Annotated in this window: 48 protein-coding genes, 1 tRNA gene and 1 pseudogene (2 of these 50 running past the window's edge); 28 read left to right on the top strand and 22 right to left on the bottom strand. The window is 70.4% G+C overall.

Going from position 1 to position 57671, the window contains the following annotated elements; genetic code table 11:
- The 7 genes from OG842_RS29525 to OG842_RS29495 all read left to right on the top strand — a co-directional run.
- Positions 1–1354 carry the 3' portion of an FdhF/YdeP family oxidoreductase gene (locus OG842_RS29525; protein ID WP_266736585.1) on the top strand. It extends 923 nt beyond the left edge of the window, so only the last 1354 of its 2277 coding nucleotides appear in the window; its start codon lies beyond the left edge, outside the window; it ends in the stop codon at positions 1352–1354.
- 112 nt (positions 1355–1466) lie between these two features.
- Positions 1467–1937 (top strand): PaaI family thioesterase, encoded by a 471-nt coding sequence (locus tag OG842_RS29520; protein ID WP_266736586.1) that lies wholly within the window; start codon positions 1467–1469, stop codon positions 1935–1937.
- 648 nt (positions 1938–2585) lie between these two features.
- Positions 2586–3803, top strand: a complete 1218-nt coding sequence (locus tag OG842_RS29515; protein ID WP_266737356.1) for a branched-chain amino acid ABC transporter substrate-binding protein — start codon at positions 2586–2588, stop codon at positions 3801–3803.
- Positions 3804–3904: 101 nt separating this feature from the next.
- Complete coding sequence (locus tag OG842_RS29510; protein WP_114243983.1) at positions 3905–4834, top strand: branched-chain amino acid ABC transporter permease; 930 nt, start codon at positions 3905–3907, stop codon at positions 4832–4834.
- 5 nt (positions 4835–4839) lie between these two features.
- The gene (locus OG842_RS29505; protein WP_266736589.1) at positions 4840–6630 is read left to right on the top strand and encodes a branched-chain amino acid ABC transporter permease; all 1791 of its coding nucleotides are present in this window, start codon (positions 4840–4842) and stop codon (positions 6628–6630) included.
- Complete coding sequence (locus OG842_RS29500) at positions 6627–7559, top strand: ABC transporter ATP-binding protein (protein ID WP_266736590.1); 933 nt, start codon at positions 6627–6629, stop codon at positions 7557–7559. Before OG842_RS29505 ends, OG842_RS29500 begins: the two co-directional genes overlap by 4 nt.
- On the top strand, positions 7556–8272 hold the full coding sequence (locus OG842_RS29495; RefSeq protein ID WP_266736591.1) for an ABC transporter ATP-binding protein: 717 nt from the start codon (positions 7556–7558) through the stop codon (positions 8270–8272). Before OG842_RS29500 ends, OG842_RS29495 begins: the two co-directional genes overlap by 4 nt.
- Positions 8273–8338: 66 nt before the next feature.
- Here the strand turns inward: OG842_RS29495 and OG842_RS29490 are convergent, their stop codons facing one another.
- Positions 8339–8986 carry an ANTAR domain-containing response regulator gene (locus OG842_RS29490; protein WP_266736593.1) on the bottom strand — a complete coding sequence of 216 codons (648 nt, stop codon included), beginning with the start codon at positions 8984–8986 and terminating at the stop codon, positions 8339–8341.
- A 96-nt stretch (positions 8987–9082) separates the two neighbouring features.
- On the opposite strand from OG842_RS29490, the gene OG842_RS29485 reads away from it, so the two are divergent.
- Both OG842_RS29485 and OG842_RS29480 read left to right on the top strand, forming a co-directional pair.
- A tRNA-Leu gene (locus OG842_RS29485) sits at positions 9083–9165 on the top strand.
- A gap of 86 nt (positions 9166–9251) precedes the next feature.
- On the top strand, positions 9252–10037 hold the full coding sequence (locus OG842_RS29480; RefSeq protein ID WP_266736594.1) for a helix-turn-helix domain-containing protein: 786 nt from the start codon (positions 9252–9254) through the stop codon (positions 10035–10037).
- A gap of 8 nt (positions 10038–10045) precedes the next feature.
- Here the strand turns inward: OG842_RS29480 and pyk are convergent, their stop codons facing one another.
- Positions 10046–11479, bottom strand: coding sequence for a pyruvate kinase (gene pyk, locus OG842_RS29475; RefSeq protein ID WP_266736596.1), 1434 nt, complete (start codon positions 11477–11479; stop codon positions 10046–10048).
- Positions 11480–11605: 126 nt separating this feature from the next.
- Positions 11606–12304: an SIMPL domain-containing protein gene (locus OG842_RS29470; RefSeq protein WP_266736597.1), complete on the bottom strand. Its 699-nt coding sequence runs from the start codon at positions 12302–12304 to the stop codon at positions 11606–11608.
- Between the two features lie 192 nt (positions 12305–12496).
- Between OG842_RS29470 and OG842_RS29465 the strand changes: the two genes are divergently transcribed.
- Positions 12497–14308: a bifunctional metallophosphatase/5'-nucleotidase gene (locus OG842_RS29465; RefSeq protein ID WP_266736598.1), complete on the top strand. Its 1812-nt coding sequence runs from the start codon at positions 12497–12499 to the stop codon at positions 14306–14308.
- A 67-nt stretch (positions 14309–14375) separates the two neighbouring features.
- On the opposite strand, the gene OG842_RS29460 is transcribed toward OG842_RS29465, so the two are convergent.
- The 4 genes from OG842_RS29460 to OG842_RS29445 form a co-directional block, all read right to left on the bottom strand.
- Entirely contained in the window at positions 14376–15794 is a 1419-nt protein-coding gene (locus OG842_RS29460) for a lysine N(6)-hydroxylase/L-ornithine N(5)-oxygenase family protein (RefSeq protein WP_266736599.1), read from the bottom strand.
- Positions 15791–17194, bottom strand: a complete 1404-nt coding sequence (locus OG842_RS29455) for a pyridoxal phosphate-dependent decarboxylase family protein (RefSeq protein WP_266736601.1) — start codon at positions 17192–17194, stop codon at positions 15791–15793. Before OG842_RS29455 ends, OG842_RS29460 begins: the two co-directional genes overlap by 4 nt.
- 337 nt (positions 17195–17531) lie before the next feature.
- The gene (gene pepN / locus OG842_RS29450; protein ID WP_266736603.1) at positions 17532–20036 is read right to left on the bottom strand and encodes an aminopeptidase N; all 2505 of its coding nucleotides are present in this window, start codon (positions 20034–20036) and stop codon (positions 17532–17534) included.
- 80 nt (positions 20037–20116) lie between these two features.
- Positions 20117–20761 carry an SMI1/KNR4 family protein gene (locus OG842_RS29445; RefSeq protein ID WP_266736605.1) on the bottom strand — a complete coding sequence of 215 codons (645 nt, stop codon included), beginning with the start codon at positions 20759–20761 and terminating at the stop codon, positions 20117–20119.
- 53 nt (positions 20762–20814) lie between these two features.
- On the opposite strand from OG842_RS29445, the gene OG842_RS29440 reads away from it, so the two are divergent.
- On the top strand, positions 20815–21654 hold the full coding sequence (locus tag OG842_RS29440; RefSeq protein ID WP_266736607.1) for a PP2C family protein-serine/threonine phosphatase: 840 nt from the start codon (positions 20815–20817) through the stop codon (positions 21652–21654).
- Between the two features lie 111 nt (positions 21655–21765).
- Entirely contained in the window at positions 21766–22611 is an 846-nt protein-coding gene (locus tag OG842_RS29435; protein ID WP_328512576.1) for a hypothetical protein, read from the top strand.
- Here the strand turns inward: OG842_RS29435 and OG842_RS29430 are convergent.
- Together OG842_RS29430 and OG842_RS29425 are read right to left on the bottom strand one after the other, a co-directional pair.
- Positions 22535–22882 (bottom strand): chorismate mutase, encoded by a 348-nt coding sequence (locus OG842_RS29430; protein WP_266736610.1) that lies wholly within the window; start codon positions 22880–22882, stop codon positions 22535–22537. The genes OG842_RS29435 and OG842_RS29430 overlap by 77 nt on opposite strands.
- Before the next feature lie 11 nt (positions 22883–22893).
- Positions 22894–23787 carry a helix-turn-helix domain-containing protein gene (locus OG842_RS29425; protein WP_266736612.1) on the bottom strand — a complete coding sequence of 298 codons (894 nt, stop codon included), beginning with the start codon at positions 23785–23787 and terminating at the stop codon, positions 22894–22896.
- 257 nt (positions 23788–24044) lie between these two features.
- Between OG842_RS29425 and OG842_RS29420 the strand changes: the two genes are divergently transcribed.
- Positions 24045–25850: a glycoside hydrolase family 35 protein gene (locus OG842_RS29420; RefSeq protein WP_266736613.1), complete on the top strand. Its 1806-nt coding sequence runs from the start codon at positions 24045–24047 to the stop codon at positions 25848–25850.
- A gap of 110 nt (positions 25851–25960) precedes the next feature.
- Here OG842_RS29420 and OG842_RS29415 read toward each other — a convergent pair whose 3' ends face one another.
- Positions 25961–26737, bottom strand: coding sequence for a S1 family peptidase (locus tag OG842_RS29415; protein WP_266736614.1), 777 nt, complete (start codon positions 26735–26737; stop codon positions 25961–25963).
- A gap of 251 nt (positions 26738–26988) precedes the next feature.
- Here OG842_RS29415 and OG842_RS29410 point away from each other — a divergent pair, with 251 nt between their 5' ends.
- On the top strand, positions 26989–27897 hold the full coding sequence (locus OG842_RS29410; RefSeq protein WP_266736615.1) for a hypothetical protein: 909 nt from the start codon (positions 26989–26991) through the stop codon (positions 27895–27897).
- Positions 27898–27990: 93 nt separating this feature from the next.
- Here OG842_RS29410 and OG842_RS29405 read toward each other — a convergent pair whose 3' ends face one another.
- Positions 27991–28902 (bottom strand): SDR family oxidoreductase, encoded by a 912-nt coding sequence (locus OG842_RS29405; RefSeq protein ID WP_266736616.1) that lies wholly within the window; start codon positions 28900–28902, stop codon positions 27991–27993.
- An 86-nt stretch (positions 28903–28988) separates the two neighbouring features.
- On the opposite strand from OG842_RS29405, the gene OG842_RS29400 reads away from it, so the two are divergent.
- From OG842_RS29400 to OG842_RS29385, 4 genes are read left to right on the top strand one after another with little or no spacing between them, the layout of a single operon-like run.
- Complete coding sequence (locus tag OG842_RS29400) at positions 28989–29732, top strand: enoyl-CoA hydratase family protein (RefSeq protein ID WP_266736617.1); 744 nt, start codon at positions 28989–28991, stop codon at positions 29730–29732.
- Between the two features lie 3 nt (positions 29733–29735).
- On the top strand, positions 29736–30611 hold the full coding sequence (locus OG842_RS29395) for a CoA transferase subunit A (protein WP_266736619.1): 876 nt from the start codon (positions 29736–29738) through the stop codon (positions 30609–30611).
- Positions 30608–31369, top strand: coding sequence for a CoA-transferase subunit beta (locus OG842_RS29390; protein ID WP_266736621.1), 762 nt, complete (start codon positions 30608–30610; stop codon positions 31367–31369). Before OG842_RS29395 ends, OG842_RS29390 begins: the two co-directional genes overlap by 4 nt.
- The gene (locus tag OG842_RS29385; RefSeq protein WP_266736622.1) at positions 31369–32439 is read left to right on the top strand and encodes an NAD(P)H-dependent flavin oxidoreductase; all 1071 of its coding nucleotides are present in this window, start codon (positions 31369–31371) and stop codon (positions 32437–32439) included. Before OG842_RS29390 ends, OG842_RS29385 begins: the two co-directional genes overlap by 1 nt.
- Positions 32440–32556: 117 nt before the next feature.
- On the opposite strand, the gene OG842_RS29380 is transcribed toward OG842_RS29385, so the two are convergent.
- The 5 genes from OG842_RS29380 to OG842_RS29360 form a co-directional block, all read right to left on the bottom strand.
- Positions 32557–34221 carry a DEAD/DEAH box helicase gene (locus OG842_RS29380; RefSeq protein ID WP_266736623.1) on the bottom strand — a complete coding sequence of 555 codons (1665 nt, stop codon included), beginning with the start codon at positions 34219–34221 and terminating at the stop codon, positions 32557–32559.
- A 199-nt stretch (positions 34222–34420) separates the two neighbouring features.
- The gene (locus OG842_RS29375; RefSeq protein WP_003969786.1) at positions 34421–34624 is read right to left on the bottom strand and encodes a cold-shock protein; all 204 of its coding nucleotides are present in this window, start codon (positions 34622–34624) and stop codon (positions 34421–34423) included.
- A 336-nt stretch (positions 34625–34960) separates the two neighbouring features.
- Entirely contained in the window at positions 34961–36118 is a 1158-nt protein-coding gene (locus OG842_RS29370) for an acetyl-CoA C-acetyltransferase (RefSeq protein ID WP_266736625.1), read from the bottom strand.
- 31 nt (positions 36119–36149) lie between these two features.
- A complete protein-coding gene (locus tag OG842_RS29365) occupies positions 36150–36761 on the bottom strand; it encodes a TetR/AcrR family transcriptional regulator (protein WP_266736626.1) in 612 nt (203 codons plus the stop codon).
- Between the two features lie 60 nt (positions 36762–36821).
- On the bottom strand, positions 36822–37604 hold the full coding sequence (locus tag OG842_RS29360) for an SDR family oxidoreductase (protein WP_266736627.1): 783 nt from the start codon (positions 37602–37604) through the stop codon (positions 36822–36824).
- A 94-nt stretch (positions 37605–37698) separates the two neighbouring features.
- Here OG842_RS29360 and OG842_RS29355 point away from each other — a divergent pair, with 94 nt between their 5' ends.
- The 3 genes from OG842_RS29355 to OG842_RS29345 are packed head-to-tail and all read left to right on the top strand — an operon-like array spanning position 37699 to position 40756.
- Complete coding sequence (locus tag OG842_RS29355; protein ID WP_266736628.1) at positions 37699–38571, top strand: enoyl-CoA hydratase; 873 nt, start codon at positions 37699–37701, stop codon at positions 38569–38571.
- Entirely contained in the window at positions 38571–39716 is a 1146-nt protein-coding gene (locus OG842_RS29350; protein WP_266736629.1) for an acyl-CoA dehydrogenase family protein, read from the top strand. Before OG842_RS29355 ends, OG842_RS29350 begins: the two co-directional genes overlap by 1 nt.
- Positions 39716–40756 carry an acyl-CoA dehydrogenase family protein gene (locus OG842_RS29345; protein WP_266736630.1) on the top strand — a complete coding sequence of 347 codons (1041 nt, stop codon included), beginning with the start codon at positions 39716–39718 and terminating at the stop codon, positions 40754–40756. Before OG842_RS29350 ends, OG842_RS29345 begins: the two co-directional genes overlap by 1 nt.
- Here OG842_RS29345 and OG842_RS29340 read toward each other — a convergent pair.
- From OG842_RS29340 to OG842_RS29330, 3 genes are all read right to left on the bottom strand, one after another.
- Positions 40736–41242 carry a pyridoxamine 5'-phosphate oxidase family protein gene (locus tag OG842_RS29340; RefSeq protein ID WP_266736632.1) on the bottom strand — a complete coding sequence of 169 codons (507 nt, stop codon included), beginning with the start codon at positions 41240–41242 and terminating at the stop codon, positions 40736–40738. The two genes, OG842_RS29345 and OG842_RS29340, sit on opposite strands and share 21 nt — an antisense overlap.
- A gap of 111 nt (positions 41243–41353) precedes the next feature.
- The gene (locus OG842_RS29335; RefSeq protein ID WP_266736633.1) at positions 41354–41917 is read right to left on the bottom strand and encodes a HutD/Ves family protein; all 564 of its coding nucleotides are present in this window, start codon (positions 41915–41917) and stop codon (positions 41354–41356) included.
- Positions 41914–42660: a vWA domain-containing protein gene (locus OG842_RS29330; protein ID WP_266736635.1), complete on the bottom strand. Its 747-nt coding sequence runs from the start codon at positions 42658–42660 to the stop codon at positions 41914–41916. The genes OG842_RS29335 and OG842_RS29330 overlap by 4 nt, the downstream gene beginning before the upstream one ends.
- A gap of 338 nt (positions 42661–42998) precedes the next feature.
- Here OG842_RS29330 and OG842_RS29325 point away from each other — a divergent pair, with 338 nt between their 5' ends.
- On the top strand, positions 42999–43922 hold the full coding sequence (locus tag OG842_RS29325; protein WP_266736637.1) for a rhomboid family intramembrane serine protease: 924 nt from the start codon (positions 42999–43001) through the stop codon (positions 43920–43922).
- A gap of 125 nt (positions 43923–44047) precedes the next feature.
- On the opposite strand, the gene OG842_RS29320 is transcribed toward OG842_RS29325, so the two are convergent.
- The 3 genes from OG842_RS29320 to OG842_RS29310 all read right to left on the bottom strand — a co-directional run bounded on the left by OG842_RS29320 (position 44048) and on the right by OG842_RS29310 (position 51269).
- Positions 44048–45508 carry a glutamate synthase subunit beta gene (locus OG842_RS29320; protein ID WP_266736639.1) on the bottom strand — a complete coding sequence of 487 codons (1461 nt, stop codon included), beginning with the start codon at positions 45506–45508 and terminating at the stop codon, positions 44048–44050.
- Positions 45501–50102 (bottom strand): glutamate synthase large subunit, encoded by a 4602-nt coding sequence (gene gltB, locus OG842_RS29315; RefSeq protein WP_266736641.1) that lies wholly within the window; start codon positions 50100–50102, stop codon positions 45501–45503. Before gltB ends, OG842_RS29320 begins: the two co-directional genes overlap by 8 nt.
- A 432-nt stretch (positions 50103–50534) precedes the next feature.
- Positions 50535–51269 (bottom strand): VIT1/CCC1 transporter family protein, encoded by a 735-nt coding sequence (locus OG842_RS29310; RefSeq protein WP_266736642.1) that lies wholly within the window; start codon positions 51267–51269, stop codon positions 50535–50537.
- 263 nt (positions 51270–51532) lie between these two features.
- Here OG842_RS29310 and OG842_RS29305 point away from each other — a divergent pair.
- The 6 genes and pseudogenes from OG842_RS29305 to OG842_RS29280 all read left to right on the top strand — a co-directional run.
- Positions 51533–52438, top strand: a pseudogene (locus OG842_RS29305) (ADP-ribosylglycohydrolase family protein); the annotation flags it as partial.
- A 393-nt stretch (positions 52439–52831) separates the two neighbouring features.
- Complete coding sequence (locus OG842_RS29300; protein WP_266737357.1) at positions 52832–54028, top strand: ADP-ribosylglycohydrolase family protein; 1197 nt, start codon at positions 52832–52834, stop codon at positions 54026–54028.
- Positions 53970–55157, top strand: a complete 1188-nt coding sequence (locus tag OG842_RS29295) for an ADP-ribosylglycohydrolase family protein (RefSeq protein ID WP_266736644.1) — start codon at positions 53970–53972, stop codon at positions 55155–55157. Before OG842_RS29300 ends, OG842_RS29295 begins: the two co-directional genes overlap by 59 nt.
- Positions 55154–56527 carry an ADP-ribosylglycohydrolase family protein gene (locus tag OG842_RS29290; RefSeq protein WP_266736646.1) on the top strand — a complete coding sequence of 458 codons (1374 nt, stop codon included), beginning with the start codon at positions 55154–55156 and terminating at the stop codon, positions 56525–56527. Before OG842_RS29295 ends, OG842_RS29290 begins: the two co-directional genes overlap by 4 nt.
- Positions 56524–57408, top strand: a complete 885-nt coding sequence (rbsK, locus tag OG842_RS29285; protein WP_266736647.1) for a ribokinase — start codon at positions 56524–56526, stop codon at positions 57406–57408. Before OG842_RS29290 ends, rbsK begins: the two co-directional genes overlap by 4 nt.
- Positions 57405–57671, top strand: the beginning of a protein-coding gene (locus OG842_RS29280) for a CaiB/BaiF CoA transferase family protein (RefSeq protein WP_266736649.1). Its footprint extends 933 nt past the window's final position; the window shows 267 of its 1200 coding nt (coding positions 1–267); its start codon is at positions 57405–57407; the stop codon falls past the right edge of the window. Before rbsK ends, OG842_RS29280 begins: the two co-directional genes overlap by 4 nt.

Below are 57671 nucleotides of genomic sequence, written 5' to 3'. Positions count from 1 at the left end.
CGGCGCCGTCGACGAAACCTTCGTACGGGAGCACACCCACGGTTACGAGGAGTTCGCCGCCGCCGCCCGCGAGGCCGACTGGGAAGAGACCCTCACCGCCACCGGCCTCGACCGCCGGACCATCGAAGAGGCCCTCGCCATGGTCCTCGCCTCGAAACGCACCATCATCTGCTGGGCCATGGGCCTCACCCAGCACAAGCACTCCGTGCCGACCATCCGCGAGGTCGTCAACTTCCTGCTCCTGAGGGGCAACATCGGCCGCCCCGGCGCCGGGGTCTGCCCGGTCCGCGGCCACTCCAACGTGCAGGGCGACCGCACCATGGGCATCTTCGAGCGCCCCGCCCCCGCCTTCCTCGACGCCCTCGACGCGGAATTCGGGATCACCTCACCGCGCCACCACGGCTACGACGTCGTCCGCTCCATCCAGGCCCTGCGCGACGGCGACGCCAAGGTCTTCTTCGCCATGGGCGGCAACTTCGTCGCCGCCACCCCCGACACCGACGTCACCGAGGCCGCGATGCGCCGCGCCCGCCTCACCGTCCACGTCTCCACCAAACTCAACCGCTCGCACGCCGTCACCGGCACCCGCGCACTGATCCTGCCGACACTGGGCCGTACCGACAAGGACGTCCAGGCGAGCGGCAAGCAGTTCGTCACCGTCGAGGACTCCATGGGCATGGTCCACGCCTCACGCGGCAACCTCACCCCCGCCGGCCCCCACCTGCTCTCCGAACCCGCCATCGTCGCCCGCCTCGCACGCGCCGTCCTCGGCCCCGGATCACGCACCCCCTGGGAAGAGTTCGAGAAGGACTACTCGACGATCCGCGACCGCATCTCCCGCGTCGTCCCCGGCTTCGAGGACTTCAACGCCCGCGTCGCGCGCCCCGGCGGCTTCACCCTCCCGCACGCCCCCCGCGACGAACGCCGCTTCCCCACCACGACCGGCAAGGCCAACTTCACCGCCGCCCCCGTCGAGTACCCCGAACTCCCCGAAGGCAGGCTGCTGTTGCAGACCCTGCGCTCCCACGACCAGTACAACACCACCATCTACGGCCTCGACGACCGCTACCGCGGCATCAAGGGCGGCCGCCGCGTCGTCCTGGTCAACCCCGACGACGCCCACACCCTCGGCCTGGCCGACGGCGCGTACACCGACCTCGTCAGCGAGTGGAAGGACGGCGTGGAGCGCCGGGCCCCCGGCTTCCGCGTCGTGCACTACCCCACCGCCCGGGGCTGCGCCGCCGCCTACTACCCCGAGACCAACGTGCTGGTCCCCCTCGGCTCGACCGCCGACACCAGCAACACCCCGGCCAGCAAGTCCGTCGTCGTCCGCTTCGAGAACACCACCGCATGACCGGACCGAGTGACCGACCACACAGTCCCTAAGCGTCCGCTCAGTCGTCTGATAAGAACGGTGCACACAGCAATGAAACAGTGAACCATCGCAGACGATCGGAGCCGGACCCATGGGCGAGCACACCGCACCCAAGTTCCCCCAGGAGATCATCGACGAGTACGCCGCCCTCGGCGTCGACCTGCCCGCGCTCTTCTCCGCCGGCCACCTCGGCGAACGCATGGGCGTCACCATCGTCGAAGCCTCCGCGGACCGCGTCGTGGGCACCATGCCCGTCGAGGGCAACACCCAGCCCTACGGACTGCTGCACGGCGGCGCCTCCGCCGTACTCGCCGAGACCCTCGGCTCCGTCGGCTCCATGCTCCACGGCGGCGCCGGCAAGCTCGCCGTCGGCGTCGACCTGAACTGCACCCACCACCGCGGCGTGCGCAGCGGACTCGTCACCGGCGTCGCCACCCCCGTACACCGCGGCCGCTCCACCGCCACCTACGAGATCGTCATCACCGACGAACAGGACAAGCGGGTCTGCACCGCACGCCTGACCTGCCTGCTCCGCGAAGCCCCCCGCCCCGAAGCCGCCTGACGGGCCGGAACACACCGCACAGCACACCACGACACCACTGCCCGGCCGGAACACAATCCGGCCGGGCAGTGCCATACCCGCCCACAACCACCGCCGCACCAAGCGCAGTTGGCGACCGAATGCGCCAACACCCTTGACCGGAACCCACGTTGTGTGGCCCACTCGGCCCCCCACATACACCACACCGCGTCGATCACATCACCGCCGATGTGACAGTGCGTAATCGCCGCCCGGTCCGCGGACACCCCGACGCGACCCCACCCACCCGGCCGCACAGCCGCCGGGCACCTCGCCATGCCCTCGCGCACCACACCCCGCCCCACCTCGCGCGACAGCAGCATGATCGGCTCAAGCCCCTTAGCAGAGCTGCGCGTTCTCAACATGCGGTCACTTCACCGTCCGGTAAAAAGCCGTACATGTCCGCACAGCCACCTCAAGCCTTCCTCAACGGCATAACAAGACAGTCACATCCTGCGGCGGACCCATCCCGGACCCCCACACCTGCGCCTAGAGTCACCGCCAGTCACCGCGCCGCCGGGCACGTCTGCAACACGCCCCTCTACCACCCAGTACGGCCCGGCGAACGTCACGGCACCTCAAGCAGAGGAGGCCGCGCCAGGGAAAGGACCTTTCGTGCGACACCGTTCTTTGCTCATACTCACCACCGTGCTCACGACCGGAGCACTCACCCTCACCGCCTGCGGGTCGCGCGACGACAGCAAGAAGAGCAGCGACGGCGGCGGCACCCAGACCGTCGTCATCGGCGTCGACGCGCCGATCACCGGTGACCTGTCCGCCCTCGGCCTCGGCATCAAGAACTCCGCCGACCTCGCCGCCAAGACGGCCAACAAGGAAAACACCGTCCCGGGCATCAAGTTCGAGGTCAAGCCGCTCGACGACCAGGCCCAGCCCTCCGTCGGCCAGCAGAACGCCCAGAAGTTCATCGACGACGAAACCGTCGTCGGCGTCGTCGGCCCGCTGAACTCCGGCGTCTCCCAGTCGATGCAGAAGCCGCTCAACGACGCCAACCTCACCCAGGTCTCCCCCGCCAACACCGGCACGGAGCTCACCCAGGGCGAGAACTGGAAGACCGGCGACAAGAAGCGCCCCTACAAGACCTACTTCCGCACCGCCACCACGGACCAGATCCAGGGCGCCTTCGCAGCGAAGTACCTCTTCAACAACGCGAAGGTCAAGCAGGTCTACCTCATCGACGACCAGAAGCCCTACGGCGCCGGTCTCGCCGCATCCTTCAAGAACACCTTCACCACCCTCGGCGGCAAGATCGTCGGCTCCGACCACGTGAACCCCGACGACCGCGACTTCAACGCCGTCGTCACCAAGGTCAAGAAGTCCGGCGCCAAGGCCGTCTACTACGGCGGCGAGTACCCCGCCGGCGCACCCCTGAGCCAGCAGCTCAAGGACAGCGTCCAGATCCCCCTCATGGGCGGCGACGGCATGTACAGCGCCGACTTCATCAAGCTCAACAAGAAGGCCCAGGGCGACATCGCCACCTCCGTCGGCAAGCCCGTCGAGGAGCTCGACTCCGCCAAGAAGTTCATCGCGGACTACAAGACCGCCGGATACAAGGACGCCTACGAGGCCTACGGCGGCGGCACCTACGACGCCACCTGGTCGATCATCGAAGCCGTCAAGATCGCCGTCGCCGACAACGGCGGCAAGCTCCCCACCGGCGACGACACCCGCACCAAGGTCCTCGCGGCCATGGCCAAGGTCAAGTTCGACGGCGTCACCGGCCCCGTCTCCTTCGACGAGTACGGCGACACCACCAACACCATGATGACCGCCTACCAGGTCGACGGCGGCAAGTGGACCTCCAAGCTCAGCGAGGCCTACAAGCCGTAACAAGCTCCCCGGGCCACGCCTGACCCACACCAGACCGCGCGGGAGCGCTACCAGCGCCCCCGCGCGGTGCCATATCCGAACCACTCCACGGAGGCCCTGCGGTGAACGAACTGCCGCAACAGCTGGCCAATGGACTCATCCTCGGCGCGATGTACGGTCTCATCGCGATCGGCTACACGATGGTCTACGGAATCATCCAGCTCATCAACTTCGCCCACGGCGAGATCTTCATGATCGGAGGCTTCGGAGCTCTCACCGTGTACCTCTGGATGCCGGCCGGCGTCTCCCTCCTCGCGATCATCCCCCTCATGATCATCGGCGGCGTCATATGCTCCGTCGCCGTCAGCACAGCCGCCGAACGCTTCGCCTACCGGCCCCTGCGCACCGCCCCACGACTGGCCCCGCTCATCACAGCGATCGGACTCTCCCTCGCACTCCAGCAGGCCATCTGGAAGTGGTACCCGGACGCCAAGAAGGACCATCCCTTCCCCCAGTTCAAGGGCGAAGCGATCGACATCTTCGGCGCCCACATCCAGCGCGGTGACCTCTTCGTCCTCATCACGGCACCCATCTGCATGCTCGCCCTCGGCCTCTTCGTCTCCAAGACCCGCTCCGGCCGCGGCATGCAGGCCACCAGCCAGGACCCCGACACCGCCAAGCTCATGGGCATCAACACCGACCGCATCATCGTCATGGCCTTCGCCATCGGTGCCGCGTTCGCCGCCGTCGCCGCCGTCGCCTACGGGCTCAAGAACGGCCAGATCGGCTTCAGAATGGGCTTCATCATGGGCCTCAAGGCCTTCACGGCAGCCGTACTCGGCGGCATCGGCAACATCTACGGAGCCATGCTCGGCGGCGTCGTACTCGGCATCGCCGAATCCCTCGCCACCGGTTACATGAGCAACGTCCCCGGCATGGAACTCTTCGGCGGCGGCGCCTGGAAGGACGTATGGGCCTTCGTCCTCCTCATCATCGTCCTGCTGCTCCGCCCCCAGGGCCTGCTCGGCGAACGCGTAGCGGATCGGGCGTGATACGGATGACCACCAACCACACCACCGCCCCCGGCCCCGCCTTCCTGCCGATCCCCGCCGCCGCGGCCCGCATCGGCACCGTTGTCGGCGCCACCATCGCCCTCGCCGGCACCTTCCTCGCCTGGACCTGGACCGACGAATTCCCCGGCGACCTCACCGTCACCGGCTACCCCGGCGGCCTCCAGGTCCTCACCCTCATCAGCGCCGCACTCACCCTGCTCCTCGCGCTGTCCGGGTACGGCATCCGGGGCCTGTGCTGGCTCACCCCCGGCGGCACCAACAGCCCCGTCCGCCTCCTCGCCCTGGGCACCCTCGGCACCACCGGCTACACCATGGGCGCCATCGCCTACGACCTCGGCGGCGTCGTCAACTTCGAACCCGGCGCCTGGGTCAGCGGCATCGGCGCACTCATCGCCGCCATCACCGCACTCGGCCTCCCCGGCGACCAGCCGATCACCGACACCGGGGCCACCGCCTGGCAGCGCTTCCGCAACAGCCTCGGCGCACCCCAGGCCCCCCGCCCCAAGGCCCTCCCCTCCTGGGCCGAGATCCTCATCATCGTCGCCGCGTTCGGCATCGGCCTCTACGTCTTCGCCTACGGCATCGACACCGACTACACCGAACTCTTCATCGGCTTCCTCATCACCGTCGGCTTCGCCTTCGCCGCACTTCACCGGGCCGGGCTCGTCTCCCGCCTCACCACGCTGACCACGAAGCACCGCAACATCACACTCGCCGCCGCCCTCGTCGCAGCCGTCTGCTTCCCCTTCACCCAGCAGAAAGAGGAATACGCGCTCGTCGGCGCCAACATCCTCATCTTCGGCACCGTCGCACTCGGCCTCAACGTCGTCGTCGGCCTCGCCGGCCTCCTCGACCTCGGATACGTCGCCTTCCTCGGCGTCGGCGCCTACGCCGCCGCCCTGGTCTCCGGCTCCACCATGTCGGCCATCGGCGTCGAATTCCCCTTCTGGGCCGCCGTCCTCACCGGCGCCGGAGCATCACTCGTCTTCGGCGTACTCATCGGCGCACCCACCCTGCGGCTACGCGGCGACTACCTCGCCATCGTCACCCTCGGCTTCGGTGAAATCTTCCGCCTCACCGTGAACAACCTCAACGGCAACAGCGGACCCGACCTCACCAACGGCTCCCAGGGCATCCCCAGCATCCCCGACCTCAACTTCTTCGGATTCGACTTCGGCCTCAAGCACAACATCCTCGGCTTCGACCTCGGCAGGTCCGCCAACTACTACCTGCTGATGCTCGTCTTCACCGCCGTCGTCGTGCTCGTCTTCCGCCGCTCCGGAGAATCCCGCATCGGCCGCGCCTGGGTCGCCATCCGCGAAGACGAAACCGCAGCCACCGCCATGGGCATCAACGCCTTCCGGCTCAAGCTGCTCGCCTTCGCTCTCGGCGCCACCCTCGCCGGACTCGCCGGAACCGTCCAGGCCCACGTCAACTACACCGTGACGCCCGAGCAGTACCAGTTCGCCGGCTCCGTACCCCCCAACTCCGCCTTCCTCCTCGCCGCCGTCATCCTCGGCGGCATGGGAACCCTCAGCGGACCCCTCGTCGGCGCAGCACTGCTCTACCTCATCCCGGCCAAACTCCAGTTCATGCAGGACTACCAGCTCTTCCTCTTCGGCATCGCACTCATCCTCCTGATGCGCCTGCGCCCCGAAGGACTGGTCGCCGACCGCCGGAAGCAGCTCGAGTTCCACGAGAACGACCAGCCCGACGTACCCGAACCGCGACAGTCCGAAGAGACCGCCGCCGGCATCGCCAAGGCGGGGGCGTGACCACCATGACCACCACGAAGACCGCCACCACCGTCCTCGACGCCAACGGCGTCACCATGCGATTCGGCGGCCTCACCGCCGTACGCAACGTCGACCTCACCGTCAACGCGGGCGAGATCGTCGGCCTCATCGGCCCCAACGGTGCCGGCAAGACCACCTTCTTCAACTGCCTCACCGGCCTCTACGTCCCCACCGAGGGCAAGGTCAGCTACAAGGGCACCGTCCTGCCGCCCAAGCCCCACCTCGTCACCCAGGCAGGCATCGCCCGCACCTTCCAGAACATCCGGCTCTTCGCCAACATGACCGTCCTGGAGAACGTCCTCGTCGGACGCCACACCAGGACCAAGGAAGGCCTCTGGTCCGCCCTCATGCGCCTCCCCGGCTTCACCAAAGCCGAGAACGCCAGCCGCGAACGCGCCATGGAACTCCTGGAGTTCATCGGCCTCGCCGACAAGGCCGACCACCTCGCGCGCAACCTCCCCTACGGAGACCAGCGCAAGCTGGAAATCGCCCGCGCCCTCGCCAGCGACCCCGGACTCCTCCTCCTCGACGAGCCCACCGCCGGCATGAACCCGCAGGAAACCCGCGTCACCGAAGAGCTCATCTTCGCCATCCGCGACCAGGGCATCGCCGTACTCGTCATCGAGCACGACATGCGGTTCATCTTCAACCTCTGCGACCGCGTCGCCTGCCTCGTCCAGGGCGAAAAGCTCGTCGAAGGCTCTCCGGCCGAAGTCCAGAGCGACGAACGCGTCGTCGCCGCCTACCTCGGCACCCCCTTCGAAGGCGCCCCCGGCGCCGAAGAAGCCGCCGAGGTCGAAGCCGCCGAAGCCGACGCTGCAGCCAGCGCCGAAGCCGACGAAGCCGACGCCGACAGAGCAGCCACCACCAGCACCAGCACCAGCACCGAGGAGGAGGACACCCGATGACCGCACTTCTGGAGGTCGAGGACCTCCGCGTCGCCTACGGCAAGATCGAAGCCGTCAAGGGCATCTCCTTCACCGTCGAAGCCGGCCAGGTCGTCACCCTCATCGGCACCAACGGCGCCGGCAAGACCACCACCCTGCGCACCCTCTCCGGCCTGCTCAAACCGGCCGGCGGCCGCATCGTCTTCGACGGCAAACCGCTCAGCGACGTACCCGCACACAAGGTCGTCTCCCTGGGCCTGGCCCACTCCCCCGAGGGACGCCACATCTTCCCCCGGCTCACCATCACCGAGAACCTCCAGCTCGGCGCCTACCTCCGCAACGACAAGGCAGGCATCGAGAAGGACATCCAGCGCGCCTACGACCTCTTCCCCATCCTCGGGGAACGCCGGAAGCAGGCCGCCGGAACCCTCTCGGGCGGCGAACAGCAGATGCTCGCCATGGGCAGGGCCCTCATGTGCCAGCCCAAACTCCTGATGCTCGACGAACCCTCCATGGGCCTCTCCCCGATCATGATGCAGAAGATCATGGAGACCATCGTCGAACTCAAGGCCCAAGGCACCACCATCCTGCTCGTCGAGCAGAACGCCCAGGCGGCCCTCTCCCTCGCGGACCACGGCCACGTCATGGAGGTCGGCAAGATCGTCCTCTCCGGCACCGGCGCGGACCTCCTCCACGACGAGTCCGTCCGCAAGGCCTACCTCGGCGAGGACTGACGCCCACGAGAAAGGCCCGCGCTCCGGACATCCGGGACGCGGGCCTTCTTCGTGCGCCCCTACGACCTACTCGGCCGCCTTCTTCTTCTCCTCGGCATCCTCGATCAACGCCTCCGCCAGCTGCTGCATCGACAGCCGCCGGTCCATCGACGTCTTCTGGATCCACCGGAACGCGGCCGGCTCGGAGAGCCCGTAATCCGTCTGCAGAATGCTCTTCGCCCGGTCCACCAGCTTCCGCGTCTCCAGCCGCTGCGCGAGGTCCGCGACCTCGCTCTCCAGCGCCTTCAGCTCCGCGAACCGCGACACCGCCATCTCGATGGCAGGCACCACGTCGCTCTTGCTGAACGGCTTCACCAGATACGCCATCGCCCCGGCGTCCCGGGCCCGCTCGACGAGATCGCGCTGCGAGAACGCGGTGAGCATCAGGACCGGCGCGATGGACTCCTCGGCGATCTTCTCCGCAGCGGAGATCCCGTCGAGAACCGGCATCTTCACATCGAGGATCACCAGATCCGGCCGGTGCTCCCGAGCCAGCTCGACGGCCCGCTGCCCGTCCCCGGCCTCGCCGACGACCGCGTAGCCCTCTTCCTCCAGCATCTCTTTGAGGTCGAGACGGATGAGCGCCTCGTCCTCGGCGATGACGACGCGGGTCGTCAGCGGCGGAACGTGCGACTTGTCGTCGTCGGCGGGCTGGGGCGACTCGGGGGCGGTCACGGGGGACTCCTCGTTCCAAGGGCAGGTACAGCTTCCATGAGCCTACCTAGCAGCGGAGCGGACATGTCACCCGGTACACTTTCCGGCAGCAACCTTGCCGGGTTGGTGGAATGGCATACACGGATGTCTCAAACACATCTGCCCGAAAGGGCTTGCGGGTTCGAATCCCGCACTCGGCACATGCAAGGCAAAGCGGATGTTCACGTTCTCGTGAACATCCGCTTTTTGCTGCACGCAGTAGCGCGCAGTCACTCATGGTGTTCGCATGAACTTTCACGGCCCCGAGTTACGGCAGAAAGCACTGACCCTCCTTCGCGGCGGAGCGAAGAACGCGGACGTGGCACGGAGGCTGAACGTCCCCGCAGGCACGATCAGCTACTGGAAACACATGGACCGCGCCAAACGCGGTGAGTGCCCGGGGGCCCATCTTTCGTACTGCCCCCGGTGCGAAGGCGAGCTGGACCGGTCGGCGTACGCCTACCTGCTGGGCCTCTACCTCGGCGACGGGCACGTAGTCCAGAACCAAGCGATGCACACGCCCAGCCTGTCAATCGCCTGTGCAGATTCCTGGCCTGGCCTGATGGAACTGTGCGAGAGCGCTATGCGCGCCGTCTTCCCCGAGAACTCCGTATGCAGAGTCCGCAGGAAAGGGTGCCACCAAGTGAAGATGTACTCGAAGCACCTCTGGTGCCTCTTCCCTCAGCACGGACCCGGAAAGAAGCACGAGCGCCGGATCATCCTCAAAGCCTGGCAACGGGAGATCGTGGACGCACACCCCTGGGAGTTCGTCCGCGGCCTGATCCACTCCGACGGATGTCGCATCACCAATTGGACCACTCGCCTCGTCGGCGGGGAGCGGAAGCGCTACGAGTACCCGCGCTATTTCTTCGCCAACAAGTCCGACGACATCCGCAAGCTCCTCTCCGACACCCTCGACAGGGTCGGAGTCGAGTGGACGACCCTCGCGCGCGGCAGCGACCCGTTCAACATCTCCGTCGCCCGACGGGCGTCCGTCGCGCTGATGGACGCCCACGTCGGGCCGAAGTACTGACGACCGGCCTACTTCGGGCTGTCGTCCTCGCCGATGTGGTGCACCCGCACCAGGTTCGTCGAGCCGGGGACGCCCGGCGGGGAGCCGGCCGTGATGACCACGACGTCGCCCTTCTCGCAGCGGCCGATCTTCAGCAACTCCTCGTCGACCTGGGCGACCATCGCGTCCGTCGAGTCCACGTGCGGGCCGAGGAAGGTCTCGACGCCCCAGGTCAGGTTCAGCTGGGAGCGGGTGGCCGGGTCGGGGGTGAAGGCCAGGAGCGGGATGGGTGAGCGGTAGCGGGAGAGGCGGCGGACCGTGTCGCCGCTCTGGGTGAAGGCGACCAGGAACTTCGCGCCCAGGAAGTCGCCCATCTCGGCCGCCGCGCGGGCCACCGCGCCGCCCTGGGTGCGGGGCTTGTTGCGGTCGGTCAGGGGCGGGAGGCCCTTGGTGAGGATGTCCTCCTCGGCGGCTTCGACGATGCGGGACATCGTGCGGACCGTCTCGACGGGGTACTTGCCCACGCTGGTCTCGCCGGAGAGCATCACCGCGTCCGTGCCGTCGATGACGGCGTTGGCCACGTCGGAGGCCTCGGCGCGGGTGGGGCGGGAGTTGTCGATCATCGAGTCGAGCATCTGGGTCGCGACGATGACCGGCTTGGCGTTGCGCTTGGCGAGCTTGATCGCGCGCTTCTGGACGATCGGCACCTGTTCCAGAGGCATTTCGACGCCGAGGTCGCCGCGGGCGACCATGATGCCGTCGAAGGCGGCGACGATGCCGTCGATGTTCTCGACGGCCTGGGGCTTCTCCACCTTGGCGATGACGGGGAGGCGGCGGCCCTCCTCGTCCATGATGCGGTGGACGTCCTCGATGTCGCGTCCGCTGCGGACGAAGGAGAGGGCGATGATGTCGGCACCGGTGCGCAGTGCCCAGCGGAGGTCTTCGATGTCCTTCTCGGAGAGTGCGGGGACGGAGACGGCGACGCCGGGGAGGTTGAGGCCCTTGTGGTCGGAGACCATGCCGCCTTCGATGACGGTGGTGTGGACGCGGGGGCCGTCGACTTCGGTGACTTCGAGGGTGACGCGGCCGTCGTCGACGAGGATGCGTTCGCCGGGGGTGACGTCGGCGGCGAGGCCGTCGTAGGTGGTGCCGCAGGTGTGGCGGTCGCCTTCGACGGGTTCGACGGTGATGGTGAAGCTGTCGCCGCGTTCAAGGAGTACGGGGCCTTCGAGGAAGCGTCCCAGGCGGATCTTCGGGCCTTGAAGGTCGGCGAGGATGCCGACGCTGCGTCCGGTCTCGTCGGAGGCCTTGCGTACGTGGTGGTAGCGCTCTTCGTGTTCGGCGTAGGTGCCGTGGCTGAGGTTGAGGCGGGCGATGTCCATTCCCGCTTCGACCAATGCCTTGATCTGTTCGTATGTGTCGACGGCGGGGCCCAGGGTACAGACGATTTTTGCTCGGCGCATGGTTCGACCCTAGACCTTACCTACGGGTAGCTATTCAGGGTGTCGTGACTGCTCAACGACCTTTGGATGAAGGGTTATTGACAAGTGTTGAATTGTGCGGCGGGGTGCTCGGATGAGCATTTCTTTTCACAGTTTCGGCGGTGACATGATGAAGCGGGCGTTGACCTGGGCGTAGACCGTCTGGCGTTGTGGTTCGAGGTCGAGGACGGGGGCCGCTTCGGATGCCGCTCCGCCGTGGCCGGCTCTGCCGCGTGGGGCTGCGGGTGAGGGCAGGGCGGCCGGGGCGGTGTTCTCCGCGCCGAGGTCGGCGAGTTCGACGAGTGCGGTGAGGTGGGCGCCGAGGGCGTCGGCGTATTCGCGGGCTCGTTGGACGGCTTCGTGGACGGCTTGGCGGCGGGCGGTGGCGTGGGCTGGTGAGTCGGGGCGCAGTCCCCACCAGGGGCCGTTGACGCGGGTCATGTCGAGGTCGGCGATTTTGGTGGTGAATTCGCCCAGTGCGGTGAAGTCGTTGAGGACTGCGGTGATGTGGACGCGGCCGTGGTAGGCGTGGATTTGTTCGTTGCGGCCCTTCTGGGTGAGTTCGGGCGTGATGGAGAATGCGCCGGTTTCGAGTTTCTCCATGGCTTGTCCGTAGGAGCGTGCGAGTTCGAGTACGTGGTTGTTTCGGTGGGTGAGGTCTTCGAGGGCGTTGCGGCGGTCCTTGCCGCGGGCGGTGACGGTGATGGTGAGGCGGGCGGTTTCGGGGTCGACCTGTAGGCGGGCTTCGCCTCGGACGGCGACGCGGGGGTGTTCGGGGGTGCCGTAGGACGGTGGGGTGTCGGTCATGGGTCCACTGTTGCATCCGGGTCGGACAACGGTCCGACGACGGGCGGTCATCAGATCGAAACCCGCGAGGGGTGTTGCGTGGTGTGGCTCCTGGGTCAGAATCTACGCGCGTTGTGCGCGGTGGTCCTTGTTGTCGGGGAGCCGTGTCGTGCGTGAACCGAGCTGTGTGAGAACTGAGATGTGGGAGACGAAATGCCGCTGAACCGTAGGACGTTCCTGGGCACATCGGCGGCTGCCGGTGCGGGTGTGGCGATCGCGGGGGCCTCCGCGGTGCCTGCTTCGGCGCACGGTCAGGGCCATGGGGGCGGGCACGGGCGTCCGCCGAAGCGGTACTCGTTCACGGTGATGGGCACCACCGATCTGCACGGGAACGTCTTCAACTGGGACTACTTCACGGACAAGGAGTTCGACGACAAGGCGCACAACGACGTGGGTCTGGCGAAGATCTCGACGCTGGTGGATCAGGTGCGCCGGGAGAAGGGTCGTCGCAATACGTTGATGATCGATGCGGGTGACACGATCCAGGGCACCCAGTTGTCGTACTACTACGCGAAGATCGATCCGATCACGGCGAAGCGTGGTCCGGTGCATCCGATGGCTCAGGCGATGAACGCGATCGGGTATGACGCCGCGGCGCTCGGCAACCACGAGTTCAACTACGGCATTCCGGTGCTGCGGAAGTTCGAGGAGCAGTGTGATTTCCCGCTGCTGGGTGCGAACGCGTTGGATGCGAAGACGTTGCGGCCGGCGTTCGCTCCGTATGTCATCAAGCGGATGCGTACTCCGCACGGTCCGGATGTGAAGGTTGCGATCCTGGGTCTGACGAATCCGGGGATCGCTATCTGGGACAAGGCGAATGTGAGCGGGAAGATGGTTTTCCCGGGGCTGGAGGAGCAGGCGGCGAAGTTTGTGCCGCGGCTTCGTTCGATGGGTGCGGATGTGGTGATCGTCTCGGCGCACTCGGGTAGCAGTGGGACGTCGTCGTACGGTGATCAGATCCCGTATGTGGAGAACGCTGCCGGTCTGGTGGCCGAGCAGGTTCCGGGGATCGATGCGATTCTCGTCGGGCATGCGCATCTGGAGATTCCCGAGTATTTCGTGGAGAACAAGCAGACCGGCAAGAAGGTGGTGCTCTCGGAGCCGTTGAAGTGGGGGCAGCGGTTGACGCTGTTCGACTTCGATCTGGTGTGGGAGAAGGGTCGTTGGGTGGTGGAGAAGGCGGGTTCGCAGGTGCTGAACTCCAACGCCGTGGCGGAGGATCCGAAGATCACGGGGCTGTTGGCGGATGAGCACAAGAAGGTTGTGGCGTACGTCAATCAGGTGATCGGTACGTCGACGGCGGCGATGACGACGGCGGAGGCTGCCTGGAAGGACGAGCCGATCATCGATCTGATCAATGTGGTTCAGGCGGAGACGGTGAAGGCTGCGTTGGCGGGTGGTGCGTATGCGGCGCTTCCGGTGCTGTCGCAGGCGTCGTGTTTCTCGCGTACGGCGCAGATTCCGGCCGGGAATGTGACGATCAAGGATGCGGCGGGTCTGTATCCGTTCGAGAACACGCTTGAGGCACGGTTGCTGACCGGTGCTCAGCTGAAGGATTATCTGGAGTTCTCGGCGCGGTATTACGTGCAGACCGCGGCGGGTGCGCCGGTGGACACGGCGAAGTTGACGAATGCGGACAACACTCCGGATTACAACTATGACGCGGTTTCGGGTCTGACGTACGAGATCGATATCGCGAAGCCGAATGGTTCGCGGATCGTGAATCTTTCGTTCGAGGGTAAGCCGATCGATCCGGCGGCTGAGTTCGTGCTGGCGGTGAACAATTATCGGGCCAGTGGTGGCGGTAACTTCCCGCATGTTGCGGGTGCCAAGCAGTTGTGGGCGAATTCGGAGGAGATCCGGAACACGATCATTTCCTGGGTCCAGGCGAAGGGTTCCGTGGATGGTGCGCAGTTCGCTTCGGTGGACTGGCGGCTGACGCGTGAGGGTACGCCGGTGTTCTAGCCGGTTGGTTTCGGTGGGCGGCCGTCTTCTCTTTCGGGAGGGGGCGGCCGCCTTGTGTGTGGGTGTGTCAGATGTTCCGGGCGAGGGGGATGAGGTCGGGGGTCCGGGTGGGGAGGTGTGGGCCCTGGGGGGTGAGGCCGAAGGTGGTGAAGGCGGTGCGTTCGGGGAGGGGGTAGGGGTTGGTGCCGGTGAGGTCGTTGAGGATGGTGGCGCTGCGCCAGGCTGCGAGTCCGAGGTCGGGGGCGCCGACGCCGTGGGTGTGTCGTTCGGCGTTCTGTACGTAGACGTTTCCGGTGACGGTGGGGTCGAGGACGAGGCGGAACCGGTCGTCGATGCGGGGGCGTTCGGAGGCGTCGCGGCGCATGTAGGGGTCGAGGCCGGTGAGGATGCGGTCGAGGGAGCGTTCGCGGTAGCCGGTGGCGAGGACGACGGCGTCGGTGGTGAGGCGGGAGCGGGTGTTCTGCTGGGTGTGTTCGAGGTGGAGTTCGATGCGGGTGTTGGCGACGCGTCCTGCGGTGCGTACGGAGACGCCGGGGGTGAGGGTGGTGTCGGGCCAGCCGCCGTGGAGGGTGCGGCGGTAGAGCTCGTCGTGGATGGCGGCGATGGTGTCGGCGTCGATGCCTTTGTGGAGTTGCCATTGGTGGGGGACGAGTTCGTCGCGTACGGCTTCGGGGAGGGCGTGGAAGTAGCGGCTGTAGTCGGGGGTGAAGTGTTCGAGGCCGAGTTTTGAGTACTCCATGGGTGCGAATGCCTGGGTTCGGGCGAGCCAGTGGAGGTTTTCGTGGCCTTGGGGGCGGGCGCGGAGGAGGTCGAGGAAGATCTCGGCGCCGGACTGTCCGGAGCCGATGACGGTGATGTGGGGGGCTTGGAGGAGTTCTTGGCGGTGGTGGAGGTAGTCGGCGGAGTGGATGACGGGGACGTTCTCGGCTTCGGTGAGGGGTTTGAAGAATTCGGGGATGTGGGGCTCGGTGCCGATGCCGAGGGCGATGTTGCGGGTGTGGGCGCGGCCGAGTGCTTCTGCTTCGCCGTCGCTGTCGAGTTGGGTGAAGTCGATTTCGAAGAGTTCGCGTTGGTTGTTCCAGCGGACGGCGTCGACCTGGTGGCTGAAGTGGAGGCCGGGGAGTTGGTCGGTGACCCAGCGGCAGTAGGCGTCGTATTCGGCGCGTTGGATGTGGAAGCGCTCGGCGAAGTAGAAGGGGAAGAGGCGGTCGCGGCTGCGTAGGTAGTTGAGGAAGGTCCAGGGGCTGGCGGGGTCGGCGAGGGTGACGAGGTCGGCGAGGAAGGGGACTTGGAGGCTGGCTCCGTCGATGAGGAGGCCGGGGTGCCAGTGGAAGGCGGGGCGTTGTTCGTAGAAGGCGGCGTTGAGGGGTTGGGGGTTGGCGGGTACGCCGTGGGCTAGGGCGGCGAGGGAGAGGTTGAAGGGGCCGATGCCGATGCCGATGAGGTCGTGTGGCTGGTCGGTGTCGGGGGCGGGGAGGTCGGTCATCGGGGGGTGTTGCCTTCCGCGAGATCGTTGGTGAGTCGGGTGACGAGGTCGAGGAGTGTGCGCAGGTGTTGGGGGGTGGTGTGGGGGTTGAGGAGGGTGGCTTTGAGCCAGAGGCGGTTGTCGGTGTGGGCGCGGCCGAGTACGGCTTGGCCGCGGGTGAGGAGGGTGCGGCGGATGGTGGCGACGGTGTTGTCGTCGGTGTCGGTGGGGCGGAAGAGGACGGTGCTGATGGTGGGGCGGTCGTAGAGGTCGAGGGTGGGGTCTTCGGTGATGAGGTCGGCTAGGTGGTGGGCGGTGGCGAGGGTGCGGTCGACGAGGTCGGCGAGTCCGGTGCGGCCGAGGGCTTGGAGGGTGACGGCGATCTTGAGGGCGTCGGGGCGTCGGGTGGTACGCAGGGAGCGGCCGAGGAGGTCGGGGAGGCCGGCTTCGGTGTCGTCGTCGGCGTTGAGGTAGGGGGCTTGGTGGTGGAGGGGGTCGAGGTGGTGTCGGTGAGGGACGGCGAGGATGCCTGCGGGTGCGGGTTGCCAGCCGAGTTTGTGCAGGTCGAGGGTGACGCTGTGGGCGCGGTCGAGGCCGTGGATCTTGTTGCGGTGGGTGGGGCTGAAGAGGAGGGGGCCGCCGTAGGCGGCGTCGATGTGGAGTTCGGCGCCGTGGGTGGTGCAGAGGTCTGCGATGGCGGTGAGTGGGTCGATGCGGCCGGTGTCGGTGGTGCCGGCGGTGGCGGTGACGAGGAGTGGCCGCTGGTTCGTGGTGAGGGCTTTGTGCAGTGCGGCGAGGTCCATGGTGCCGGTGGGGGCGGGGATGACGATGGGTTCGGGGAGTCCGAGGAGCCAGGCGGCGCGGGTGATGCTGTGGTGGGCGTTGGCTGCGCAGATGGTCTGTACGGGGCCGTTGCGTTCGCGGGCGAGGAGGAGTGCGAGTTGGTTGGATTCGGTGCCGCCGGTGGTGATGAGGGCGTCGGGGGTGGGTTGGTGGGGGTAGATCTCGGCGGCGAGGGCGGCGGTGGTGTCGGCTTCGAGGGCGGAGGCGGCGGGGGCCTGGTCCCAGGAGTCCATGGAGGGGTTGAGGGCGGAGGCGGCGAGGTCGGCCGCGGCGGCGAGGGCGAGGGGTGGGGTGTGGAGGTGGGCGGTGCAGAGGGGGTCTGCGGGGTCTGCGGCGCCTTCGGTGAGGGCGGTGACGAGGGTGCGCAGGGCGTGGTGGGGGCCGGTGCCGTGGTCGGGGATGAGGGGGTGGGTGGCGGTGCGCATCCGTGGGGTGACGGCGTCGGGGCCGCCTGCGGGGAGGGGGCCGTCGCGTCGGTGGGCTCCGTCGTGGAGTGCGGTGAGGACGGTGTGGATGAGGGGGCGCAGGGCGGCGGGGCCGGTGGTGGTTCCGGCGAGGGGTGGGGGTGGGGTGGGCATGGTGGTGGGGGCCCTTCGGACGCACGTGAGCAGGCATGGGTGGACATGCCAGCTTGTCCGGGTTTCCGGTGGCGCGGCCGTGGAGCGGGGGGATGTGAACTCGAAAGGGGTATGGGTGGCGGGACGGGGGGTGTTGTGGGGTGTTCCGGTGGTATGGGTGTGGCCCTGGATACGGGTGTGCCCGGCGTCCCCCTGGGGTGGGGGCGCCGGGCACGGGTGGTGCGGGCGGTGCGTGCGTGGGCCTGCGGGCCTCTGGTCCAGCAGCCCCGCAGGCCCGTAGGCCCGTAGGCCCGTAGGCCCGTAGGCCCGTAGGCCCGTAGGCCATTGGCTCAGTGGATCAGTGGGCGTTGCGTACGTTGATGGCGCGGCGCAGGTCGTCGATCTGGTCGGTGAGCTTGCGGTTCAGGGCGGGGATGAGGGCCTGGTCGGTGAGGGCCTGTTCGCCGAGGTGGAGGTTCTCTGCGTCGACGGCGTACGCGGGGAAGGCGTAGCGTCCTGCGGCTTCCGCGATGGCGGGGCCCCGGCGGGCGGCGAGGGCGGTTGCCTCGGGGTAGTAGCGGGGCACGTATTCGCGTACGAGGTCGGCCTGTTCGGGCTGCCAGAAGCCTTGGGCGACGGCGGTGAAGAGGTAGTTGGAGAGGCTGTCGTCGTTGAACAGGGCGTGCCAGGCGGTGGCCTTGGCTTCGGGGGTGGGGAGGGCGGCGCGGCAGCGGGCGGCGCCTTCCTGTCCGGTGGCGCTGGGGTCCTGTTCGAGTTCGGCGGCGATGGTGGCTTCGTCGATGGCGCCGAGGACGGCGAGGCGGGTGAGGATGCGCCAGCGCAGTTCGGGGTCGAGTTCGGGTCCGCCGGGGACGGTGCCGTTGGTGAGCCAGTCGTGGATGGTGTCGGGCTGGGTGGCGGCGTCGATGAGGTGGCGTACGGCGATGAGGCGGAGGCCGGGGTTGTGGCCGTCCTCGGTGCGGCGGATGAGGTCGCGGCACAGGGCGGTGAGGATGGCGAGGGCGGCGGGGCGCTTCTCGGGGGCGATGTAGCGGCCGGCGACGTGGGTGGCGGCGAAGGCGAGTACTCCTTGGGCGAGGGCCAGGTCGGTCTCGTGGGGGAGGTGGGTGCGGGCCGCTTCGAGGTAGGTGGTGGGGGCGAGTTCGCCGTCGCGGACCATGTCGCGGGCGGTGTTCCAGATGACGGCGCGGGTCAGGGCGTCGGGGACGCGGGAGAGGCCGTTGAGGACGGTTTCCCAGGATCGGTCGTCGAGGCGGACCTTGGCGTAGCTGAGGTCGCCGTCGTTGAGGACGAGGAGTGCGGGGCGGTTGCCGGGGCGGGTGTGGGGTGTGCCGTCGAGGGGGACGTCGATCTCGAACCGGTCGCGCAGGACGAGGCTTTCGGTGCCGGTGTGGGTGTCCGGGGCGTGGTCGTAGGCGCCGACGGCGATGCGGTGGGGGCGGCTGCCGTTGTGGTCGATGCCGAGGGTCCAGTTGCCGTCGGACTCGGCGACGCGGGGGGTGAGTGTGTCGACTCCGGTGGTGCGCAGCCAGGTGTCGGCCCAGGCGTGGACGTCGCGGTCGGTGGCCGATGCGAGGTTGTCGATGAAGTCGGCGAGGGTGGCGTTGGCGAACTTGTGGCGGGCGAAGTGGGCGTTGATGCCGGCCAGGAAGTCCTTCTCGCCGAGCCAGGCGACGAGTTGGCGCAGGGCGGATGCGCCCTTGGCGTAGGAGATGCCGTCGAAGTTGAGCATGGCGGACGCGGTGTCGGGGACGGCGGCCGGGTCGGGGGCGACGGGGTGGGTGGAGGGGCGTTGGTCTGCGTCGTAGCCCCAGCCCTTGCGGGCGACGCCGAAGTCGACCCAGGTGTCGGTGAAGCGGGTGGCTTCGGCGAGGGTCTGGTAGCCCATGTACTCGGCGAAGGACTCGTTGAGCCAGATGTCGTCCCACCAGGCGAGGGTGACGAGGTCGCCGAACCACATGTGGGCCATTTCGTGGGCGATGACCATGCCGCGGGTCTGGCGTTCGGTGTCGGTGACGGCGGAGCGGTAGATGAATTCGTCGCGGAAGGTGACGAGTCCGGGGTTCTCCATGGCGCCGGCGTTGAATTCGGGGACGAATGCCTGGTCGTAGGAGTCGAAGGGGTAGGGCTCGTCGAACTTCTCGTGGAAGCGGTCGAAACAGGCCCGGGTGATGTCGAGGATCTCGTCGGCGTCCGTGTCGAGGTACGGGGCCAGGGAGCGGCGGCAGTGGATGCCGAAGGGCAGTCCGGCGTGTTCGGTGGTCACGGAGTGCCAGGGGCCGGCGGCGACGGCGACGAGGTAGGTGGAGATGAGCGGGGTGGCGGCCAGGGCCCAGTGGCCGTCTCCGCGGTGTTCGGCGACGGCGTTGCCGAGGACGGTCCAGCCTTCGGGGGCGGTGACGGTGAGTTCGAAGACGGACTTGAGGTCGGGCTGGTCGAACGCGGCGAAGACGCGCTGGACGTCTTCCATGAAGAGCTGGGTGTAGACGTAGGTCTCGCCGTCGGTGGGGTCGGTGAAGCGGTGCATGCCTTCGCCGGTGCGGGAGTAGCGCATGGCGGCGTCGATGTGCAGTTCGTGGGTGCCGGGGGTGAGGGCGGTGAGGGGGAAGCGGTTCTCGACGAGGTCGGCGGGGTCGAGGGGCTGTCCGTCGAGGCTGATGGAGCGCAGGGTGGCCGGCTTGACTTCGACGAAGGTGTCTCCGGCCGCGGTTGCGGTGAACTGGATGACGGTGCGGGAGTCGAAGGTCTCCTCCCCCGCGGTCAGATCGAGGTCGATCTTGTACCGGTGTACGTCGAGGAACTGGGCTCGGGTCTGCGCTTCGTCGCGCGTCAGTACGGACATGTGTCCATGCTGCCGTACGCGGTGGGCGGACCGCAGGCGGGTTCTCCCACGGCTGAGCGGCTCTGCTCCGGGGGTGGTGGTCAGTCGTGGTCGCCGCGGAAGTTCCGGTACTCGTCGTTCATGAGGTCCCAGAAGGACCGGTACCGGACGGCTCCGGGCAGCCAGTGGGCGAGGTACCAGGCTTCCCATTCGCCGTCGGGGGTGATGATGTGCGGGTTGAGCAGGTAGACGTCCAGTGCCTCGGGGGTGTGGCTGATCTCGAGCATGTCGGTCAGGTACTCGGTCCGGACGACGCAGGGGACCTGGTCGTCTCCGTAGACGAAGTAGTCCTCGTCGGGAATGTCGACATGCTCCTGGCCGCCGGTCGAGAGGTCGATCAGCTCCGGGTCGAGGTCCTTGAGCCAGCCGGTCTCCCGGACGGGCAGGAGTCGTCGGATGGAGGTCGTCGTGTCGAGCCATCCGTCGCTGGTCTGCAGGAACTCCCGGTAGCTCGGCGGGAGTACGGCGCCCAGGCGCGCTTCGAGCGCTGCCAGCTCCTCCGGTGTCGCACCCGCCGATCCCAGCCAGCGGGCGGCCCGTACTTCGTCCGGAAAGGGTTGGTGTCTCTCCTGCTCGTGCAGGACGGGGTCGAGCCATTCCTCGCTCCAGCGCCGGAGCAGATCGCGCCACGGGTGAGTGTCGGAACGGGACTCGGGTGCGGGGGCGTCGTTTTGTCTGTCCGGCATGGCTGAACGGTACGCGGGGCCACCGACAGCGGTTCTGGCAGAATGCGCGGCTGATGAGCGAGATCACGGACTGTGTCCTGTGCGGCGGAACGGTCGCTCCCGATGGCTACTGCTGGGACTGCGGTGCCGCCCAGCCGTCGTTCCGTTCGCGGGTGGAGATCAGTACGGGCAGTGGTGCGGCGGGCGTCAGTGACCGGGGCAGGCACCGGGGTGTCAACGCGGACGCGATGGCGCTGACCACGGTCGGCGGTTGGACGGCCGCTGTCGTGTGCGACGGGGTGTCGATGTCGCCGCGGTCGGAGCGGGCGGCCCGGGTCGCGGCCGAGGTCGGGCTGAACGTGCTGGTGGCGCGGTTGCGGGAGGGTGTGCTGCCGGAGAGTGCGCTCGGCGATGCGGCTGTGCGTGCGGGGCGCGCCGTTGTCGGGCTGGCGGCGTCGGTGGATGCCGCGCCGGCCTGTACGTTCGTCGCCGGCATCGCGGGTCCGGAGGGTGTCTGGTGTGTCTGGATCGGTGACAGCCGTGCCTATTGGCTGCCCGACGAGGGGCCGGGGATGGCGTTGACCGAGGACGACACGGGTGAGTACGAGGCGCTCTCCGCGTGGCTGGGGGCCGATGCGGGTGATCCGGCTCCGCGTGTGCGGAGTTACCGGCCCTCGGTGCCCGGCCGGCTGCTGCTGTGCACCGATGGGCTGTGGCGTTATCTGCCCGGTGCCGCCGCGTTGCGGGGTGTGCTCGACCGGTGTCCGGCCGGTGGTGGTGTTCCGGAGGAGGCGCGGTCGCTGGTGGGGTACGCGCTGGAGGCGGGCGGGCACGACAACGTGACGGTGGTGGTCGTTCCTGTCGAGCCCGGCCGGCCGGGTGTGCCGGTGGCCGGGGCCGTGGAGGGTCCGTAGCGGGGCCGTGCAACCGTACGGGCGGCTGTCGCGTCCCGCGTTGGGACGGGCGGTCGAGCCCGGTGCCGGCGGGAGCGTCGGAGCGGTGGCGGATGGCGGATGGGGCGGGCAGTGTCCGAAGCGGTGCAGGGGGCGGACGGGCAGGGTGCCGGGGGTTCCGGCGGTGGGCGGCGGTGGGTTGTGGGGGTGGCGCCGTGGGGGGTGGTCGCGGGTGCGGTCGCCTGGTGTCTCGCGGGGAGCTGGCGGGCCGCGCACACGCAGAACTATCCCTGGAACGTCTGGATCCCGGTCGGCTACGGGGCGGTCAAGGGGGTGTTCCTGGGGCTGTTGGCCGGTTGGTGCGCCGTGGTGGTGCTACGGGTCGTCCCGGTGGACCGGTGGCGGGCGGGCGGCGGCAGGGCGATGGGGCGGTACGCGGGGCTGGTCTTCGCCGGAGGGCTGCTCGGCGGTCTGGTGCCCGGGACCGTCCGGGATTTCCTGGGTGAGCCGCAGCCGCGGACCATGTACTACTTCGACGGGCCGAGGCCGGAATCGGAGTGGTACTGGAGGCCGTTGCTGTCCGAGTGGCTGACGTACACGGTGCTTCCGGCGCTCGGTTGTGCGGTGCTGCTGGCCGTGGGTGCTCTGGTGTCGGCCCGGTGCTCGTACCGTGAGCGGTTCGGCTGGGCGGTGCCGGCCCTGGTGGGGGTGGGTCTGCTGTTCCTGCCCGACTGGGCGGCTTCCGGGGCGCCCGAACCCGTGGGCAACGGTGATCATGTCAACGAGTCGGCGGGGGCCGGGCTCGTCGTGCTGGCCACGGGGCTCGGGCTGCTGGTGAGTGCCTGGGTGGTGCGGTCGTGGCGCAGGTCGCGTCGGCCGGTGGGTCCTTCGTTCCCGGCGCTCACGCCTCCGCGTTCGTCGCAGATTCCTCCGCGATCGTCGCCGATTCCTCCGCGATCCGCTCGTGATGGCGGATGACCTCCGCCACGATGAAGTTCAGCAGCTTCTCGGCGAAGGCCGGATCCAGGTGTGCGCTCTCGGCGAGCTGCCTCAGCCGTTCGATCTGCCTGCTCTCTCTGGCCGGGTCGGCCGGGGGGAGCTGATGGGCGGCCTTGAGATGGCCGACCTGCTGGGTGCACTTGAAGCGCTCGGCAAGCATGTGGACAACTGCGGCGTCAATGTTGTCGATGCTCTCGCGCAGCCGGTTCAGTTCCGCGCTCACGGACTCGTCGATGTCCCTGGTGGTCATGGTCAGCGAGCTTAGACGGCCGGGCCCAGCGGGGTGATCGTCGGTGGGTGCTCCGGGTCCGGAACCTGGTCGCTCCAGCCGCCGGGCACGTTGAGTCCCTGCTGCTCGCGGAAGCGGACCGGGGCGGCGCCGACCCGGCGGGCGAAGAGGCGGGAGAAGTACGCCGGGTCGTCGTAGCCGACGCGTCGGGCGACGGCGGCGACCGGCAGGTCAGTGGCGGCGAGGAGCTCCTTGGCGCGGCCGAGCCGAATGCCGAGGAGGTAGTCCTTGGGGCTGCACCCGGCGCCCCGGCGTACCGCCGTGCGCAGTTCGGCGGGGGTCATGCCGTGCCGGGCCGCGTGCTCGGCGACGGACAGTGGCTGGAAGGCGTCGCGGGCGAGGGCCTGGAGCACGGGGTCGCCGTCGGGGCTGACATCGGCGCGGGCCCGGCGCAGGGCGACGAGGAGTTCGTGGACGGCGGCGCCGGTCTCGACCTCCAGGAGCGGGTTGCCGCGCCGGGCCGCGCGTACGATCCGTCCGATCGCGGCGCGGGGGCCCGCCGTGTCGGCGAGCGGGACGAGCGGGCGGTCGGGCTCGATGTAGCCGAGTTCGGTGTAGGTGGTGGTGGCGGGGCCGGTGAAGTCGACGAAGCTCTCGTCCCAGCCGGTGCCCGGGTCGGCGCCGTAGTGGTGCGGGGTGCCGGGGGTCAGCCAGATCAGGCAGGGTGCGGTGACGGGCACCCGGCGGCCGTCGGGTCCGGTGAACCAGCCGCTGCCGGAGTTGATGACGACGGCCACGTGGTGGTCGAGGGTGCGTGGGCCGACGGTCGGCAGTGCGCCGTGCTGGAGTCCCACGCCCAGGCAGACCAGGCCCAGCCGGTGGTGGAGCGGGCTGGGGGTGAAGAAACGCATCCAGGTGTGGTACATCGGCTTCCCTTCCTCCCCTTTCATTGCGCCGGCCCTATTCATCGCGCTGGTCCGATTTCTTTCGCTGGTCCAAACATTCACTGGTCCGAACAATTGTGTCCAAACAGCAGTGATCTTTGTCCATGGACGGGCCGGACGCCAGGGGGTGAAGGTGGTGGCAACATTCCTCCCGGGTTCGCCCGCTCCGTGGTGCGTGCCGTCGTACGGGCCCGGACCGTGCGGTTCCGGGGGCCGCACGCACAGAGAGTACGAGCACGATGGCTGACTTCACCGTGGGGGACGACCACTTCCGGCTCGACGGGAAGCCCGTACGGCTGCTGTCGGGGGCCCTGCACTACTTCCGGGTGCACGAGGCGCAGTGGGATCACCGGCTGTCGATGCTGCGTGCCATGGGGCTCAACTGTGTCGAGACGTACGTGCCGTGGAATCTGCACGAGCCGCAGCCCGGCCGGTTCCGGGACGTGGCGGCGCTCGGCCGGTTCCTGGACGCGGCGCAGCGGGCCGGGCTGTGGGCGATCGTCCGGCCGGGTCCGTACATCTGTGCCGAGTGGGAGAACGGTGGTCTGCCGGTCTGGGTGACGGGGCGGTTCGGCCGGCGGGTGCGGTCGCGTGACGAGGAGTATCTGGGTGCCGTGGAGCGGTGGTTCACGGCGCTGCTGCCGCAGGTGGTGCAGCGGCAGATCGGGCGCGGCGGGCCGGTGATCATGGTCCAGGCGGAGAACGAGTACGGGAGTTTCGGCTCCGATCAGGTCTACCTCCAGCGGGTGGCCGGGATGTTGCGTGAGCGCGGGGTGACCGTGCCGCTGTTCACGTCCGACGGGCCGGAGGACCACATGCTGACGGGCGGCTCGGTGCCGGGGCTGCTGGCCACGGCGAACTTCGGCTCGGGTGCGCGCAAGGCGTTCGAGGTGCTGCGCCGCCATCAGCCGAAGGGGCCGCTGATGTGCATGGAGTTCTGGTGCGGGTGGTTCGAGCACTGGGGTGCGGAGCCGATCGTGCGGAAGCCGGCGCAGGCGACCGAGGCGCTGCGGGAGATCCTGGAGTGCGGGGCGTCGGTGAACATCTACATGGCGCACGGGGGGACGAATTTCGCCGGGTGGGCGGGGGCGAACCGGTCCGGTCCGGTCCAGGACGAGGACTTCCTGCCGACGGTGACGTCGTACGACTACGACGCGCCGATCGACGAGTACGGCCGTCCCACGGAGAAGTTCTGGCTGTTCCGTGAGGTGCTCGCCGAGTACGCGGAGGGGCCGCTTCCGGAGCTTCCGCCCGAGCCGGCCGGGCTTGCGGCTCCGGTGCGGGCCGGGCTGACGGAGTGGGCGCCGCTGGATGCGGTGCTGGACGCGCTGGGTGACGAGGAGGCGGCGCCGTCCGGTGTTCCGCCGACCTTCGAGGAGCTGGGGGTCGACCGGGGTCTGGTGCGCTACCGGGTGGGTGTGCCGGGTCCGCGTCAGCCCTATGAGCTGAGTGCGGCGGGGCTCCGGGACCGGGCCGTGGTGTATGTGGACGGGATCCGGGCGGGTGTGCTGACCGAGGAGAACTGCACGCTGGAGGAGCCGGTGGCCGGGCCGGCGGAGGTCGAGCTGTGGGTGGAGTCGCTGGGCCGGGTCAATTACGGGCCGCGGCTCGGTGAGTCCAAGGGGATCACGGGCGGGGTGCGGCACGAGCGGCAGTATCTGCACGGGGTGCGGGCGCGGGCGCTGCGGCTGGAGGCGTTCGAGGAGCCGGACGCGTTGGCCGGGGTGGTGTTCGGCGGTGCGGAGGGGGCCGGGTCGACCGGGCTGTTCCGGGGGACCTTCGAGGTCTCCGGGGTGGCCGGTGCCGGGCATGCGGGGCTCGAACTGCCGGACTGGACGCGTGGGTTCGTCTGGGTGAACGGCTTCTGCCTGGGGCGCTACTGGTCGCTCGGCGCGCAGCGGACGCTGTACGTGCCGGGGCCGGTGCTGCGGGAGGGTGTCAACGAGGTGTGGGTGCTGGAGCTGGAGGGTGCGGGCGCGCCGTACGCGGAGCTGGGTCCGGGGGTGCCCGTCCGGACGGGCACCCCCGGGGATGTTCAGGTGTGATTCAGGTACCGGCCGGGGCCGGGTCGGAGCGTTGTCGCTGTGATTCGGGTACCGGCCGGGGCCGGGTCGGAGCGTTGTCGCTGTGATTCGGGTACCGGCCGGGGCCGGGGTCAGAGCGTGGCTGCCGCGGACGCGATGTTGGCGGCGAACGTCGAGACCTCGCTGTACACGCCGGGGTAGCCGGGTTCGGCGCAGCCCTGGCCCCAGCTGACGATGCCCACCTGGATCCAGGCTCCGGCGTTGTCCTTGCGGAACATGGGGCCACCGGAGTCGCCCTGGCAGGTGTCGACGCCGCCGGTGTCGATCAGCCCGGCGCAGATCTCGTCGCCGGGGATGAGGTCGCTGCCGTAGGCGCCCTGGCAGTCGGCGTCGGAGACGAAGGGCACGGTGGCCTTGAGCAGGTAGCGCTGCTGGGCGCCGCCCTCGGTGGCCGCGCCCCAGCCGGCGATGTTGAAGGTGCCGTTGTTGTACGCGGTGGTGGTGGCGATCTTCAGGGTCGGCAGGTCGATGGGCTTGGCGAGCTTGATGAGCGCCCAGTCCTTGCCCGCGCCGTTGTAGCCGGGGGCCTGGAGGACCTTGGTGGACTTGACCTTGATCGCGCTGGAGGACTGGAGGTCGACGACGCCCGCGGTGGCGGTGATGGAGGTGTTGTTGCCCGTGCCGTTCACGCAGTGCGCGGCGGTGAGGACGATGTCCTTGGCGTAGAGGGCGCCGCCGCAGCCCATCGACAGCCGGACCATGAACGGGAATTCGCCCTGGGCGGCACGGGTTCCGCCGACGACCGGCTGGGGGGCCGCGGAGGCTCCGGCGGGCTGGAGGCTGACGGCCGCGAGGACGACGGCGGCTATGACGGAACATCTCTTCACGGCACGCAGAAGCTGCTTCAAGAGACTGCCTTCTTTCGTGGGGGGTGCTTGTGGGGGGTACTTGTGGGGAGTGCCTGCGCCCGCGCCGGGTGGTGACCACGCGGGCGGCACAGCACCGCACCGCCTCGATGGTCATGACCCCGACAAAGGCACGGTTCGGATTATCGGGAAATGATCACGGCGCCCACAAGGATCACTTTCCGGCCAAGATCGCCTTCAGCGTTCCGGCTACAGTGAAATCCGGTCGGGCCTACGCGGACAGGGGGTGGGACGTGGCGGACGACGGGCGGAGCACCGGCGGTCCGGTGGTCCACGGTTTCCCGCATCTCGAAACGGTCCGGTCCGCGATCACGGCGCTGTACCGGCGGCTGTCGTACGACGGTGTCCGCGGCTACGCCACGAGCCTCGCCCCTGTCGACGCCGCCTTCGACGACCAGGACGACCTATACCTCGGCACCCAGCGGGTGGCGCGTGCGGTGGTCCAGCACCTGCATCTGCCGGACGCCCGCATGATCGTCGGCTTCCGCGCGATGGAGCACGCCGCCGAGGTCGAACTGGCCGCCGGGCCCGAGTACTTCGTCGAACTCAACGACCGCTTCCGCACCCACCGCAGGGACATCGGCGCCGCTCTCTCGCACGAGGTCACCCATGTGCTGCTGCACCGCCTGGGCCTGGAGTTCCCCGGTACGCGCGACAACGAGATCCTCACCGACACCGTGACCACGTACCTCGGCGCGGGGTGGCTGCTGCTCGACGCCTTCCGTGAGGACGAGGTCTCCAGCCAGAAGCTCGGCTACCTCACCCCGGAGGAGTTCGGATACGTCCTCGCCAAGCGGGCGCTGGCCTTCGACGAGGACCCGTCACCGTGGTTCACCAGCCCGCAGGCCTACGAGGCGTACACCAAGGGGCGCGCACAGGCCCTCCAGGACATCCGGCAGCCACCGCTCACGGCGGCGGGCTGGGCGGGCCGCCGCCGCTACGCGAAGGACCGGCGGCGCGCACAGGACCATCCGGGCGCCCCCGCCGCCCCCGGTGTTCCGTACGCCTTCGAGGGCGCCCCGGACGGGCTGCGGGTGTCCTTCCCCTGCCCGGCCTGCCACCAGCGCATCCGCGTTCCGGTACGAGGCCGGGTGCGGGCCCGGTGCGGGCTGTGCCGGACCGTCCTGGACTGCAGCACCTGAACCGTGGAGCGGCGGCGGCCCCGTGGCCCCGCTTCTCCCCCGCACGGCCCGTCCGGCGGCCCCGCTCGGCGTGCCGGAGGGGCCGGAGGGGCCCTACTTCGCCCCGTACACCGGCTGCGCCGGCTCCGCCCGGGCGAGCAGTTTCCGTACCGTCTCCCCCGCCTCCGCCGGCTCCCGCCGTGCGCCCCGGTCCGCGGTGGGGCCGGGCCGCCAGCCCTCCATGACCGTGATCCGGCCGGCCTCCACCTCGAAGACCCGCCCGCTCACCCCGTCGCTCGCGGCCGAGCCGAGCCACACCACCAGCGGGGACACGTTCTCCGGGGCCATCGCGTCGAACCCGCCCTCCTCCGGCGCCGCCATCGCCTGCGCGAAGGTCTGCTCGGTCATCCGGGTCCGGGCCGCCGGGGCGATCGCGTTGACCTGGACCCCGTACCGGGCCGTCTCCTCCGCGGCGACCAGGGTCAGGCCGACGATCCCGGCCTTCGCGGCGGAGTAGTTGCCCTGGCCGACGCTGCCGAGCAGCCCCGCGCCGGAACTGGTGTTGATCACCCGGGCGACCGGCGTGCGGCCCGCCTTCGCCTCGGCCCGCCAGTGTGCGCAGGCGTGCTTCAACGGCAGGAAGTGGCCCTTGAGATGGACCCGCATCACGGCGTCCCAGTCGTCCTCGTCCAGATTCACCAGCATCCGGTCGCGCAGGAACCCCGCGTTGTTGACCAGGGTGTCCAGCCGCCCGAAGCCCTCCAGCGCCGCCGCGACCAGTGAGGCGGCCCCGTCGGTCGTGGCGATGTCGCCCCCGTGGGCGACCGCCTCTCCGCCCGCCGCGACGATCTCGTCGACCACCTGCTGTGCCGGGCCCGGGGAGCCGCCGTCGCCGCCGGGGCCGACGCCCAGATCGTTGACGACCACCTTCGCGCCCTCGGCGGCGAAGGCGAGCGCATGGGCCCGGCCGAGCCCGCGCCCCGCACCCGTCACGATCACCACGCGGCCGTCGCACAGACCAGTCATCACTCGCCTCCTTGTTGGCGATGCGGGGGCAGGCTGCTACCTTCCACACCTAACAAATGTTTGGTGGAAAGGTAGCTGATTCGCTCATGGGTGTCTCCACCGCAAGTCCCGGCAAGGGCATCCGGCTCGTCACCGTCGACCATCCGCCCGTCAACGCGCTGCCCGTGCAGGGCTGGTACGACCTTGCCGACGCACTGCGCGCGGCGGGCCGTGACCCCGAGGTCCGCTGCGTCGTGCTGGCCGCCGCCGGACGGGGATTCAACGCGGGCGTCGACATCAAGGAGATGCAGCGCGACACCGGGCACGAGGCCCTGATCGGCGCCAACCGGGGCTGCTACGAGGCGTTCGCCGCCGTCTACGAGTGCGAGGTCCCGGTCGTCGCCGCGGTGAACGGCTTCTGCCTCGGCGGCGGCATCGGCCTCGTCGGCAACGCGGACGCGATCGTGGCGAGCGACGACGCCACGTTCGGCCTGCCCGAGCTGGACCGGGGCGCGCTCGGCGCGGCGACCCATCTGGCCCGGCTGGTGCCCCAGCACCTGATGCGCGCGCTCTACTACACCTCGCGCACCGCGACCGCCGCCGAACTGCACGCCCACGGCTCGGTCTGGAAGGTCGTGCCGCGCGAGGAACTCCTCGGTGCGGCACTGGAGCTGGCGGGCGAGATAGCCGCCAAGGACGGGTATCTGATCCGGCTGGCCAAGGCCGCCATCAACGGCATCGACCCGGTGGACGTACGCCGCAGCTACCGCTTCGAGCAGGGCTTCACCTTCGAGGCCAATCTCAGCGGGGTCGCCGACCGCGTCCGCGAATCGTTCGGCAAGGAGGCATGAGGCATGACCACGACCGACAAGACCATGACGGCCGACGACGTGGTCTCCCGGCTCAGCAGCGGGATGACGATCGGCATCGGCGGCTGGGGCTCGCGCCGCAAACCCATGGCGCTGGTGCGGGCGCTGCTCCGCTCCGGGATCACCGACCTCACCGTGGTCTCGTACGGCGGCCCCGACGTGGGGCTGCTCGCCGCCGCCGGCCGGATCCGGAAACTGGTCGCGGCCTTCGTCACGCTCGACTCGGTCCCGCTCGAACCCCATTTCAGGGCGGCCCGCCAGCGCGGCGCGTTCGAACTGATGGAGATCGACGAGGCCATGTTCATGTGGGGGCTGCACGCCGCCGCGAACCGGCTGCCGTTCCTCCCCGTGCGTGCCGGTATCGGCTCCGACGTGATGCGGGTCAACCCGGGCCTGCGCACGGTGACTTCGCCGTACGAGGACGGTGAGGAGTTCGTCGCGATGCCCGCGCTGCGGATGGACGCCGCGCTGGTCCACCTGAACCGCGCGGACCGGTTCGGCAACGGCCAGTACCTCGGCCCCGACCCGTACTTCGACGACCTGTTCTGCGAGGCCGCGGACGCCGCGTACATGTCCTGCGAACGCCTCGTGGACACGGCCGAGCTGACCGGCAACGCCGCCCCGCAGACCCTCCTCGTCAAGCGGCACTCCGTCACCGGCGTCGTCGAGACCCCGAACGGCGCGCACTTCACCTCCTGCGTGCCCGACCATCCACGCGACGAGGCGTTCCAGAAGGCGTACGCGACCGCCGCCGCCGACCCCGACGCCTGGGCGGCGTTCAGCGAGCGCTTCCTGCCCGCCGGGGGCGACGAGAAGAGCTACCAGTCGGCCGTCCGGACCTGGCACGAGGAGCAGAAATGACCACGGAGAACGCGACCGCGGACCCGACCGCGGCCACCCGCGCCGAGTACTGCGTGATCGCCTGCGCCGATGCCTGGCGCGACAACGGCGAGCTGCTCGCCAGCCCCATGGGCCTCGTCCCGTCCGTCGGCGCCCGGCTCGCCAGACGCACCTTCTCGCCCGATCTGCTGCTGACCGACGGCGAGGCGCTGCTCCTCGCCCCGGACGGTACGACGGAGGGCTGGCTGCCCTACCGCCAGCACCTCGCCATGGTCACCGGCGGCAGGCGCCACGTGATGATGGGGGCGAGCCAGATCGACCGGTTCGGCAACCAGAACATCTCCTGCATCGGCGACTGGGAACAGCCCTCCCGCCAGCTGCTCGGCGTGCGCGGCGCACCGGTCAACACCCTGAACAACCCGGTCAGTTACTGGATTCCCAAGCACTCCACCCGGGTCTTCGTCGAGCGCGTCGACATGATCTGCGGGGTCGGCTACGACAGTGCCGCCGCGGCCGGTCCGTCGGCGAGCCGCTACCACCGCATCCCGCGCGTGGTGAGCGATCTCGGCGTCTTCGACTTCGCGACCCCGGACCGCTCGATGCGGCTGGCCTCGCTGCACCCCGGCGTCACCGTCGACCAGGTCCGCGAGGCCACCGGTTTCGCGCTCACGATCGCGGACGACGTCCCGTACACCCGGGAGCCGAGCGCCGCGGAGCTGTCCCTGATCCGCGAGGTCATCGACCCGCACGGCACCCGGAACCGTGAGGTCAGGGTCTGATGCGGACGGCGCTCACGGAGCTGGTCGGCGTCCGTCACCCCATCGTCCAGACCGGCATGGGCTGGGTCGCGGGCCCCCGCCTGGTCTCCGCCACGGCCCGCGCCGGCGCCCTCGGCGTCCTGGCCTCCGCGACGATGACCGCCGAGCAGCTGCGGGCGGCGGTGCGGGAGGTCAAGTCCCGTACCGACGAGCCGTTCGGCGTCAATCTGCGCGCCGACGCGGGCGACGCGCGCGAGCGGGTACGGATCATCATCGAGGAGGGCGTGAAGGTGGCGTCCTTCGCGCTGGCCCCCTCGAAGGAACTGATCGCCGAACTGAAGGACGCGGGAGTGGTCGTGATCCCGTCGATCGGCGCCCGGCGCCATGCCGAGAAGGTCGCGGCGTGGGGCGCGGACGCGGTGATCGTGCAGGGCGGCGAGGGCGGCGGGCACACCGGTGAGGTGGCGACCACGGTGCTGCTGCCCCAGGTCGTGGACGCGGTGGACATCCCGGTGATCGCGGCGGGCGGTTTCCGCGACGGCCGGGGCCTGGTCGCGGCGCTGGCGTACGGGGCGGCGGGCATCGCGATGGGTACGCGGTTCCTGCTGACCTCGGACTCGACCGTGCCGGACGCGGTGAAGGCCCGGTACCTGGCGGCGGGCGTCAAGGACATCACGGTCACCAGGGCGGTGGACGGGCTCCCGCACCGGATGCTGCGTACGGAGATGGTCGCGGCGCTGGAGCACGCGGGCCGGGTCCGGGCCCTGGCCCAGGCGGTGCGCCGGGCGTCGGGTTTCCGGCGGATCTCCGGGCTGAGCTGGTCCCGGATGGTGCGCGACGGTCTCGCGATGAAGCACGGCAAGGACCTGTCGTGGAGCCAGGTCCTGCTGGCGGCCAACACGCCGATGCTGCTGAAGGCGTCCATGGTCGACGGCCGGACGGACCTGGGGGTGATGGCCTCGGGCCAGGTGGCGGGCCTGATCGAGGATCTGCCCAGCTGCGCGGAGCTGGTGGAACGGGTGATGGCCGAGGCCCACGAGGCGCTGGGCGCGGTGGTACGCGCGGAACGTTCCGAGAACTCGGACGCATAGGCGGCGCACGGAGGAATCCGCACGCGGCAGTCCGCGCGGAACGTTCCGAAGCCGCGGACGCGTAGGCGGCGCCCGGAGAGATCCGGGCGCCGCCCTGTCCGCTGTGTGTCCCTGCGGCTACGCGGCCCTGCGGCCGCGTCCCGCCGCCGCGCCGCCGCGTCCGGCCCCGGAGCGCCCGGCACCCGTGCCGCGCGGCTCACCGTTGCCACGGCCGCCGCCCGAGCCCGCGCCGCGCGCGGAGCCGCCCGTGCCGGCGGTGCGGGAGGCGCCGCCCGTGGAGCGGGCCTCGCCGCCGCCCTGTCCGGCACCACCGCGCCGGCCCCGGCCGCGGCTGCCCGAGCGGAAGCCGGTGCCGCCCGCCGAGGTCCCGCCCGAGCGCGTGCGCTGCTTCGGCGGGGTCGGCTGTGGGGCCTCTATGACGATCGCGATGCCCGAGGGTTCACGGGCCCCGGTGATCCGGGTGAGCTCCTCGTCGCTGGACTTGATCCGGGTGGTCTTCGGGGCGATGCCCGCGTCGGCCATCAGCCGGGTCATGTCCCGCTTCTCCTCCGGCAGCACCAGGGTGACGACGCTGCCGGACTCCCCGGCGCGCGCCGTGCGCCCGCCGCGGTGCAGGTAGTCCTTGTGGTCGGTCGGCGGGTCCACGTTCACGACCAGGTCGAGGTCGTCGACATGGATGCCGCGGGCCGCCACGTTCGTCGCGACGAGCGCGGTGACCTGGCCGTTCTTGAACTGGTCCAGGGTCCGGTTGCGCTGCGGCTGCGAGCGCCCGCCGTGCAGGGCGGCGGCCCGTACGCCACTGGCGAGCAGCCGCTTGGCGAACCGGTCGGCGGCGCGCTTGGTGTCCACGAACATGATCACGCGGCCCTCACGGGCGGCGATCTTCGTGGCGACGGCCTTCTTGTCGGTCTCGTCGATCACATGGAGCACGTGGTGCTCCATGGTGGTGACGGCGCCGGCGGACGGGTCGACGGAGTGCACGACCGGGTCGGTCAGGAACATCTTGACCAGCCGGTCGATGTTCTTGTCGAGCGTCGCGGAGAACAGCATCCGCTGACCGTCCGGCTCGACCTGCTTGAGCAGGGCGACGACCTGCGGCATGAAGCCCATGTCGGCCATCTGGTCGGCCTCGTCGAGGACGGTGATGGCGACCTGGTCGAGGCGGCAGTCGCCGCGCTCGATGAGGTCCTTCAGCCGTCCGGGCGTGGCGACGAGCACCTCGGCGCCGCGGCGCAACGTGCCGGACTGCTTGGTGATCGACATGCCGCCGACGACGGTGGCCAGGCGCAGGTTCACGGACGTCGCGTACGGCGTCAGCGCGTCGGTGACCTGCTGGGCGAGCTCGCGGGTCGGGACGAGGACGAGCGCCAGCGGTGCCTTCGGCTCGGCGCGCCGGCCGGCGGTGCGGGCCAGCAGGGCGAGGCCGAAGGCGAGGGTCTTGCCGGAGCCGGTGCGGCCGCGGCCGAGGATGTCCCGGCCGGCGAGCGAGTTCGGCAGGGTGGCGCCCTGGATCGGGAACGGTTCGGTGACGCCCTGCGCGGCAAGGGTCTTCAGCAGGGCTGCGGGCATGTCCAGCTCGGCGAACGCCGCTACGGCGGGCAGTGCGGGGGTCATGGTTTCGGGCAGGGCGAATTCGCCCTGCGGCGGCGTGGCCCTGCGACGGGGCGACGCCTTGCCGGATCCCTTGCCGGAACCCTTAGCGGTTGCCTGTGCCGGGGCCGTGCCGCGCCCCCTCGACGGGCGGTTGCGGGCGGGTCGGTCCTGGCGTTCGGAGCGGGTCATACGGAATTGCCCTCCTGGGGGATTCCTGAGGAGTCCTGGGGATTCCTGAGAACTGCGTGGGACTGCGGGGAACTGCATGGGGCTGCCGGGACGGGCGCCGTGGGCGGGCGCGCCTGTTCCGACATGTCCCGGGGACAGCACAAACCGGGACCCGCACCTTCACGGTGCGGGCCCCGGCTGCGAGGTACGCGTCCGGCGATTAGGCCGGGACGATGTTCTCCGCCTGCGGGCCCTTCTGGCCCTGCGTGACGTCGAAGGAGACCTTCTGGCCCTCCTGGAGCTCACGGAAGCCCGAGGTGGCGATGTTGGAGTAGTGGGCGAAGACGTCGGCGCCGCCGCCGTCCTGCTCGATGAAGCCGAAGCCCTTTTCCGAGTTGAACCACTTCACGGTTCCAGTAGCCATGTCATTCTCCTAAAAGAGGTGCAGTGCCGGAAATCCGCACTTTACGAATTTCAAGTCGCCGCATTGAGCCCCATCCGGAGAAAGCCGGAAAACAATAATGCGCCTGAGGAAGCATTCCCGTCAGGCGCACATAAAGTTCATGGGTACCAAAACTGCAACTCGGCAACCGTAGCACGTTCCGCCGGTCCGCGGTGGAAACACGCCGCGCGGCCGGTCGGTGTGTTCTGGTCCGGGCCCTTGCGGTATCTGGCCGGGAGGGGTACGAAAGGCCGCCGGAATCCTTGTCGCGCCGGGTGTCGGGGCGGTCCGGCGGCCGTGTTCGGGGCGGGTCGGCGCTCAGAGCCGTTCGATGATCGTCACGTTCGCCTGGCCGCCGCCCTCGCACATGGTCTGGAGCCCGTAGCGGCCGCCGGTGCGCTCCAGTTCGTGCAGCAGTGTCGTCATCAATTTCGCACCGGTTGCGCCGAGCGGGTGACCGAGGGCGATCCCGCCGCCGTTGACGTTGACCCGGTCGGGGTCGGCCCCGGTCTCCTTCAGCCAGGCCAGGACGACGGGGGCGAATGCCTCGTTGATCTCGACCAGGTCGATGTCGTCGATGGTCATTCCGGCCTTCTTGAGCGCGTACGCGGTGGCCGGGATCGGTGCCGACAGCATGCGGATCGGGTCCTCGCCGCGTACCGAGAGGTGGTGGACGCGGGCGCGCGGGGTGAGGCCGTGCTCGGCCACGGCCCGCTCGGAGGCGATGAGCAGGGCGGCGGCGCCGTCGGAGATCTGGGAGGAGCACGCGGCGGTGATCGTGCCGCCGTCCAGGACCGGCTTCAGCGCCGCCATCTTCTCCAGGGTGGTGTCGCGGCGCGTCCCCTCGTCGGTGGTGACGCCCGCGAGGGCGACGGTCTCGCGGGCGAAGCGGCCCTCGTCGATGGCGCGGATCGCGTGCCGGTGGGAGCGGAGGGCGAACTCCTCCATGTCCTGGCGGCCGATGTCCCACTTCTCGGCGATCAACTGGGCGCCGTGGAACTGGTTGACCGGTGCGTCGCCGTACCGGGCGCGCCAGCCCTCGCTGCCCGCGTACGGACCCTCGGTCAGCCCGAGGGGTTCGGCGGCCTGGCGGGAGGCGAAGGCGATGGGGATCTGCGTCATGGACTGGGTGCCGCCAGCGACGACCAGGTCCTGGGTGCCGGAGAGGACGCCCTGGGCGGCGAAGTGCAGGGCCTGCTGGGAGGAGCCGCACTGGCGGTCGACGGTCACGCCGGGGACCTCCTCGGGCAGTCCGGCCGCCAGCCAGCAGGTGCGGGCGATGTCGCCGGCCTGCGGTCCGACGGTGTCGAGGCAGCCGAAGACCACGTCCTCCACGGCCGCCGGGTCGATCCCGGTCCGTTCGACGAGGGCCTTCAGGACATGGGCGCCGAGGTCGGCGGGGTGGACGGCGCCGAGGCCGCCCCCGCGCCGGCCGACCGGGGTGCGTACCGCTTCGACTATGTATGCCTCGGCCATGACTGCTGCTCCTTGGTGAGCGCGGGTGGGGTCAGGTGTCGAGGGCGATGCCGTCCAGGACCATCGAGAGGTACTGGCGGGCGATCTCCTCGGGGCTGTGCAGTCCGCCCGGCCGGTACCAGGACGCCGCGACCCAGACCGTGTCGCGGACGAAGCGGTAGGTGAGGCGGATGTCCAGGTCGGCGCGGAAGCTGTGGTCGGCGACGCCGCGTTCCAGCGTGCCGAGCCAGGCCTTCTCGAACTTCTGCTGGGAGTCGGCGAGGTACTGGAAGCGCGGCTGGGTGGCCAGATGCCTGGCTTCCTTCTGGTAGATGGCGACCGCGGCACGGTGCCGGTCGATCTCCCGGAAGGACTCGGTGACGAGCGCCTCGATGGTCTGCCTGGGGGCCAGCCGGGCGGCGAGCACCGTGTCGTACCCCTCCCAGAGTTCACCGAGGAAGGTCGAGAGGATCTCGTCGAGCATCGATTCCTTGGAATCGAAGTGGTAGTAGAGGCTGCCCGCGAGCATCCCGGCCGCGTCCGCGATCTTGCGGACGGTGGTGGCGTTGTATCCCTGGGCGGCGAAGACCTCGGCGGCGGTGGCGAGCAGTTCGCGGCGCCGCTCGGGCGAGGGGGTCACCTGGGGCTTCTTCTTGGTAGGCACCCGACCATTCTCCGCCCGGCCGCCGGACACCCGGCCGCCCGACGTCCGGCCGCCGCACGCTCAGGCACGCTGACTGCTGACGGAGACGACCTCGCCGGTCAGGTACGAGGAGTAGTCGCTGGCGAGGAAGACGATGACGTTGGCGACCTCCCACGGCTCGGCGTACCGGCCGAAGGCCTCCTTCGCGGTCAGTTCGTCCAGGAGTTCGGCGGAGGTGACCTTCACCAGGTGCGGGTGCATGGCGAGGCTGGGCGCGACGGCGTTGACGCGTACGCCGTACTCGGCGGCCTCGATCGCGGCGCACCGGGTGAGCGCCATGACGCCGGCCTTGGCGGCGGCGTAGTGGGCCTGGCCGCTCTGGGCGCGCCAGCCGACGACGGAGGCGTTGTTGACGACGATGCCGCCGCGGCCCGCCGCCTTGAGGGAGCGCAGGGCGGCCCGGGTGCAGCGGAAGGTGCCGTTCAGGGTGACGTCGAGGACCTTGGTCCACTGCTCGTCGGTCATCTCGGTGAGTTCGGCGGTGCCGCCGAGGCCGGCGTTGTTGACGACGATGTCGAGGCCGCCGTGGGCCCGTTCGGCGAGTTCGAACAGGGCCCGGACCTGGGTCTCGTCGGTGACGTCGCAGGGCAGTGCGGCGACACGGTCCGCGCCGAACTCCTCGGCGAACGCCTGCTCGGTCTCCTTCAGCCGGCGGGCGTGCGCGTCGCCGATGACGATGCGGGCGCCCTCCTCCAGGAATCGGCGGGCGGTGGCGCCGCCGATGCCGGCGCCCGCGGCCGCGGTGATGACGGCTGTGCGGCCGGCCAGCAGCCCGTGCCCGGATACGTACTGCGGTGCGCTCACGCCCGTACCTCCTCGGTCCCGGCCCTTCGGATCCTCGACGGTGCTCGTGCCCGTACGTTAACCTACCAAACACTTGTTAGGGAAGGATGAGCCGATGCCCTCTGCCCACGACCCCTCCGCCGCCGGCCACCGGGACGGCCCGGTCCTCTACGAGCGCCGCGGCCCGGTCGCGTACCTCACGCTGAACCGCCCGCGCTACCGCAACGCCCAGAACTCGGCCATGACCTACGCCCTGGACGACGCGTTCTACCGGGCCGCCGAGGACTCCGAGGTCAAGGTGGCCGTGCTGGCGGGCGCCGGGGAGCACTTCTCCGCGGGCCATGACATCGGCACGCCGGAGCGCGACGCGCATCTGCCCTTCGAGCGCCGGGCGGGCCTGTGGTGGGACCACTCCGACAAGGCCGGTGCGGAGAGCCGCTTCGCCCGCGAGTCGGAGGTCTATCTGGGCATGTGCAGGCGGTGGCGCGAGCTGCCGAAGCCGGTCATCGCATCCGTCCAGGGCGCCTGCGTGGCCGGCGGGCTGATGCTCGCCTGGATCTGCGACCTGATCGTGGCGAGCGAGGACGCCTTCTTCGCCGATCCGGTGGTGCGGATGGGCATCCCAGGCGTCGAGTACTTCGCCCACCCGTGGATGATGCCGCCCCGGATCGCGAAGGAGTTCCTCTACACCGGCGACCGGATGAGCGCCCGCCGGGCGTACGAGGTCGGCATGGTGAACAAGGTGGTGGAGCGGGAGGAACTCGCCGACCGCACCGATGAGCTGGCGCTGCGGATCGCCGCGATGCCCCGGCTCGGGCTGGCCCTCACCAAGCGCGCGGTCAACCAGGCCGAGGACCTCCAGGGGATGCACACCGGGATGGACTCCGTCTTCGGGCTGCACCACCTCGCCCACGCGCACAACGCGGAGACGGCTGCCGACTCGCTCGGCGGCATGGACATCGCCTCGATGAAGAAGGCGGACGGCTGATGGATCTGTCGGGCACCGAGCAGGAGGCGGCGTTCCGGGACGAGGCGCGCCAATGGCTGCGGGCCAACGTGCCCGCCGTGCCGCTGCCGTCGCTGGAGACCGCCGAGGGCTTCGCCGCGCACCGGGAGTGGGAGGCGCGGCTGTACGCGGACCGCTGGTCGGTGGTGTCCTGGCCGGCCGAGTACGGCGGCCGGGGCGTCGACATCTTCCGGTGGCTGGTCTTCGAGGAGGAGTACTACGCGGCGGGCGGCCCCGGCCGGGTCTCGCAGAACGGCATCAACCTCCTCGCCCCGACGCTCTTCGACCACGCCACTCAGGAGCAGCGGGCCCGGGTCCTGCCGTCGATGGCGAGCGGCGAGGTGATCTGGGCGCAGGCCTGGTCCGAGCCGGAGTCGGGCTCGGACCTGGCGTCGCTGCGTTCGCGGGCGGTGCGCACCGACGGCGGCTGGCTGCTCTCGGGGCAGAAGACCTGGTCCTCGCGGGCCGCGTTCGCGGACCGGGCGTTCGGCATCTTCCGCAGCGATCCGGGCGCGGCGAAACCGCACCACGGGCTGACGTATCTGATGTTCGACCTGTCGGCGCCCGGGGTCTCGGTCCGGCCGATCGGGCGGCTCGACGGCAAGCCGGCCTTCGCCGAACTGTTCCTGGACGAGGTGTTCGTACCGGACGAGGACGTCATCGGGGAGCCTGGCCAGGGCTGGCGTATCGCCATGTCGACAACGGGCAACGAGCGGGGGCTGACGCTCCGCTCCCCCGGCCGTTTCCTGGCCGCCGCCGACCGGCTGGCCACGCTGTGGCGCACCCATGGCGACCCCTCGGACACGGCGATGCGGGACCGGGTGGCGGACGCGGTGATCGGGGCGCGCGCGTATCGGCTCTTCACCGCCGCCAACGCGTCCCGCTTCGCCGCCGGGGCGACCATCGGCGCGGAGTCCAGCCTGAACAAGGTGTTCTGGTCCGAGTACGACATCGCGCTGCACGAGAGCGCACTCGACCTGCTGGGTCCGGATGCGGAACTCGCCGAATCCGAGTGGTCCGAGGGGTATGTCTTCTCCCTCGCGGGCCCCATCTACGCCGGCACGAACGAGATCCAGCGCGACATCATCGCCGAGCGGCTGCTCGGCCTGCCGAAGGGACGGCGCTGATGCGTTTCCTCCTGGACGACGAGCAGCGGGAGTTCGCCCGCTCGCTGGACGCGATGCTGACCGCCGCGGACACCCCTTCGGTGGTACGGGCCTGGGCCGCCGGGGACCACGGACCGGGCAAGGAGCTGTGGGCCCGGCTGGCGGGGGCGGGGGTCTTCGCGCTCGCGGTGCCGCAGGCGTACGAGGGTGTCGGCCCGCTGCCGGTCGAACTCGCGGTCGCCTTCACCGAGCTGGGGCGGCACGCGGTGCCGGGGCCGGTGGTGGAGACGGTCGCGGCGTCGGTGCTGCTGGCGGACGTGGGCGGCCCGGCGGCCAAGGAGTGGCTGCCCCGGCTGGCGTCGGGCGCGGCGTCGGCGACGCTCCGGATGGACGGGCACGGGCCGTACGCGCTGGACGCGGACGCGGTGGACGCGGTGTTCACGGTGACCGGTGACGAGTTGCGGCTGGCGCCGGGGCCCGGGGTGCTCAGCGTGTCGTCCGACCCCGCGCGGCGGCTGTGGCGCCCCGCGCCGGGCGGGGAACTGCTCGCCTCGGGGGCCCGGGTGGCCGGGGCGGCGGCGCGGGCGGCCGGGTGGGCGGCGTTCGCGACGGCGGCGCAGTCGCTCGGCACGGGCGAGACCCTGCTGCGGACCACGGTCGAGTACGTGAAGCAGCGCACCCAGTTCGGTGCCGCCATCGGCTCCTTCCAGGCGGTGAAGCACCGGCTGGCGGACACGTTGATCGGGCTGGAGTTCGCCCGTCCGCTGCTGTACGGAGCGGCGCTCGCGCTCGCCGGGGACGCGCCGGACGCCGGTGCGCAGGTGGCGGCGGCCAAGGTGACGGCGGGCGAGGCGGGGTACGCGGCGGCCGGGGCGGCGCTGCAGCTGCACGGTGCGGTGGGGTACACGCAGGAGCTGGACCTGGCGCTGTGGCTGCGGAAGGCACGCCCGCTGCGGGACGCGTGGGGGAAGCCGGGGGCGTGCCGGGCGCGGGTGCTCGCCGACGGGCCGGCCGCGCCCGCCGCCCGGCGCCCCGGGCTCTCAGGTGGTCGTGCTCAGTGAGTCGGCATCGTTGCCCCTTCGGAAGGTGCGCAGCGGGTGACCGGGGCGCCAGGTCCGGATGATCACGGTGTCGCCGCCTTCGAGCCCGGTGTGCACCACCTCGGTCGGCTCCACGCGGAAGAGGTGGAAGGGTTCCGGCGGCTTCGCCTCCTCGATGAAGCGTGCCAGCACCGCGGGGTCGGTCACCTCCACCGCGCGGCCGGAGATCCGGGCGTCCCCGTCGGCCATCTCGGCGTCCGGGCCGGGGTTGGCTTGCACCGCGAACCGCGGATCGCGCAGCAGGTCCAGCGCCTTGCGCGAGTTCGGCATCATGCCGAGCCACACCTCGCCGAAGCGGAAGTCCACCTCCAGGCCGGTCACGCGCGGCGATCCGTCCTTGCGCAGGGTCGCCAGGACGTGGTGCTTGTAGAGCTGGAAGCGGGCCCGGACGGTTTCGGCGAAGTCCGGCTCGGCCGAGCGGAACTCTTCCCAGGAACTCGATGTCATGCGCCCATGGAATCCTGGATACCCGACACCTTCCGTCCTGATTTCCCGGCCCGCGCCGACCGTCCGCCCTTCGGCCCATCCGTACCGCCCGCCTCACCCGTACCGCCGGTCTCATCGCTCCGAGAGGGTGACCAGCAGCGCCCACCCGTGGGTCCACAGCACCCCCGCCGATTCGTCCCGCGTCAACAGCGCGTCGTAGCGGTCGAGTTCGAGCTCCGTGCCGTCGAGCACCGCGCCGTCCTCCAGCGCGATGGCAAGCACCGCCCCGCCCGGGGGCGCCGCCAGCCGCACGGTGCCGCGCACCACCGCGACCGCCGCGCTCGTCCGCCCCCTGCGGCACATCACATTGAGGTTGACGACCGGGCCGCCGAGCAGTGCGCCGTCGGTCGCGAGGTCACCGGGGAAGTCGTGCGGCCAGTACGGCTCGTCGACGATGTGGTGCTCACCGTCCACCATGAGGTCCATGCCTGCGCCCTCGACCACGGTCAGGGTGCGGTCGACGCCGGGGAACGTGGAGAACGGCCCGTCCTCGGTCACCTCGGCGAGGCTGACCCGCCAGTCGAAGGCGTCCATCGGCGCGCCCTCGGGGTGTGCCGCGATCTCCCGGGTGACTCCCCCGCCGTTCTTCCAGGGGGTGGCCGTACGGTCGGCCGCCCGCAGGACCCGGGCGGTCACTTGACGATGCCCTGAGTCCGGGCCGTGGCGAGCCACTGCGGAAATTCGGCGACGAGCCGGTCGTACAGCTCGGCGTCCGGGACCTTGCGCGGGTCGGGTCCGGCGTGGAAGAAGCCCGCGTTGTCTATCGGGCGCTTGGCGGGTACGGCCAGTTCATCGAGCTTGCGCAGGAAGTCGAACTGATTGCTCCGCTTGTCGCCGAAGCCGATGAACTGCCAGAACAGGGGCAGTTTCGCCGCCTTGCAGAGATAGCGCTCCGCCGCGTGCTTGCTGATCGGGCCGCCGTCGGTCTGGAAGACGACGAGGGCGGGCGCGGTGGAGCCGCTGTCGAGGTGGTGGTCGATGACGGCGTCCATGGCCAGGTGGTAGCTGGTCCTGCCCATGTGCCCGAGACCTGCCACGATCGCGTCGACCCGGCCGCGGTGGTTGTCCAGGGCGATGTCGGTGACGGCGTCGACCTCCGTTGAGAACAGGACGAGGGGGACCCGGCCGTCGTCGTCCAGATGGGCCGAGAGCCCCAGCACCCGGTCGGCCAGGGCCTGGACGCTGCCGTCCTTGTAGTACTCCCGCATGGAGCCGGAGTAGTCGAGCACCAGATAGACCGCGGCGCGCTCGCCGCTCATGCGGTGCTTGGTCAGCGACACCGAGGCGCTCTTGTAGAGGCTGACCAGCGCGGGGGCGCTCTCCTCGATCTTGCGGAGGCTGATGGCCGGGCCTGTTGCGGCGGCGGGTGAGCCGGCCATGCGGTTTCTCCGATCCTCGACGTCCGGGGAGGTCGAGTGTAGGACCGACCGGCAATTGGGGGGTGGGAGAAGGAGCGGGGCTGGGTGCGTGCAGCTGCAGGGCGGAGGAATGAGGGAGATGGGGTCTCCCCTGCTCGAACACAGCTGAGAGCTTGGGGAAGGAGCCATGGTGATTGACGACAACGCCGCAGATGCGCGTGCCCAGCCCCGCGACGCCCCCCCAATTGCCGGTCGGTCTGGGCCACCCGGGCATGCCCCGGCCGGGCGGTGTTCGCTATGTTGATCTGCCGCCGTCCCCACCGGCCGCTCGTGTCCGCTCACCCGTGAAGGAGCCTGCCGTGGAGGCCGCGGTCACCACCTGTTATCGCCATCCGTCGTACGAGACGTATGTCAGCTGTACCCGCTGCGAACGGTTCATCTGCCCCGACTGCATGCGTGAGGCCGCGGTCGGCCACCACTGCGTGGACTGCGTGAAGGAGGGGCAGCGTTCGATCCGGCAGGCGCGCACCGTGTTCGGCGGCGCGGTGCCGAGGAGCGCGGTGCCGATCGTCACGTATGTGCTGATCGGGCTCAACATCGCGGCGTACCTGGGCGAGCTGGTCAGTCCGGGGATCGTCGACCGGTTCGCGATGCTCGGTGCGGGGCTGAACGGCCCGGACGGCGAGCATTACGTCTACGAGGGCGGGGACTTCCCCGGCTTCGATGTGGTCGGGGTGGTCGGCGGTGAGTGGTACCGGCTGATGACCGGGGCCTTCCTGCATCTGCCGCCGGGCGGGTCGTCCTTCGGTTCGCTGCCGTTCGGGGTGCTGCACATCCTGTTCAACATGTACGCGCTGTGGAACCTGGGCCGGGTGGTGGAGGAGCAGCTGGGCCGGGCCCGTTACCTCGCGCTGTACCTGCTGTCCGCGCTGGGCGGTTCGGTCCTGGTCTATCTGATCGCGCCGCTCGACGGCACGGTGGGCGCCTCGGGTGCGATCTTCGGGCTCGGGGCGGCGTTCTATGTCATCAACCGCCGGCTGGGCCGTGACATGCGGGCGGTGAACCGGTTCATGGCCGGTTTCCTGATCTGGATGGTGATCTCGGCCGGATTCGCCTCGTGGCAGGGCCACCTGGGCGGGCTCCTGACGGGCGGCATCGTCACTGTGGCGTACGCCTATGCCCCGGCGAAGCGCCGTACGGTGGTCCAGGCCGCCGCGTGTGTGGTGCTGTTCGCCGTGCTGGTGCTGCTGGTGGTGCTGAAGACCTCCGCGCTGACGGGCTGAGCCGGGGGCCGGTGCGACCGGCCCCCGGACGCACCGCGGCGCCTGCCGAATCGTCCGGTCGGGGACGGGCAGGCGCCGCGTTCAGTTCCGCACGCCGTTGTGCGGGACGTCCGTGTGTGCCGTGATCAGACCGTCAGTGCACGGTCCGTCGGGCGGATCGGGGCCGGCAGGGCGCTGGCTCCGGTCAGGAAGCGGTCCACCCCGCGGGCCGCGGAGCGGCCCTCGGCGATGGCCCACACGATGAGGGACTGGCCGCGGCCGGCGTCACCGGCGACGAAGACTCCGTCGACGTTGGTGGCGTACTCCCCGTCGCGCGCGACATTGCCGCGCTCGTCGAGCTCCAGACCGAACTGCTGGACCAGACCGTTGGCCTGGTCGGTGCCGGTGAAGCCCATCGCGAGGGTGACCAGCTGCGCGGGGATGGACCGCTCGGTGCCGGGCTTCTGCTCAAGCTTGCCGTCCTTGAACTCCACCTCGACCAGGTGCAGCGCCTGGACGTTGCCGTCCTCATCGCCCTCGAAGTGGGTGGTGGAGACGGAGTAGACCCGCTCGCCGCCCTCCTCGTGCGCGGAGGTGACCTTGTAGAGCATCGGGAAGGTCGGCCAGGGCTGGTTGGCGTTCCGGTCCTCGCCCGGCCGGGGCATGATCTCCAGCTGGGTGACGGAGAGCGCGCCCTGGCGGTGGGCGGTGCCGACGCAGTCGGCGCCGGTGTCGCCACCGCCGATCACGACGACGTGCTTGCCCTCGGCGGTGATCGGGGAGACCGTCAGGTCGCCCTCCTGCACCTTGTTGGCCAGCGGCAGGTACTCCATGGCGAAGTGCACGCCGTTCAGCTCACGGCCCGGGACGGGCAGGTCGCGCGAGACGGTGGCGCCTGCGGCGATGACGACCGCGTCGTACCGGCGGCGGAGCTTGGCGGCGTCGATGTCCCGGCCGATCTCCGTCTCGGTGCGGAACTTGGTGCCTTCCGCACGCATCTGCTCGATGCGGCGGTTGATGTGCGACTTCTCCATCTTGAACTCGGGGATGCCGTACCGGAGAAGACCTCCGATGCGGTCCGCGCGCTCGTAGACGGCGACGGTGTGGCCGGCCCGGGTCAGCTGCTGGGCGGCGGCGAGTCCCGCCGGGCCCGAGCCGATGACCGCGACGGTCTTGCCGGAGAGCCGCTCGGGCGGCTGCGGGGTGACGTCACCGTTGCCCCACGCCTTGTCGATGATGGAGACCTCGACGTTCTTGATGGTGACGGCCGGCTGGTTGATGCCGAGCACGCACGCCGACTCGCACGGGGCCGGGCAGAGCCGCCCGGTGAACTCCGGGAAGTTGTTCGTGGCGTGCAGGCGCTCGGACGCGGCCGACCAGTCCTCGCGGTAGGCGTAGTCGTTCCACTCGGGGATGAGGTTTCCGAGCGGGCAGCCGTTGTGGCAGAACGGGATGCCGCAGTCCATGCAGCGGCCGGCCTGCTTGCTGATGACCGGGAGCAGCGAGCCCGGAACGTAGACCTCGTTCCAGTCCTTGACGCGCTCGCCCACGGGGCGGGTCTCGGCGACCTCGCGCCCGGTGGTCAGGAAGCCCTTGGGGTCAGCCATTGGTCGCCGCCTCCATCATCTTCTCGGTGGTCTCCTGCTCGGAGAGACCGGCGAGCTCAGCGGCGTCCTTGGCGGCGAGCACTGCCTTGTAGGTGGACGGGATGATCTTGCTGAAGCGGGTCACGGCGGTGTCCCACTCGGCAAGCAGCTTCTCGGCGACCGTGGATCCGGTCTCCTCCTGGTGGCGGCGCACCACGTCGTGCAGCCACTGCTTGTCGGTGTCGGAGGGGACCTCGATGGCACCGAGGTTGCCGACGTTGACGTTGTCGCGGTTCAGGTCGATGACGTAGGCGACACCGCCCGACATGCCCGCGGCGAAGTTGCGTCCGGTCTCGCCGAGGACGACGGCGTGGCCGCCGGTCATGTACTCGCAGCCGTGGTCGCCCACGCCCTCCGAGACGACGGTGGCGCCGGAGTTTCGGACGCAGAACCGCTCGCCGGTGCGGCCGCGCAGGAACAGTTCGCCGCCGGTGGCGCCGTAGGCGATGGTGTTGCCCGCGATGGTGGAGTACTCGGCGAGGTGGTCGGCGCCGCGGTCGGGGCGGACGACGATCCGGCCGCCGGAGAGGCCCTTGCCGACGTAGTCGTTGGCGTCGCCCTCCAGGCGCAGCGTGACCCCGCTCGGTACGAACGCGCCGAAGGACTGGCCCGCGGAGCCGGTGAAGGTGATGTCGATGGTGTCCTGCGGCAGACCGGCGCCGCCGAACTTCTTCGTCACCTCGTGGCCGAGCATGGTACCGACGGTCCGGTTGATGTTGCGGATCGCGATCTGGGCCCGGACCGGCTGGGCGGTCTCGGCGCTGTCCGTGTTCAGGGCGTCGGCGGCGAGCCTGATCAGCTCGTTGTCGAGCGCCTTGGCGAGGCCGTGGTCCTGCTCGATCCGCGCGTGGCGGACCGCGCCCTCGGGCAGCTCGGGGACGTGGAACAGCGGCTTCAGGTCGAGGCCCTGCGCCTTCCAGTGCGTGATCGCACGGTCGGTGTCGAGCAGCTCGGCGTGGCCGACGGCCTCCTCGATCGTACGGAAGCCGAGCTCGGCGAGGATCTCGCGGACTTCCTGGGCGATGAACTCGAAGAAGTTGACGACGTACTCGGCCTTGCCGGAGAACCGCTCGCGCAGGACGGGGTTCTGGGTGGCGATGCCGACCGGGCAGGTGTCCAGGTGGCAGACGCGCATCATGACGCAGCCGGAGACGACGAGCGGCGCGGTCGCGAAACCGAACTCCTCGGCGCCCAGCAGTGCGGCGATGACCACGTCGCGGCCGGTCTTCAGCTGGCCGTCGGTCTGCACGACGATGCGGTCGCGCAGGCCGTTGAGCAGCAGCGTCTGCTGGGTCTCGGCGAGGCCGAGCTCCCAGGGGCCGCCCGCGTGCTTCAGGGAGGTGAGCGGGGAGGCGCCCGTTCCGCCGTCGTGGCCGGAGATCAGGACGACGTCCGCGTGCGCCTTGGAGACACCGGCGGCGACCGTGCCGACGCCGACCTCGGAGACCAGCTTCACGTGGATGCGGGCCGCCGGGTTGGCGTTCTTGAGGTCGTGGATCAGCTGGGCCAGATCCTCGATGGAGTAGATGTCGTGGTGCGGCGGCGGCGAGATCAGGCCGACACCCGGGGTGGAGTGCCGGGTCTTGGCGACCCACGGGTAGACCTTGTGGCCGGGCAGCTGACCGCCCTCGCCGGGCTTGGCGCCCTGCGCCATCTTGATCTGGATGTCGTCCGCGTTGACCAGGTACTCGCTGGTCACGCCGAAGCGGCCGGAGGCAACCTGCTTGATGGACGAGCGGCGCGCCGGGTCGTGGAGCCGGTCGGCGTCCTCGCCGCCCTCACCGGTGTTGGACTTGCCGCCCAGCTGGTTCATGGCGATGGCGAGGGTCTCGTGCGCCTCGCGGGAGATCGAGCCGTACGACATGGCGCCGGTGGAGAAGCGCTTGACGATGTCGGCGACGGACTCGACCTCGTCGACGGAGATCGCCTCGCGGTCCGACTTGCCGTTCTTGTTTGTCTTCAGGGCGAACAGGCCGCGGAGCGTCATCAGCCGCTCGGACTGCTCGTTCACCCGGTCGGTGTACTTCTTGAAGATGTCGTAGCGCTTGTTGCGGGTGGCGTGCTGGAGGCGGAAGACCGTCTCCGGGTCGAACAGGTGCGGCTCGCCCTCGCGGCGCCACTGGTACTCGCCACCGATCTCCAGCGCGCGGTGCGAGGCGGAGATGCCGGAGGCGGGGTAACCCTTGGCGTGCCGGGCGGCGACCTCCTTGGCGACGACTTCGAGGCCGGCGCCGCCGATCTTGGTGGCGGTGCCGTTGAAGTACTTCGCGACGAAGTCCTCGTCCAGGCCGACGGCCTCGAAGACCTGGGCGCCCCGGTAGGAGGCGACCGTCGAGATGCCCATCTTGGACATGACCTTCAGGACGCCCTTGCCGAGCGCATGGATCAGGTTCCGGATGGCCTTCTCGGGCTCGATGCCCTCGATGAACGTGCCGGCGCGGACCAGGTCCTCGACGGACTCCATTGCCAGGTACGGGTTGACCGCGGCGGCGCCGTAGCCGATGAGCAGCGCGACGTGGTGGACCTCGCGGACGTCCCCGGCCTCGACCAGCAGCCCCACCTGGGTGCGCTGCTTGGTGCGGATGAGGTGGTGGTGGACGGACGAGGTGAGCAGCAGCGACGGGATCGGCGCGTGCTCGGCGTCGGAGTGCCGGTCGGAGAGGACGACCAGACGGGCGCCGTCCTCGATGGCCGCGTCGACCTCGGTGCAGATCTCCTCGATCCGCGCGGCCAGCGACTCGCCGGCGCCGCCGACCCGGTAGAGGCCGGAGAGCGTGGCGGCCTTCATGCCCGGCATGTCGCCGTCGGCATTGATGTGTATCAGCTTGGCCAGCTCATCGTTGTCGATCACCGGGAACGGCAGCGTGACGCTGCGGCAGGACGCGGCGGTCGGCTCCAGCAGGTTGCCCGAGGGGCCCAGCGTGGAGCGCAGCGAGGTGACGAGCTCCTCGCGGATGGCGTCCAGCGGCGGGTTGGTGACCTGCGCGAACAGCTGGGTGAAGTAGTCGAAGAGCAGCCGGGGGCGCTCGGACAGCGCGGCGATCGGCGAGTCCGTGCCCATGGAGCCGAGCGGCTCGCCGCCGGTGCGGGCCATCGGCGCGAGGATGACGCGGAGCTCTTCCTCGGTGTAGCCGAAGGTCTGCTGGCGGCGGGTGACGGAGGCGTGCGTGTGCACGATGTGCTCCCGCTCGGGGAGGTCCTCCAGCTCGATCTCGCCGGTCTCCAGCCAGTCGCCGTACGGCTGCTCGGCGGCGAGGGCGGCCTTGATCTCGTCGTCCTCGATGATCCGGCCCTCGGCCGTGTCGACGAGGAACATCTTCCCGGGCTGGAGGCGGCCCTTGCGGACGACCTTCGCGGGGTCGATGTCCAGGACACCGACCTCGGAGGAGAGCACGACGAGGCCGTCGTCGGTGACCCAGTAGCGGCCGGGGCGCAGACCGTTGCGGTCCAGGACCGCGCCGACCTGGGTGCCGTCGGTGAAGGTGACGCAGGCCGGGCCGTCCCAGGGCTCCATCATCGTGGAGTGGTACTGGTAGAAGGCGCGCCGGGCCGGGTCCATGAAGTCGTGGTTCTCCCACGCCTCGGGGACCATCATCAGCACCGAGTGCGGCAGCGAGCGGCCGCCGAGGTGGAGCAGCTCCAGGACCTCGTCGAAGGAGGCGGAGTCGGAGGCGTCGGGGGTGCAGACGGGGAAGATCCGGTCGAGCTGTGCCTCGCCGCCGTGTCCATTGTCGGCAGAGCCGAACAGGCTGGAGGCGAGCTGGGACTCGCGGGCCTTCATCCAGTTGCGGTTGCCCTTGACCGTGTTGATCTCGCCGTTGTGCGCGACGAAGCGGTACGGGTGGGCGAGCGGCCAGCTCGGGAAGGTGTTGGTGGAGAACCGCGAGTGGACCAGGGCAACCGCAGTGGCGAAGCGGCGGTCGGAGAGGTCCGGGAAGAACGGCTCCAGCTGCCCGGTGGTGAGCATGCCCTTGTAGACGATCGTGCGGGCGGAGAGCGAGGGGAAGTAGACCCCGGCCTCCCGCTCGGCGCGCTTGCGCAGCACGAAGGCCTTGCGGTCGAGGGCGATGCCGGTGCTCTCACCGTCCGCGACGAAGAGCTGACGGAACTCGGGCATGGTGGCGCGGGCGCCGTTGCCGAGGATGTCGGGGGCGACGGGGACCTGGCGCCAGCCGAGGACCTTGAGGCCCTCCTCGGCTGCGATCTTCTCCAGCTTGCGGACGGCCTCGGTGGAGTCGTCGGCGGGCAGGAAGGCGATTCCGACGGCGTAGGCACCGGCCTCGGGGAGATCGAAGGCGGTCTCTTCGCGCAGGAAGGCGTCCGGCACCTGGAGGAGGATCCCGGCGCCGTCGCCGGAGTCGGGCTCGGATCCGGTGGCGCCGCGGTGTTCGAGATTGCGCAGCACGGTCAGCGCCTGCTCGACCAGCTCATGGCTGGCCACACCGGTCAGAGTGGCCACGAACCCGACACCGCAGGCGTCGTGCTCGTTACGGGGGTCGTACATCCCCTGCTGGGCGGGGCGACCGTCCATGGGCGCCCAGGCGTCGATGCGCATTGGCTCTCCCGTCGTCGTCGTGGCATATGCAGTGCCGAGGGACGACGTTGGCCCTCTGCGAAATTTCGTGCAGATTACATAATGGGGCGCTTCTCAAGAAGCGGATACTTCGTTCCAACATACGGACACCGCCCGAGACGGTGGGGGTGGGTCGCAGTGGAAGATCGGCGCCCGGGGGACCGCAGAGAGCAGGCGTCGTTGCCTGCGGTGTCTACGGGTCATGCCCGGCGGCAATGGAAATGAAACCGCCGAGTAACGGCTACTTATGTGTAGCCCTGCATAGGGACTCACTTTAAGCCCGTGGTAGCGGCTCCGCCCAGAGGCGGTCACCAAGACGTACGTCACACGGGTGGCGGACACGTCACGGGCACCCACCCCCACCTGCGGAGATGGATGCCCGGACCATCGAACCTGCGGACCCCTCGGACGGGATCAGCCCCCGACGGCCACCCCGAAGAGCGTGCCCAGACCGTAGGTGATGGCCGCCGCGGCCCCGCCCAGCACCAGCTGGCGCAGCCCGCTGTACAGCCAGCTGCGCGCAGTCACCCTGGCCACCACCGCGCCGCAGGCGAACAGCCCGACCAGCGCGAGCAGCACGGCCGGCCACAGCGCGCTCGCGCCGAGCAGGTACGGCAGTACGGGCAGCAGGGCGCCCAGCGCGAAGGCGCCGAACGACGACACCGCGGCGACGAGCGGCGAGGGCAGATCGCCCGGGTCGATGCCCAGCTCCTCGCGGGCATGTATCTCCAGGGCCTGCTCCGGGTCGCGCGACAGCTGCCGCGCGACCTCGCGGGCGAGCGCGGGCTCGACGCCACGGGACTGGTAGAGCTCGGCGAGCTCCCGCTCCTCGTCCTTGGGGTGCTTGCGCAACTCCCGCCGCTCGACGTCGAGTTCGGCCTCGACGAGCTCGCGCTGCGAGGCCACGGAGGTGTACTCGCCGGCCGCCATGGAGAACGCGCCGGCGGCCAGGCCCGCCAGGCCGGTGATCACGATCGTCTGCTGGGAGACGGCACCACCCGCGACGCCGGTCATCAGCGCGAGGTTGGAGACCAGCCCGTCCATGGCACCGAACACCGCCGGACGCAGCCAGCCGCCGTTCACATCACGGTGGGTGTGGTTGTCCCGGTGCGCCTCGTGCAGTACGGCGTCGGTCTCGATGATGGACACAGCTCTCCCCTTCTCCGGCAGCGGGTCTTCCTCGCTCCGCCCCCGCTCAACACCATCGAAAGTACGCACGAAAAACGGCTCCCGCCAGCAAGGCAGGCCGTACTTACCACGCTCCGTGAGCAGGTAAGTACGGCCTGGCTTAGTGGTTCTGACTCTTCATCCGACTGGCCCTTTTGTTGCGATTGTCGGCCTCTGTCGGGGCTCCGCGTGGCAGATATCGAGCAGGACGAGAACTGGCTCGGTGCGAGCGGAGGGTCGACGCGATGGAGTTGATCGCAGGAAATCCGGCGGAGCCGCGGACCGGCGGCACGGAAGCGGCGGTGCCGGACGGCGCGGGGCCGGGCGCGGTGGCTCGGGGCGGCCTGGCCGACCGGGCCCGCGGCTCGCTGCTCGGTCTCGCGGTCGGGGACGCGCTGGGCGCACCGGCGGAGAACCTGCGGCCCTCGGAGATCCGTCGCCGCTGGGGCCGGATCGAGGGCTTCGTGAGCGACGACCCCGCGGGCACCGACGACACCGAGTACGCGATCTTCTCCGGGCTGCTGCTCGCCCGGCACGGTTCCGCGTTGACCGTCACCCATGTGGAGCGGGCCTGGCACCTGTGGATCGCCGATCTCGACGAGGGGCCGTTCCGCGGTGCCGGGTTCAGCGAGCGCGGAACGCTGGAGAATCTGCGCCGGGGGCTCGCCGCCCCGATCTCCGCCCAGCACCGGCACGCCTGGAGCGACGGCCTGGCGATGAGAGCGGCACCGTTCGGTGTCTTCGCCGCCGGCCAGCCGGCCGAGGCGGCCCGGCTGGTCGCGGTGGACGGGCGGGTCAGCCATGACGGGGAGGGCATCTACGGCGGCCAGGCGGTGGCGGCCGGGGTGGCCGCCGCGATGACGGGTTCCGGGGTCACCTCGGTGATCGCCGCCGCCCTGTCGGTCGTCCCCATGGACTCCTGGACGGCGCGTTCGCTGCGGCGCGCGGTGGCGGCCGCGCAGCGCGGCTACCCCGACCGGCTCACCATGGAGCGCGCGGTGCGCTCCGCGGTGGTGGTCGGCGGCTACCCGTGGACGGACCTGGCGCCCGAGGCGGTGGGCCTGGCCTTCGGGGCGTTCGCGGCGGCGCGCGGCGACTTCCGTACGGCGGTGCTGACGGCGGTCAACATGGGCCGCGACGCGGACACCACGGCCGCGGTGGCGGGGGCCCTGGCCGGCGCCCTGAACGGGGCGTCCGCGATTCCGCGGCGCTGGGGGGACGCGATCGGCCCGGTCCGGGGCAGCTGCCTGCCGACGATGCGGGGTCACCACGTCCTGGAGATCGCGGAGTTGCTCACTCCGGACGAGGCGGACGAGGTTCGCGGGGGGAGCGGGACGGGCGGGGCGAGCGACGGCGGCACCGACGACGAGGGCCCGGACCGTGCCCATGCCCGTGCGCGTACGGGCACCGGCGAACCCCAGGAGAATCCGCGTACGGCGGCCGGCGCACCGCCCCCGCACGACACCCCCCGCACCTCCACCGCTCCTGTCTCCCCTTCCTCCGCCTCCCCCGCGACCCGCACCCGCACCCGCACCCGTCCCGCGATCGCCCACCGGGCCCGGATCGAGGGACTGTTGCTCGGGCTGGCCTCCGGGGACGCCGCCGGATGGCCCGCCGCCCGGCACCGGGCCGCCAGAATGCCCGAGTGGACCCGGCGGCTCACCCGGGAGCTCGACACCTTCGCCGAGCAGAACGCCACCACCACGCTGCCCGTCCCCATCGCGCTCAACCAGCCGCCCGAACCGCTGCGACTGGGGCCCTCCGACGACGCCGAATGGGCGGCCTTCGCCGCCGGGACCCTGCTCACATCGGCGGCCGGTCCACTGCACGGGCTCACCCCCGAACGCCGGATGCGGGCCGCCATCGATGTCGCATGGAACGCCCTGGCCGCCGAGGTCGCCGCAGCCGCCGCCCGTGCCCCCGAGGTCGAATCCGCAGTGCTCCCGCTGCGCGCCCGGATCTCGGTACGGGCCGGGCTCGGCAATCTCGCCGCCGGGCTGCGCCCGCCCGCCACCGGCCACGACAACCCGCACTACTTCGACGACGCGGCCTGCGTACGGGCCGCCGTGCTCGCCGTCGCCCACCCCGCGGACCCCAGGGCCGCCGCCGACCTCGCCGAGTTCGACGCCCGCTACACCCAGGACGGCGACGGGGTGCACGGTGCCCGCGCGATGGCCGCGGCGATCGCCGAGGCGCTGGGCGGGGCGGACGTGGACACCGCGGTGAACGCCGCGCTCGCCCAGCTCCCCGAAGGCACCGAGATCGCCCGCAACGCCGCCCACGCCGTCCGGATCGCCCGCGACTTCGTCGGCGAGGCGGCGGGCGCCTTCGCCCTGGTCCCGGTGCTGGAGCATCAGATCGTCGACCACGTCTACAGCTACGGGATCGCCGCCGCCGAGACGGTCCCGGTCACGCTCGCCCTGGCCACCGCCGCCCGCGGCCAGATCGCCCAGGCCGTTCCCGCCGCCGCCTGCCTGTCCCGGGTGGCCGACTCGGCGCCCGCCCTGGCCGGCGCGCTGACCGGTGCGCTCGGCGGGATCGGTGCCGTCCCGGACGGCTGGCGGGAGGCCTGCCGCACCCTCGCGGGCTGTGCGCTGCCCCGTCTCGCGGGGACCGATCTCATCGAACTCGCCGGGCTGCTGGCAGACGCGGAACCGAAGCCCCCGGGTGGACAATTCGGACATGACATCCACGACGCCCACGCTGTCCGAGGCCGGACCCACGACACTCACACTCGATGAACGGATCGCCGGCGCTCTCGTCGGCGCCGCCGTCGGCGACGCGCTCGGCGGTCCGGTGGAGGGCCGGTCCCCCGAGCAGATCGTGGCCCGCCACAGCGGGCGGATCGACGGCGTCGTGGGCCCGTGGGACGGCGAGAACTGGCGCACCGCGCGCCCCATCGCCCCGTACCACAAGGGCGACGGGCACGTCACCGACGACACCTTGATGACCCATGCGCTGGTACGGGTCTACGGCGCCGTGCGCGACCATCTCGATGCCTACGCGGTCGCCGGTCACCTCGTGCCCGAGCTGATCTCCAGCCCTCGCTGGATCCCGGAGCTGGAGGCCGAGGCGCTGCCGCTCCAGCGGATCTTCCTCGCCGAGAAGTGGATCGTCGCCCGGCTGCACTACGGCCATGTCGATCCGCGCGAGGCGGGCAACGGCAACATCGTCAACTGCGGTGCGGCGATGTACATGGCCCCGGTCGGCCTGGTCAACGCCGCCCACCCGGAGGCCGCGTACGCCGAGGCGCTGGATGTCGCCGGCGCCCACCAGTCGAGCTACGGAAGGGAGGCGGCCGGGGTCTTCGCCGCGGCCGTCGCCGCCGCCTGCACCCCGGGCGCGACCCCCACGAGCGTCGTCGACACCTGCCTCGCGCTCGCCAAGGACGGCACCCGCTCGGCGATCGAGGCGGTGTGCGAAGCGGCCGCCGGACACAGCGACTTCGAGTCGGCGCTGACCCCGCTGCGTACCGCCGTCGCCCCCTTCGACACGGTCGGCCCCGACTACCGCGCCCCGTCCCTCGGCGCCCGCCGCCCGTCCCGGCTGCACGCCATCGAGGAGCTGCCGGTCGCGCTCGGAATGCTGCTCGTCGCGGACGGTGACTACCGGCACACGGTCCTCGGCTCGGTCAACTACGGCCGGGACTGCGACTCGATCGCCACGATGGGCGGCGCCGTCGCCGGGGCGCTCCACGGCGAGCGGGCGATCCCCGCCGACTGGGTGAAAACGGTCGCCGGGGCCAGCCGCCTCGATCTGCACGCCCCCGCCCGGACCCTGGCGGACGTCGCCCGGGAGGTGTTCGTACGGGACACCGCCCGGCGTCGCGCGCACGAGTCGGCGTTCGCCGCGCTGGCGGGCACGCCATGACCGTACGGGTGACATGGGTGCAGCCCGAGGACCTCGTCGGGCACGAACTGCGCCAGGCGGCCGAGGACGGGCGGGACGCGCGGGACATCGCACGCCGGTGGTACGAGGCGGGCGGTGCCCCGGCCCCGGAGCGCGCGGGCGCCTCCACCCCGCCGGCGCCGGAGCTGCGCGTGCTCGCCGAGCGGCTGCTCGATGAACTCGCCCTGCTGGAATCGCCGTTGGAGATCGAAGAGCCGACGGACCTGGCCACGATCCGGGCCGCGTGCCCCGACTGGCCGGCGCCCCGCACCGACGCTCCGCCGGTGAGCCGGGACCGGCTGCACGCCGCCTGGCTGGGCCGGGCGGCCGGCTGCCTGCTCGGCAAGCCCGTCGAGAAGCTGCCGCTGAACGGCATCCGCGCCCTGGCCCGCGCCACCGGCAACTGGCCGCTCACCACCTGGTTCACCGCCCGGAACCTGCCCGCCCCGCTGGCCGCCACCTACCCCTGGAACCGTCGCTCCGCACCCAATTCGCTGGCCGAGAACATCGACGGCATGCCCGAGGACGACGACCTCAACTACCCCTTGCTCACGGTGCTGTTGCTCCAGCGGTACGGACCGTCCTTCACCACCGGGGACCTCGCGAGGCTCTGGCTGGACGAGCTCCCGGCCGGCCGGACGTTCACCGCCGAGCGGGTCGCGTACCGCAATCTGCTGGACGGCATCGAACCCCCGCACACCGCCGGGTACCGCAATCCGTTCCGGGAGTGGATCGGCGCACAGATCCGGGCCGATGTGCACGGCTGGACCCATCCGGGCGACCCGGCGGCCGCGGCGGAGCAGGCCCATCGGGACGCCGTGCTCAGCCACACCGCCAACGGGGTGTACGGGGCGATGTTCACCGCCGCGGCGCTCGCCGAGGCGGCCGGGGGCGGGAGCGACGTGCACGGGTGCCTGGCCGCCGGGCTGCGCGTCGTACCGCCGCGTTCGCGGCTCGCGCAGGCGGTGCGCTTCGGTGTCGCGGCGGCCCGCGGGAGCACCTGCTTCGACACGGTGGCCGACCGGCTGCACGCCGAGTACGGCAGGTACCACTGGGTCCATGTGCTGCCCAACGCCGCGCTGCTCGCCGCCGCGCTCACCCATGCCGACGGCGACTTCTCGCTCTCCATCTGCCGGGCCGTGTCGGGCGGCTGGGACACCGACTCCAACGGTGCGACCGCCGGTTCGCTCGCCGGGCTGCTGGCCGGGGCCCCTTCGCTGCTGCCCGACCGCTGGACCACCCCGCTGAAGAACCGGCTCGCCTCGTCCGTCCCCGGCTTCGACGCCGTCGGCTTCGACGAACTCGCCGAACAGACCCACCGGCTCACCCACAAGGAGGCACTGTGCCCATGACCGGCATCGCGGTGCTAGGCAGCACCAATATGGACCTCGTCGCATACGTCGAACGGGCCCCGGAGCGCGGCGAGACCGTCACCGGACGGGAGTTCCGCACCGTCCCGGGCGGCAAGGGCGCCAACCAGGCCGTCGCCGCCGCCCGCGCGGGCGGCGAGGTGATGATGATCGGCGCGGTGGGCGACGACGAGTACGGCGCCGTGCTCCGGGCCGGCCTGGAGCACGCGGGCATCGACACCGATCTGCTGCACACCGCCGAGGGCCCCAGCGGCACCGCGCACATCGTCGTGGACGACACGGGCGCCAACTCCATCGTGGTGATCCCCGGCGCCAACGGCACCGTCACCGCCATCGGCCCCGGCGAGATGGCCGCCATCGCCGAAGCCGATCTGCTGCTGCTCCAGCTGGAGCTGCCGCTGTCCGCGGTGATCGAGGGCGCCCGGGCGGCCCACGCCCAGGGCGTCCGGACCATCCTCACCCCCTCCCCCGTACAGCCGCTGCCGTCCGAACTCCTCGACTGCGTCGACCTGTTGATCCCCAATGAGCACGAGGCGGCCGAGCTCTCCGGCTTCACCGACCCCCATGCGGCGGCGCGGCACCTGCTCAGCCAGGTGCCCGCGGTCATCATCACGCTGGGCTCGAAGGGCTGCTTGTACGCGGCCCGGGGCGGCGAACCCGTCGTCCTCCCCGCGCCCGAGGTCACCGCCGTCGACACCACGGGGGCCGGCGACACCTTCGTCGGCACGCTCGCCGTCGCGCTCGGCGAGCGGCGGCCCGTGCCCCAGGCGCTGGCCTGGGCGTCGGCGGCAGCCGCGCTCTGCGTACAGCGGCCGGGCGCCTCGACCTCCATGCCGTACCGCACCGAGATCGACGCCGCGTGAACGCGCCGGCGCAGGCCCCCCTGACCGGGCTGCGGGTCGTCGACCTCGCCACGCTCTTCGCCGGTCCGCTCTCCGCCACCATGCTCGGCGACTTCGGCGCCGAGGTGATCAAGGTCGAGCATCCGCGCAGGCCCGATCCCTCGCGCGGGCACGGCCCCACGAAGGACGGCGTCGGCCTGTGGTGGAAGCTGCTCGGCCGCAACAAGCGCAATCTGACCCTCGACCTGTCCACTCCCGGCGGCCGCGACATCCTGCTCCGGCTG

Source organism: Streptomyces sp. NBC_00376 (assembly GCF_036077095.1).
Taxonomy (GTDB): domain Bacteria; phylum Actinomycetota; class Actinomycetes; order Streptomycetales; family Streptomycetaceae; genus Streptomyces.
The sequence above is the reverse complement of the archived record's forward strand: the minus strand, read 5'-3'. Positions and strand labels throughout refer to the sequence as shown.

Coding starts and splice junctions, on each gene's coding strand:
- OG842_RS29445 (WP_266736605.1), bottom strand. CDS start 20,761: ATGCCGGACAGACAAAACGACGCCCCCGCACCCGAGTCCCGTTCCGAC.
- OG842_RS29320 (WP_266736639.1), bottom strand. CDS start 45,508: ATGGCTGACCCCAAGGGCTTCCTGACCACCGGGCGCGAGGTCGCCGAG.
- OG842_RS29345 (WP_266736630.1), top strand. CDS start 39,716: ATGCGTTTCCTCCTGGACGACGAGCAGCGGGAGTTCGCCCGCTCGCTG.
- OG842_RS29430 (WP_266736610.1), bottom strand. CDS start 22,882: ATGACCACCAGGGACATCGACGAGTCCGTGAGCGCGGAACTGAACCGG.
- OG842_RS29375 (WP_003969786.1), bottom strand. CDS start 34,624: ATGGCTACTGGAACCGTGAAGTGGTTCAACTCGGAAAAGGGCTTCGGC.
- OG842_RS29505 (WP_266736589.1), top strand. CDS start 4,840: ATGACCACCAACCACACCACCGCCCCCGGCCCCGCCTTCCTGCCGATC.
- OG842_RS29390 (WP_266736621.1), top strand. CDS start 30,608: ATGACCACGGAGAACGCGACCGCGGACCCGACCGCGGCCACCCGCGCC.
- pyk (WP_266736596.1), bottom strand. CDS start 11,479: ATGCGCCGAGCAAAAATCGTCTGTACCCTGGGCCCCGCCGTCGACACA.
- OG842_RS29395 (WP_266736619.1), top strand. CDS start 29,736: ATGACCACGACCGACAAGACCATGACGGCCGACGACGTGGTCTCCCGG.
- OG842_RS29470 (WP_266736597.1), bottom strand. CDS start 12,304: ATGACCGACACCCCACCGTCCTACGGCACCCCCGAACACCCCCGCGTC.
- OG842_RS29425 (WP_266736612.1), bottom strand. CDS start 23,787: ATGTACCACACCTGGATGCGTTTCTTCACCCCCAGCCCGCTCCACCAC.
- OG842_RS29460 (WP_266736599.1), bottom strand. CDS start 15,794: ATGACCGACCTCCCCGCCCCCGACACCGACCAGCCACACGACCTCATC.
- OG842_RS29520 (WP_266736586.1), top strand. CDS start 1,467: ATGGGCGAGCACACCGCACCCAAGTTCCCCCAGGAGATCATCGACGAG.
- OG842_RS29370 (WP_266736625.1), bottom strand. CDS start 36,118: ATGGCCGAGGCATACATAGTCGAAGCGGTACGCACCCCGGTCGGCCGG.
- OG842_RS29480 (WP_266736594.1), top strand. CDS start 9,252: ATGAACTTTCACGGCCCCGAGTTACGGCAGAAAGCACTGACCCTCCTT.
- OG842_RS29420 (WP_266736613.1), top strand. CDS start 24,045: ATGGCTGACTTCACCGTGGGGGACGACCACTTCCGGCTCGACGGGAAG.
- OG842_RS29290 (WP_266736646.1), top strand. CDS start 55,154: ATGACCGTACGGGTGACATGGGTGCAGCCCGAGGACCTCGTCGGGCAC.
- OG842_RS29380 (WP_266736623.1), bottom strand. CDS start 34,221: ATGACCCGCTCCGAACGCCAGGACCGACCCGCCCGCAACCGCCCGTCG.
- pepN (WP_266736603.1), bottom strand. CDS start 20,036: ATGTCCGTACTGACGCGCGACGAAGCGCAGACCCGAGCCCAGTTCCTC.
- OG842_RS29455 (WP_266736601.1), bottom strand. CDS start 17,194: ATGCCCACCCCACCCCCACCCCTCGCCGGAACCACCACCGGCCCCGCC.
- OG842_RS29440 (WP_266736607.1), top strand. CDS start 20,815: ATGAGCGAGATCACGGACTGTGTCCTGTGCGGCGGAACGGTCGCTCCC.
- OG842_RS29340 (WP_266736632.1), bottom strand. CDS start 41,242: ATGACATCGAGTTCCTGGGAAGAGTTCCGCTCGGCCGAGCCGGACTTC.
- gltB (WP_266736641.1), bottom strand. CDS start 50,102: ATGCGCATCGACGCCTGGGCGCCCATGGACGGTCGCCCCGCCCAGCAG.
- OG842_RS29350 (WP_266736629.1), top strand. CDS start 38,571: ATGGATCTGTCGGGCACCGAGCAGGAGGCGGCGTTCCGGGACGAGGCG.
- OG842_RS29405 (WP_266736616.1), bottom strand. CDS start 28,902: ATGACTGGTCTGTGCGACGGCCGCGTGGTGATCGTGACGGGTGCGGGG.
- rbsK (WP_266736647.1), top strand. CDS start 56,524: ATGACCGGCATCGCGGTGCTAGGCAGCACCAATATGGACCTCGTCGCA.
- OG842_RS29330 (WP_266736635.1), bottom strand. CDS start 42,660: ATGGCCGGCTCACCCGCCGCCGCAACAGGCCCGGCCATCAGCCTCCGC.
- OG842_RS29355 (WP_266736628.1), top strand. CDS start 37,699: ATGCCCTCTGCCCACGACCCCTCCGCCGCCGGCCACCGGGACGGCCCG.
- OG842_RS29295 (WP_266736644.1), top strand. CDS start 53,970: ATGACATCCACGACGCCCACGCTGTCCGAGGCCGGACCCACGACACTC.
- OG842_RS29400 (WP_266736617.1), top strand. CDS start 28,989: ATGGGTGTCTCCACCGCAAGTCCCGGCAAGGGCATCCGGCTCGTCACC.
- OG842_RS29495 (WP_266736591.1), top strand. CDS start 7,556: ATGACCGCACTTCTGGAGGTCGAGGACCTCCGCGTCGCCTACGGCAAG.
- OG842_RS29385 (WP_266736622.1), top strand. CDS start 31,369: ATGCGGACGGCGCTCACGGAGCTGGTCGGCGTCCGTCACCCCATCGTC.
- OG842_RS29465 (WP_266736598.1), top strand. CDS start 12,497: ATGCCGCTGAACCGTAGGACGTTCCTGGGCACATCGGCGGCTGCCGGT.